This is a genomic window from Paenibacillus whitsoniae (assembly GCF_003955665.1).
Classification (GTDB): domain Bacteria; phylum Bacillota; class Bacilli; order Paenibacillales; family NBRC-103111; genus Paenibacillus_E; species Paenibacillus_E whitsoniae.
The window spans coordinates 115,343-173,013 of the sequence record NZ_RXHU01000054.1; the positions used below are offsets into that span (position 1 = coordinate 115,343).

Annotated in this window: 45 protein-coding genes, 2 pseudogenes and 1 riboswitch (2 of these 48 running past the window's edge); of the genes and pseudogenes, 38 read left to right on the top strand and 9 right to left on the bottom strand. The window is 51.1% G+C overall.

The window, feature by feature from the left end; all coding sequences use genetic code 11:
- The 6 genes from EJQ19_RS18025 to EJQ19_RS18050 form a co-directional block, all read left to right on the top strand.
- Positions 1 to 823: the 3' portion of a response regulator transcription factor gene (locus tag EJQ19_RS18025; protein WP_126142625.1), read on the top strand. It extends 773 nt beyond the left edge of the window; only the last 823 of its 1,596 coding nucleotides appear in the window; the start codon falls outside the window, past its left edge; it ends in the stop codon at positions 821 to 823.
- A gap of 260 nt (positions 824 to 1,083) precedes the next feature.
- Entirely contained in the window at positions 1,084 to 2,439 is a 1,356-nt protein-coding gene (locus EJQ19_RS18030; protein ID WP_126142626.1) for an extracellular solute-binding protein, read from the top strand.
- Between the two features lie 11 nt (positions 2,440 to 2,450).
- On the top strand, positions 2,451 to 3,335 hold the full coding sequence (locus EJQ19_RS18035; RefSeq protein WP_126142627.1) for a carbohydrate ABC transporter permease: 885 nt from the start codon (positions 2,451 to 2,453) through the stop codon (positions 3,333 to 3,335).
- On the top strand, positions 3,332 to 4,141 hold the full coding sequence (locus EJQ19_RS18040) for a carbohydrate ABC transporter permease (RefSeq protein ID WP_241242969.1): 810 nt from the start codon (positions 3,332 to 3,334) through the stop codon (positions 4,139 to 4,141). The genes EJQ19_RS18035 and EJQ19_RS18040 overlap by 4 nt, the downstream gene beginning before the upstream one ends.
- A 24-nt stretch (positions 4,142 to 4,165) precedes the next feature.
- A complete protein-coding gene (gene nagZ, locus EJQ19_RS18045) occupies positions 4,166 to 5,803 on the top strand; it encodes a beta-N-acetylhexosaminidase (RefSeq protein WP_126142629.1) in 1,638 nt (545 codons plus the stop codon).
- 500 nt (positions 5,804 to 6,303) lie between these two features.
- Positions 6,304 to 6,630 carry a hypothetical protein gene (locus EJQ19_RS18050; RefSeq protein WP_126142630.1) on the top strand — a complete coding sequence of 109 codons (327 nt, stop codon included), beginning with the start codon at positions 6,304 to 6,306 and terminating at the stop codon, positions 6,628 to 6,630.
- A 132-nt stretch (positions 6,631 to 6,762) separates the two neighbouring features.
- On the opposite strand, the gene EJQ19_RS18055 is transcribed toward EJQ19_RS18050, so the two are convergent.
- Positions 6,763 to 7,752 (bottom strand): GNAT family N-acetyltransferase, encoded by a 990-nt coding sequence (locus EJQ19_RS18055; protein ID WP_164716604.1) that lies wholly within the window; start codon positions 7,750 to 7,752, stop codon positions 6,763 to 6,765.
- 386 nt (positions 7,753 to 8,138) lie between these two features.
- On the opposite strand from EJQ19_RS18055, the gene EJQ19_RS18060 reads away from it, so the two are divergent.
- The 4 genes from EJQ19_RS18060 to lepB all read left to right on the top strand — a co-directional run bounded on the left by EJQ19_RS18060 (position 8,139) and on the right by lepB (position 10,686).
- Positions 8,139 to 8,591, top strand: coding sequence for a hypothetical protein (locus tag EJQ19_RS18060; RefSeq protein WP_126142632.1), 453 nt, complete (start codon positions 8,139 to 8,141; stop codon positions 8,589 to 8,591).
- Between the two features lie 22 nt (positions 8,592 to 8,613).
- Positions 8,614 to 9,387: a hypothetical protein gene (locus EJQ19_RS18065; protein ID WP_126142633.1), complete on the top strand. Its 774-nt coding sequence runs from the start codon at positions 8,614 to 8,616 to the stop codon at positions 9,385 to 9,387.
- A gap of 72 nt (positions 9,388 to 9,459) precedes the next feature.
- Positions 9,460 to 10,116, top strand: a complete 657-nt coding sequence (locus EJQ19_RS18070) for a hypothetical protein (protein WP_126142634.1) — start codon at positions 9,460 to 9,462, stop codon at positions 10,114 to 10,116.
- A gap of 12 nt (positions 10,117 to 10,128) precedes the next feature.
- A complete protein-coding gene (gene lepB, locus EJQ19_RS18075; protein WP_126142635.1) occupies positions 10,129 to 10,686 on the top strand; it encodes a signal peptidase I in 558 nt (185 codons plus the stop codon).
- Positions 10,687 to 10,726: 40 nt separating this feature from the next.
- Here lepB and EJQ19_RS18080 read toward each other — a convergent pair whose 3' ends face one another.
- Complete coding sequence (locus EJQ19_RS18080; protein WP_126142699.1) at positions 10,727 to 11,362, bottom strand: response regulator; 636 nt, start codon at positions 11,360 to 11,362, stop codon at positions 10,727 to 10,729.
- 161 nt (positions 11,363 to 11,523) lie between these two features.
- Here EJQ19_RS18080 and EJQ19_RS18085 point away from each other — a divergent pair, with 161 nt between their 5' ends.
- Genes EJQ19_RS18085 through EJQ19_RS18095 form a run of 3 tightly spaced genes read left to right on the top strand, consistent with a single transcriptional unit; the run spans position 11,524 to position 14,617 of the window.
- The gene (locus EJQ19_RS18085) at positions 11,524 to 13,080 is read left to right on the top strand and encodes a sensor histidine kinase (protein WP_126142636.1); all 1,557 of its coding nucleotides are present in this window, start codon (positions 11,524 to 11,526) and stop codon (positions 13,078 to 13,080) included.
- Positions 13,073 to 13,468 carry a response regulator gene (locus tag EJQ19_RS18090; protein WP_126142637.1) on the top strand — a complete coding sequence of 132 codons (396 nt, stop codon included), beginning with the start codon at positions 13,073 to 13,075 and terminating at the stop codon, positions 13,466 to 13,468. Before EJQ19_RS18085 ends, EJQ19_RS18090 begins: the two co-directional genes overlap by 8 nt.
- Before the next feature lie 27 nt (positions 13,469 to 13,495).
- Positions 13,496 to 14,617, top strand: coding sequence for an HD-GYP domain-containing protein (locus tag EJQ19_RS18095; RefSeq protein ID WP_126142638.1), 1,122 nt, complete (start codon positions 13,496 to 13,498; stop codon positions 14,615 to 14,617).
- Positions 14,618 to 14,676: 59 nt separating this feature from the next.
- Here the strand turns inward: EJQ19_RS18095 and EJQ19_RS18100 are convergent, their stop codons facing one another.
- The 3 genes from EJQ19_RS18100 to EJQ19_RS18110 form a co-directional block, all read right to left on the bottom strand.
- Positions 14,677 to 15,432, bottom strand: a complete 756-nt coding sequence (locus tag EJQ19_RS18100) for a DeoR/GlpR family DNA-binding transcription regulator (RefSeq protein WP_164716605.1) — start codon at positions 15,430 to 15,432, stop codon at positions 14,677 to 14,679.
- A gap of 124 nt (positions 15,433 to 15,556) precedes the next feature.
- Positions 15,557 to 16,495 carry an aldo/keto reductase gene (locus tag EJQ19_RS18105; RefSeq protein WP_126142640.1) on the bottom strand — a complete coding sequence of 313 codons (939 nt, stop codon included), beginning with the start codon at positions 16,493 to 16,495 and terminating at the stop codon, positions 15,557 to 15,559.
- 23 nt (positions 16,496 to 16,518) lie between these two features.
- Complete coding sequence (locus EJQ19_RS18110; RefSeq protein ID WP_126142641.1) at positions 16,519 to 17,520, bottom strand: Gfo/Idh/MocA family protein; 1,002 nt, start codon at positions 17,518 to 17,520, stop codon at positions 16,519 to 16,521.
- A gap of 148 nt (positions 17,521 to 17,668) precedes the next feature.
- Here EJQ19_RS18110 and EJQ19_RS18115 point away from each other — a divergent pair, with 148 nt between their 5' ends.
- Positions 17,669 to 18,499, top strand: a complete 831-nt coding sequence (locus EJQ19_RS18115) for a helix-turn-helix transcriptional regulator (RefSeq protein WP_338143338.1) — start codon at positions 17,669 to 17,671, stop codon at positions 18,497 to 18,499.
- Here EJQ19_RS18115 and EJQ19_RS18120 read toward each other — a convergent pair.
- Complete coding sequence (locus EJQ19_RS18120; RefSeq protein ID WP_420901689.1) at positions 18,488 to 19,303, bottom strand: glycosyltransferase family 2 protein; 816 nt, start codon at positions 19,301 to 19,303, stop codon at positions 18,488 to 18,490. The two genes, EJQ19_RS18115 and EJQ19_RS18120, sit on opposite strands and share 12 nt — an antisense overlap.
- Positions 19,304 to 19,398: 95 nt before the next feature.
- Between EJQ19_RS18120 and EJQ19_RS18125 the strand changes: the two genes are divergently transcribed.
- From EJQ19_RS18125 to EJQ19_RS18155, 6 genes and pseudogenes are all read left to right on the top strand, one after another.
- Positions 19,399 to 21,801: an HAD family hydrolase gene (locus EJQ19_RS18125; protein ID WP_126142644.1), complete on the top strand. Its 2,403-nt coding sequence runs from the start codon at positions 19,399 to 19,401 to the stop codon at positions 21,799 to 21,801.
- 93 nt (positions 21,802 to 21,894) lie between these two features.
- A complete protein-coding gene (locus EJQ19_RS18130; protein ID WP_126142645.1) occupies positions 21,895 to 22,536 on the top strand; it encodes a DUF2238 domain-containing protein in 642 nt (213 codons plus the stop codon).
- Between the two features lie 56 nt (positions 22,537 to 22,592).
- A pseudogene (locus tag EJQ19_RS32605) lies at positions 22,593 to 23,646 on the top strand (lactonase family protein).
- 833 nt (positions 23,647 to 24,479) lie between these two features.
- On the top strand, positions 24,480 to 24,932 hold the full coding sequence (locus tag EJQ19_RS18145) for a MarR family winged helix-turn-helix transcriptional regulator (protein ID WP_126142648.1): 453 nt from the start codon (positions 24,480 to 24,482) through the stop codon (positions 24,930 to 24,932).
- The gene (locus EJQ19_RS18150) at positions 24,929 to 26,194 is read left to right on the top strand and encodes an MFS transporter (protein ID WP_126142649.1); all 1,266 of its coding nucleotides are present in this window, start codon (positions 24,929 to 24,931) and stop codon (positions 26,192 to 26,194) included. Before EJQ19_RS18145 ends, EJQ19_RS18150 begins: the two co-directional genes overlap by 4 nt.
- Positions 26,195 to 26,299: 105 nt before the next feature.
- Positions 26,300 to 26,704, top strand: a complete 405-nt coding sequence (locus EJQ19_RS18155; RefSeq protein ID WP_126142650.1) for a hypothetical protein — start codon at positions 26,300 to 26,302, stop codon at positions 26,702 to 26,704.
- Positions 26,705 to 26,785: 81 nt separating this feature from the next.
- On the opposite strand, the gene EJQ19_RS18160 is transcribed toward EJQ19_RS18155, so the two are convergent.
- Together EJQ19_RS18160 and EJQ19_RS18165 are read right to left on the bottom strand one after the other, a co-directional pair.
- Complete coding sequence (locus tag EJQ19_RS18160) at positions 26,786 to 27,124, bottom strand: LytTR family transcriptional regulator DNA-binding domain-containing protein (protein ID WP_126142651.1); 339 nt, start codon at positions 27,122 to 27,124, stop codon at positions 26,786 to 26,788.
- A gap of 194 nt (positions 27,125 to 27,318) precedes the next feature.
- On the bottom strand, positions 27,319 to 28,743 hold the full coding sequence (locus EJQ19_RS18165) for an NAD(P)/FAD-dependent oxidoreductase (protein ID WP_126142652.1): 1,425 nt from the start codon (positions 28,741 to 28,743) through the stop codon (positions 27,319 to 27,321).
- A 60-nt stretch (positions 28,744 to 28,803) separates the two neighbouring features.
- Positions 28,804 to 28,903, bottom strand: a riboswitch (purine riboswitch).
- A gap of 181 nt (positions 28,904 to 29,084) precedes the next feature.
- Here EJQ19_RS18165 and EJQ19_RS18170 point away from each other — a divergent pair.
- The 16 genes from EJQ19_RS18170 to EJQ19_RS32880 all read left to right on the top strand — a co-directional run bounded on the left by EJQ19_RS18170 (position 29,085) and on the right by EJQ19_RS32880 (position 52,984).
- On the top strand, positions 29,085 to 30,083 hold the full coding sequence (locus EJQ19_RS18170; RefSeq protein ID WP_126142653.1) for a LacI family DNA-binding transcriptional regulator: 999 nt from the start codon (positions 29,085 to 29,087) through the stop codon (positions 30,081 to 30,083).
- Positions 30,084 to 30,158: 75 nt separating this feature from the next.
- Positions 30,159 to 30,773, top strand: coding sequence for a PH domain-containing protein (locus tag EJQ19_RS18175; protein WP_126142654.1), 615 nt, complete (start codon positions 30,159 to 30,161; stop codon positions 30,771 to 30,773).
- 254 nt (positions 30,774 to 31,027) lie between these two features.
- Positions 31,028 to 33,217, top strand: coding sequence for a discoidin domain-containing protein (locus EJQ19_RS18180; protein ID WP_126142655.1), 2,190 nt, complete (start codon positions 31,028 to 31,030; stop codon positions 33,215 to 33,217).
- 58 nt (positions 33,218 to 33,275) lie between these two features.
- The gene (locus tag EJQ19_RS18185) at positions 33,276 to 34,475 is read left to right on the top strand and encodes a family 16 glycosylhydrolase (protein WP_126142656.1); all 1,200 of its coding nucleotides are present in this window, start codon (positions 33,276 to 33,278) and stop codon (positions 34,473 to 34,475) included.
- A gap of 240 nt (positions 34,476 to 34,715) precedes the next feature.
- Entirely contained in the window at positions 34,716 to 35,597 is an 882-nt protein-coding gene (locus tag EJQ19_RS18190; protein ID WP_126142700.1) for a carbohydrate ABC transporter permease, read from the top strand.
- Between the two features lie 16 nt (positions 35,598 to 35,613).
- Positions 35,614 to 36,447, top strand: a complete 834-nt coding sequence (locus EJQ19_RS18195; RefSeq protein WP_126142657.1) for a carbohydrate ABC transporter permease — start codon at positions 35,614 to 35,616, stop codon at positions 36,445 to 36,447.
- Positions 36,448 to 36,554: 107 nt separating this feature from the next.
- Positions 36,555 to 37,916, top strand: coding sequence for an ABC transporter substrate-binding protein (locus EJQ19_RS18200; RefSeq protein ID WP_126142658.1), 1,362 nt, complete (start codon positions 36,555 to 36,557; stop codon positions 37,914 to 37,916).
- A 136-nt stretch (positions 37,917 to 38,052) separates the two neighbouring features.
- A complete protein-coding gene (locus EJQ19_RS18205; RefSeq protein WP_126142659.1) occupies positions 38,053 to 39,855 on the top strand; it encodes a cache domain-containing sensor histidine kinase in 1,803 nt (600 codons plus the stop codon).
- On the top strand, positions 39,848 to 41,437 hold the full coding sequence (locus EJQ19_RS18210) for a helix-turn-helix domain-containing protein (protein ID WP_164716607.1): 1,590 nt from the start codon (positions 39,848 to 39,850) through the stop codon (positions 41,435 to 41,437). Before EJQ19_RS18205 ends, EJQ19_RS18210 begins: the two co-directional genes overlap by 8 nt.
- Positions 41,438 to 41,619: 182 nt before the next feature.
- A complete protein-coding gene (locus tag EJQ19_RS18215) occupies positions 41,620 to 46,749 on the top strand; it encodes an S-layer homology domain-containing protein (RefSeq protein ID WP_126142661.1) in 5,130 nt (1,709 codons plus the stop codon).
- A 238-nt stretch (positions 46,750 to 46,987) separates the two neighbouring features.
- A complete protein-coding gene (locus tag EJQ19_RS18220; RefSeq protein WP_126142662.1) occupies positions 46,988 to 48,559 on the top strand; it encodes a spore germination protein in 1,572 nt (523 codons plus the stop codon).
- Positions 48,560 to 48,574: 15 nt separating this feature from the next.
- Positions 48,575 to 49,675, top strand: coding sequence for a GerAB/ArcD/ProY family transporter (locus tag EJQ19_RS18225; RefSeq protein WP_126142663.1), 1,101 nt, complete (start codon positions 48,575 to 48,577; stop codon positions 49,673 to 49,675).
- Between the two features lie 7 nt (positions 49,676 to 49,682).
- Positions 49,683 to 50,855, top strand: a complete 1,173-nt coding sequence (locus EJQ19_RS18230) for a Ger(x)C family spore germination protein (RefSeq protein ID WP_241242970.1) — start codon at positions 49,683 to 49,685, stop codon at positions 50,853 to 50,855.
- On the top strand, positions 50,852 to 51,070 hold the full coding sequence (locus EJQ19_RS18235; RefSeq protein WP_126142664.1) for a hypothetical protein: 219 nt from the start codon (positions 50,852 to 50,854) through the stop codon (positions 51,068 to 51,070). The genes EJQ19_RS18230 and EJQ19_RS18235 overlap by 4 nt, the downstream gene beginning before the upstream one ends.
- A gap of 160 nt (positions 51,071 to 51,230) precedes the next feature.
- Positions 51,231 to 51,932 carry an RNA polymerase sporulation sigma factor SigK gene (sigK, locus tag EJQ19_RS18240; RefSeq protein WP_126142665.1) on the top strand — a complete coding sequence of 234 codons (702 nt, stop codon included), beginning with the start codon at positions 51,231 to 51,233 and terminating at the stop codon, positions 51,930 to 51,932.
- Between the two features lie 827 nt (positions 51,933 to 52,759).
- On the top strand, positions 52,760 to 52,984 hold the full coding sequence (locus EJQ19_RS32880; RefSeq protein WP_164716608.1) for an IS66 family transposase: 225 nt from the start codon (positions 52,760 to 52,762) through the stop codon (positions 52,982 to 52,984).
- 490 nt (positions 52,985 to 53,474) lie between these two features.
- On the opposite strand, the pseudogene EJQ19_RS18250 reads toward EJQ19_RS32880, so the two are convergent.
- A pseudogene (locus EJQ19_RS18250) lies at positions 53,475 to 54,429 on the bottom strand (N-acetylglucosamine-6-phosphate deacetylase).
- Positions 54,430 to 55,075: 646 nt separating this feature from the next.
- Between EJQ19_RS18250 and EJQ19_RS18255 the strand changes: the two are divergent.
- On the top strand, positions 55,076 to 57,286 hold the full coding sequence (locus EJQ19_RS18255; protein WP_126142667.1) for a helix-turn-helix domain-containing protein: 2,211 nt from the start codon (positions 55,076 to 55,078) through the stop codon (positions 57,284 to 57,286).
- Positions 57,287 to 57,530: 244 nt separating this feature from the next.
- Positions 57,531 to 57,671 carry the 5' portion of an ABC transporter permease gene (locus EJQ19_RS18260; RefSeq protein ID WP_126142668.1) on the top strand. It continues 831 nt past the right edge of the window, so only the first 141 of its 972 coding nucleotides appear in the window; the start codon lies at positions 57,531 to 57,533; the stop codon falls past the right edge of the window.

Sequence of the window (57,671 nt, forward strand, 5' to 3'; positions counted from 1 at the left end):
AGCGGTGAACCGCGCCGTCGACGTCGGCATCCGCGTCGGCTATTATGTGTCGCCGGTGCCGCTCGGCGAGCTGTCGGCGACGTATAGCAAGCTGCAGCGCGATCTGCAGCTCACCCCGGCAGCGGTGGTGCCTTGCCGCGAAACGCGAGAGACGGCCGATGCCTCCGGCACGCTGTGGGATCTCGTCGCGGAGATCGTCACCGGGCTTAAGCAGGTGAGCCGACCTGCTACATTGGATGCGCTGCAGCGGCTGCAAGCGATGCTCGAGGGGCTGCCCGGCACCTCGATGACACGGGCGTATCAGATGCTGCACTACCTGATTTTGCATGTGCTCCGCGAATTGCGCGAGATGAACGCCATCACGCCCGCGGAGGAAGAGCAGATGTGGGGCCAGCTCGATAAGAGCGAAAGCATCCCGCTTCTGCTGCAGGTGATGACACAGCTTGTGGCGATCGGGCTGGAAGGAACGAACAAGAAGAAAAACAGCGAGCTCTTGATGGCTTCTGCGAAGGAATACATAAGGACACAGTATTCGAACGATTTTGGGATCGAGGATATTGCCGGCAGTCTGGGCATCTCCGCTTCGTATTTCAGCCTGCTGTTCAAGCAGCACTTCGGCGAAACTTTCGTGGAATACCTGACAAAGCATCGCATGGAGATTGCGAAGTCCTTGCTGCTGCACAGCGACAAGAGCATCACGGATATCGGGCGTGCCGTCGGTTATGCGGAGCGGCGCTATTTTACGAAAGTTTTTCAGAAATTTACGGGGCAAATCCCGTCGGAATACCGGGAAAAGCGCACGGATAACAGTTCGCGCGACTAGAGAATTTTGTCCCTCTATTAGGAATTTGTTGGTCTTTAGCACCCGGTGGGGTTCCCTTATACTAAATATATGAGCTAGGGCGTGTCTGAATGCTCCGAGGGCCGCAGATTTTGCCGAATTTTCGTTCCATGCAAGGAACTTTTGTGAAGGCGTACCGGGGGTACGTCAAGCGAAAGTGACGCAGTAGGGGGCGAAAAGGTGGTGAGAGATGCCCCTGAGCGGGTTTTCAGACACGCCCTAAAAGGAGAGTCAGGCGGAACATGAGGAAAAGGGCGTTCGTGTGGGGCGTGGTTGCCCTGAGCAGTACGCTGCTGCTGAGTTCCTGCAGCTTGTTCGGCGGTAATCGATCAAACGATGGAGGTCGCGGCGAAGCAGCAAGCGGGCAGGACGGCAAGCCTGCGCCAATTCAATTGACAATCCGGCATACGCAGGTCAAGGATACGCAGAAGAAACGGCTTGCGATGCTGCAGGATGTCGTGGCTGCGACGGAAGCGAAGGTGCCGGGACTGACCATCACGCTCGATGGGGTGGAGGATAAGGTCAACCGCTTCGAGAAGCTGCGGGCCGAGATGGCGGCGGGCAATCCGCCGGAAATTTTCGATCTGTTCGGCGGCACGGATACGCGGGATTACGTGAAAGCGAATCGCCTGCTCGATTTGACACCGATTCTCCATGAGCTTGGATTAACGGACAAGTTTTACAGCTTCGAGGAATTTACGGTAGGCGGCAAAATCTACGGGATTCCGATGGCTGGGTATGTGGAAGGTTTATATTACAACAAAAAGATGCTAGCCAATCACGGGATTCAACCGCCGCAGACGTGGGATGAGCTTATGGCGGCCGCCGCGAAGCTGAAGTCGCTCAAAATTACGCCGTTTGCGCTCGCTGCCAAGGATTCATGGGTGATCAACATGATGATTAACACGATGTGGGTGCGCACGGCGGGGCCGGGAGCGATCGGCGGGCTGCTCGACGGCAGTCGCAAATGGACGGATCCCGACATGCTGCAGGCGTTCGAGCAGTATCAAACGTTGATTCAAAAAGGCTATTTTCAGGACGGCAGCCTGGCGCTAGCGTACGCCGAGCAGCAGAACACGTTTATCTCGGGCGGCGCCGCCTTTATGTTTGACGGCAGTTGGGCGAATACGCCTCTGCTTGATCCGGAGAAATCGTCCATCGTGAACGATGTCGGTTTCATGAGCCTGCCGGCCATGGGCGGGCCGGGAGACGGCTACATCAATGGCGGCTGGTCCAACGCCTACGGTTTCAGCAAAAAGGTGACGCCGGATCAGCTCATGGCGATTAAAGAATTTATCAGGCAAATGTACAACGAACCGATGCAGCGAAGGCAACTGCTTGAAGAAGGCATGCCGCCGGCGATGAAGCTGTCGGATACGGGGAAGGTGAATCCGCTCATTTCCCAGATCTTGCAGGTGTTTGAAACGAGCAAAGGGACGTTCCCTGCGTTCGATTCCGTCATTCAGACGAAGGTGCGCGAGAGTCTGGAGCGCAGCATGCAGGAGCTGATCGGCGGCAGGACGAATCCGGCGGCCTTGACGGCCGACCTTCAGAAGAAGCAGGAGGCCGCGAATGCGGAGGAATCCCATACCAAATAGCAGGATGATCTATGAATCAATTGGGCAAAAATGCATGGGCTTACGCCTGGTTCACAGCACCGGCCTTGCTGGTGTTCGCGCTGTTTTTTCTAACGCCGATGGGGATGGCACTGCGCTATGGCTTCACGTCATGGAACGGCGTGTCGGCGCCGGTCTATAACGGTCTGGCCAATTTCCGCACGGCGTTTGGGGATCCTTATTTTTGGATCGCCGTGAGAAATAATCTTCTCTTTATTCTGTTTGCCGTAGGGCTCCAAATTCCGCTGATCCTGATCCTTGCCCTGTTAGTCAGCCGGGTGAGACGGTGGATGAGTCTGTACCAGACACTCATCTTTACGCCGACCATCCTGTCCACAGCGGTGATCGGCGTCCTGTGGGGGTTCATCTATCATCCACAGGCGGGCATGTTGAATCATGTATGGGAGGCCGTCGGTCTGCCCAGTTGGAAGCGAGTGTGGCTGGGGAATGAAGCGACGGCGATGCCAGCGGTTCTGATTGCCAACGCTTGGCAGTGGCTCGGCTTCTATGTCATCCTTGTCACCGCTTCGATCCGGGCGATCCCTCGCCCTGTCCTGGAAGCGGCGGAGCTGGACGGTGCCGGCAATTGGCGGCAGGCATGGCATATGATTGTGCCCCTGTTGCGGCCTGTGCTTGTCGTCATGGTGCTGCTCTCGGTGACGGGCGGCATGAAGGCGCTGGACATTGTCGTTGTGATGACTGGAGGAAATCCGTATGGCATTACCGAAGTGATGGGCTCCTATATGCTCAAAAAAGCGTATCGCCTCGGCGAGTACGGGTACGCAAGTTCCATTGCGATCCTGATTCTGCTGTTTACCGGGGTGTTGACCGCCGCGTTAGGGCAGCTCGTGAGGAGGCGGGAGGAGGTGGATTGGTGAGGCGATTTCGGGGTTTTCTGCCACACCTTGTCCTGCTCGTCTACATCGCGGTGATCCTATGCCCACTGGGCTGGGTACTGCTCTCCTCTTTCAAAACGAATAAGGAAATTATTGCCGCCCCATGGGCATTTCCAGCAAATCTTTCCTTGGCCAACTACTGGAACGCCTGGAGTGGTGCGCATGTGGGGCGGTATTTCCTGAATAGTGTGGTCAATTCGGCGGTCTCCGCGCTGGCGGCGCTGGGGCTTGGGACGACTACGGCTTTTGCCCTGACACGCATGAAGTTCCCTCGCATCAGCAGGCTGTTGCGACGCGTTTTTCTTCTTGCCTTGCTGGTGCCGTCGGGCGCCTTGATCGTGCCGCTATACCTGCTGCTTCGAGATTTGCACTTGGTGAATTCGCCGCTGGCGCTCATTCTGCCCTATCTGGTGCTGGAGCTGCCGTGGACGATCTATATGGTAAGCGCATTCATGTCGTCGATTTCCAGCGAGCTGGAGGAGGCCGGCATTATGGACGGATTGTCCATGCACGGACTGCTGTGGCGCATTCTCGTACCGATTGCGATCCCTTCGCTGTTTACGGTTTTTATGCTGAATTTCTTAACGGGCTGGAATGAGTTCATGATGGCGAACGTGTTTCTGACGAAGGAGACGCTGCGCACGTTGCCGGTCAGCATGGTTGCGTTCTACGACCAGCTCAACATGAATTACGGCTCGCTAAGCGCAGCCATTGTGCTTAGCATGCTGCCCGTCATCGCGATGTATTTTTTGATGCACAGACGCATCATGGTTCATATTAAAGCTTAACATTCACTCAAGGAGCGTGTATTCATGGCATCCCCAGCAAACCCTCATTCCCCCCTTTCGTTGCGTCAAAAAGTCGGTCAGCTCTTCATCTGCGGCTTTGATGGAACAACGCCGAACGAAGGAATTACCCGTCTTATTGAAGGGTACGGGCTTGGCGGCGTCATTTATTTTCGGCGCAATGTGCAGGATGCGATCCAGCTTGCGCAGCTGTCGGCCGAGCTTCAGGCCATCTCGCAAAATAGCGGCAATCAGCCGCTCTTCATAGCGGTCGATCAGGAAGGCGGGATGGTCTCCCGGATCGAAAAAGGGGCCACCCTGCTGCCGGGCAATATGGCGCTGGGGGCTGCGTTTTCTCCGGCCGGCGTGTATGCCTGCTCGAAGGTAATGGGGAAAGAGCTGCGGCAGATGGGCGTGAATATGAATTTTGCCCCTTGCCTGGACATCAACAATAACCGGCTGAATCCGGTCATTGGCGTGCGCTCCTACGGCGAAACGGCTGCACTGGTCAGCGATATGGGGACTCACGCGGTCAAAGGCTTGCAGGACATGGGGGTCATTGCGACCGTCAAACATTTCCCCGGGCACGGGGATACGGCGGCGGATTCGCACCATGACTTGCCGGTCGTGCCGCACAGCATGGAGCGGCTGCGCGAGCTGGAGTTGGCGCCGTTCGTCCGGGCCATCGAAGACGGCGTGGATGCGATTATGACGGCGCATGTCGTTTTCGATGCGCTGGCGGACTGCGCGACTGCGACGCCATCGACGCTGTCGTACAAGATTTTGACCGAGCTGCTTCGCCAGGAGCTGCGATTCAGGGGGCTTGTCGTGACCGACTGCCTGGAAATGAAGGCGATCTCCGAGGGGATCGGCGTGGCGGAAGGCGCGGTCCGCGCCATTGAAGCAGGGGCTGACCTGCTGCTGGTCAGCCATCGGCTCGATCGCCAGCTTGCGGCGATCGAGGCAGTGGTTGCGGCCGTCGAGAGCGGCCGCATTCCGGAGTCGCGCATCGACGAGTCCGTGCTGCGGGTGATGACGCACAAGTATAAGCGCGGCATCTTGTTCGAGGCGATGGCCCCGCTGCCGGAGGGGCCGATCTCGACGCCGGAGCATCAGGCGCTGGCGCGGGAGCTGAGTCGTAAGAGCGTTACGAAGGTGAAGGACACGGTCCGGGAAGAACTGCGAGTGGACGACAAGCTGCTCGTGATCTGGACGGAAGTGCAGACCGGCACGGAGATCGACGAGGTCGTCGAGCGGACGGGGACGCTCGGTTGCGCCCTGGCTGAGCTTTCCGGCCAGGAGGTTCGGGAAGTATACGTCGGCTTGCATCCGAGCGACGAGGAAGTTGCACAGTTGGTGGGGCTGTGCGATGGGGTGGAGCAAGCAATCGTCGTCACGTACAACGCGACGTTCTCGTCAGGTCAGACAAAGCTGGTGAAGGCGTTGGCGGCGAAGGAAGGGCTGCGCTTGATCGTAGCGGCCGGACGGAACCCGTACGATCTGCTCGAGTTCCCGGAGGTGCAGACGTACTACGCTTGCTACGAGAATCGCCCGTTGGCGATGCACTCGCTCGCGCACGTGCTGCTCGGCAACGAGAAAGCGGCCGGCCGGCTGCCCGTCACGCTGTCGGAAGCGTATCCGATCGGTTGGCGGCAGGAAGAGTAGGCAGGACGGACGATACGTGTGTATGGGCTGTACGACACGTGAAGCACGTATGCATGACCACATGATTGGTAACCACAAGATCGTCTGAGATGAGGCAGGCTTGTGGTTATTTTGGTCAGAATGTAGTTCTCTTCGGGGGACGAAACGTCGTCGGACGCGTGGCTGCCGCTAACGGGCGCCACAGCGCCTATCTGCCCCAAAATCCGCCATTTCAAGCTGTAGCGGATGTGACAGCGCCTATTACCATGAAATCGGCCCGATTTCACCAAATTTCATCGAAATAAGCGCAATGGCATCCGTTAAGTTTCAAAATGCCCGGTTTTCAGGACAATAAGCGCGCTGACATCCGTTACAGCTTTTTCCCCACAGATTTGCCGTGTGCAGGAAAGGGGAATTTGCGTAAAACGATTGTGCTAGAATAGATGTACTAGACCCGTTACGGAGTGGAGGCGTATGGATGTCGCAGCGAAACAGCTTGATTCTGGATGTTGCCGGGTGTATTGGCTACCAATTTTTCACCGCGCTTTTGGAAGAGGTTGGAGGAGGAAACGGGGACGCCCTACGAAGGGCTGATGTTGTTTAAAAAAGAGATCCGCAGCGAACTATGGAAGGGCGCGATCACAGAAGAAGCGTTTTGGACGCGGCTCTGTACAAGGTTTCCTGTCATTCAAAAAGAGCAGGCCAAGCGCCTGCTCTTGTCGAACATTCAGCCTTTGCCTGCGCTCGAGGATATTTCGGTATGGCATGAGTATGCGGACATTCACCTGCTAAGCAATCATCGCGCAGAATGGATTGAGCCTATTTTAGCGGATGGCAGACGTTTCTAGCGGGTGATGATGGAGCTTGGAGAAGCCGCATTCTGCCGCTAATCTCCGGCCAACGTAGATAAGTAGCCGCGAGCGCAAGGCATCCATTCGGGTTGATTGCACACTTACTGCGCTGAATCTTGGGAAGGCTGCTTATTTGGGCAGCTCGAGCACCATCTTGTATTGACCAGGCTCCGCACGGAAACCAAGCAGTTGGCGATTAATGTGCAGCATCGGCCCATTCAAGGAGTCGTTATGCGTTCTTAAATAAGGAACGCCGTGCCGTCTAGCTGTTTGGATGCCGAGCAGTTTCAAAGCTAGAGCAATGCGGCGGCCGCGATATTCGGGCAGCACGCCTGTGTAGTCGTGATACATCGCTTGGGTTTGTTCATTTTGCTGTAAAGTAACTACGCCCACGTAGCGGTCGCCGTCCTTGGCAATGTGAATCCATGCCGGGCGTGCGCCGGGACGGTCGATATTCCATTTCTTCCATTCTTCGAACCAGGGAAAGCCCTCCGAAAAGCCTGGAATATCTTGATGCGTAACACGATACAGTTCATGCAATTGGCGTTCGCTTTCTTCGCCAGGTTCATCGGCTAATGTTACAAAATGGATCCCGTTGCGTTCCACTTGTGCAATCGTGTCCAAGAGCTGGCCGCCGTCAAACGCATCCAGTTCCAATACAGATTCGAACGTATGTCGTTCTTGCATACAGCCGCGACGTGCGGCAAAAGCTAATGACGTCTCATCCGTCTCCCGCATGAAGCTGATTAGCCGCGATGCCTTCACCTCGGTGGCCCAGGCAAGAAGAGCAGCGAAAATGGCATTGCCGACTCCTTTGCCGCGATGTTTCGGATCGACAATCAGGCTGCAAATTAGCGCTCCAGGATCTGTCCACGGCGCCCGCCAAGCAATGGCATACGCAAGGACATGTCCATCCGCGTCCTCTGCAACCCATTTGGGACGATCCCAGCCTTCAAGCTGGCCGTTTGCATTGTAGTGCAGCTTGCCGGGTGGTATGCTCTCTTCGTCAGTCTTTAATTGTTCGGCGGTTGTCGGTTCCGACCAAATCATATTCAGCAGCGGGGCAATTTCAGTAAAATCGTAAGGCGGCTCCATTCTTCGAATAACAAAGTTTGTCACGGTTTTTAGGCCTCCGTATTTGAAATGCGTTCTTATGGACATTATTGCATGGTGGACGGCTTCGCTTCTTGGTAAAGTCTGGGTATAAAAAGATTCTACCTTAGCAGTATCGGGCATGATCGAGCAGGTGAAGATGAGTGGGATTCTGGAGCGTGATGTATAAAAGTAGCGTTGCGGCAGGCTAGGACTTTTTGGAGTCCGGGTCCGCCGCTTTTTTTGTCGTTGTCGCGCCGAAGATGCTCGCATCTGGTACGAAAGTATACTATCCGCTACCCCTAAAGTAGCACTTGAAAACTACTCCAAAGGGTGAAGGCACAAAATGGATATGAGACTACAATGAGAATGTAAGCAATTGCAGCAAGGCCAAAAGGAGGTCGGCAAGCACAATGATGCGGTTGAAGCGTAAATCGATACTCGTTTCATTAAGCTTATCGACTCTTGTGGCTTCGGGTACGGCTTATGCGTATACCGGGGCAGGCGAAACGCTGCAGCAATGGATGAAATTGCAAGTGCAGCTCCAGCAGCAGGCGATTGAGGGCCAACTGCGGGAAGAGATGAATACAGCAAGAAGTGCGTTAAGCGATACGGAAATGGCGTCACTCGCAAGCGTAGGTGAGCAGCTCGACAAGGAGTCGGCCGCTGCCGCCGAACAGGCTGCTCGACAAATCAATCAAGCGCGCAGCCATTACACGGATGAGTTTGATCGCGCTGCGGCAGAACTCAGCAAGTCAAGTCAGGAGGCGTTTGATGCGTATGTTGCCTCGGCAACCGGCCGTATGCAAACGGAGCTTGAACGCACGGTAACTCAAACGATTCAAGGCTTTGAACCAATAAACTAATTCCAAGGGAGATTGATGAACGATGAAAGCATTGAAAAGCAAATTGGCAGTAGGCGTAATTGCAACCGGATTGGTAGCGGGTATGGGGACAGCTTTTGCGGCGACGGACGCGGGTGTACAACTGCAAAGCTGGTATAACACAGCGACTTCTGCAGCTAAAGCAGCGATTTCAGGGGATTTCGGAAGCTATTACACATCGAAAACAACGGATTTGAACACTACGGTTCAATCCGGCATTGATGCAGCACGGGTGAACATTGCAACGACGGGCAGAGCAGAATTGGCTGATGCGAACGCTGCTATTAAAAGTCAAAAAGATACTTACGCATCGCAAATTACTTCGACTGGCAACGACATTACAAACAGTATCGCTGGTGAATACGATTCGTTCGTAAGCGGTGTGAATATTTCTACGAATGCTAACGTAGCAGCAATCGGCGTACAAGATACGAAAAACATCCAAAATGCAGTTAAAAACCACGAAGGCGTGTACATGAATCGTTTGAATGATGGTGTCGCGAGTACAACAACTACGGCAACTAACGAACTGTCCGCGCAAATTCTGGCGACGAAATCTACGCTGGAAGGTTTAATTGCTACTGAAAAATCAACAGCAACAGCAGAAGTGAAAGCGAATTTGGATTCCCAAATCAGCACTCTGCAAGCTCAGCTTCAACAACTGACGACAGAGCTTCAGCAAGCTGCGCAAGGAAGAATTGCGGATAAAGCAGATCAGTTGACAACGGCTTCCTTGGCTCAGCTCGACAGCATCGTTGGCGCAATCACGACCCCATAAGGCAAATTCCAAAGCCGGAGCCCCGTCTTCGCGGGCTTCGGCTCTTTCTAATCACTCTGAGGAGGTGGCAGCATGAAAAGCAGACAGAAGAACAGTCCATTCACCAAGAAGCGGAAAATCGCAGCTGGAATTGTTTCTTTAACAGCGATCCTTACGGCCTCGGCCGGGATTTCCTATGCAGATCTGGACATTGCAGGTTCGATGGCTTCCTGGTTTTCCAAAAAATCGGAACAAGCGATGCAAAGCCTGGATCAATCGATGAAGTCAGAGACGGAAGCGCAGAAAGAAGCGTTGAAGAAAGAATTGCAGCTTCGACTGGAAGCAGCATCCCACAGTTTGGATGCTTATACCGAAGAGCAGAAGCGGGCACAGCTGGACATTCTCGATCAGTATGCCCAGCGTTTGCTGGATAAAATGGATCTTCGCACGGCACAGGATCGGGAGCAAATTCTGAATAAGCTGCAAGCGATTGTGGCGAGTGCAGAGGCAGGGATGAATGCGCTCGCCGATAGCTACACACCGCCGGCGTTGGTGTATGTTCCTTCTCCAGGGGCAGGTGCACCCGGAGGGGGGCAGCCGCAGCCGCAACCGCAACCGGCGCAACCGCAGCCTGCGCAACCACAGCCGGCTGAGCCGCAGCCAGCTCAGCCGCCGACCGTGACAACGGATGTCTACGGACCGCAAGAAACGCCGGCCACCGTCGTGACGGCAACCTACAATGAATCGTAAGGGGAATCACGCATGGATGAATTGACGCCGGACGTCCCGGCACCAGGAAAAAGTAAGAGCGAAGTATGGGGATGGATTCGATTTCTTTTATTGTTGGCGTTGGTCTTTATTCTGATTAATAACATGATCGGCCTGACTAGGGTGTCCGGCAATTCCATGAATCCATCGCTGCATAACGGAAACGTGCTGCTCATGAATAAGCTTTCGCTTTTCTTCTCCTCGCCGAAATACGGGGATGTGGTTGTACTAAAGGATGAACGTTTGGGTTACAGCATCATTAAACGGGTTATCGGCGTACCGGGCGACCACGTTCTGATTACGGGCGGCGTCATTTATGTAAACGGCAGTCCGCTGGCCGAGCTGTATACCGTTGGAAAATCTGAGGACATGGCTGAACAGATTGTAGCAAACGGTCATTTGTTTGTAGTTGGAGACAATCGGACGCTGGGCGAAAGCAAGGACAGCCGGGACCCCTCCTTGGGGCAGGTGTCCATTCAGGCGCTTAAGGGGTACGCTGCCTTTTCCTTGTTCCCTTTTCACGCTATCCCCAAGCCGCTTGAGCTGAAATAAAAGAAGATCCGCAGGTCGCTACCGGCGGATCTTTGGCATATTAGCGCTGCAGCTCGAATTCGACTAGCCCTTTGGAGAGCGCGTAAAGCGCTGCTTGCGTTCGATCTGTGAGCTCCAGCTTGGCCAGGATTTGGCTGACGTGCTTTTTGACCGTGAACTCCGTAATATACAGATCCCCGGCAATCTCTTTGTTGGAACACCCTTTGCCAAGAGCGCAGAGCACTTCAAGTTCTTTCGGCGTGAGATCGTCAAGGGGGGCTTTAGCCGAGTTTGCCGGTTCTTCCATGAAGGCGTTCATAAGGCTGGCATCGTAATATTTGCGGCCTCGCCCCACGACTTCGACCGCGTAGATCAAATCCTCGGGGAAAGCTTCCTTCAAGCAGATGCCTTCGACCTGCAGCGCCTTGGCTTCTTGCAACTCGCTGCGTGTAATCGAAGAGGTCAGCAGCATGAATTTGCACGCAGACCCGGTTTGACGAGCTTTACGAATCAACTGTAAACCGTTCTCGTTGCCGAGATTGATATCGACGAGAGCCAGATCGGGTTCCAATTGCTGATGAAGCGCCAGCGCCTCAAGGGTCGAGCCAGCTTCTCCGACGACTTGAACGAGCGGGCTGGCGGATACAATCATGCGAATACCTTGCCGGACAAGGGGATGGTCATCAAGAATGATCATGCGAAGCAACGGGATAACCTCCAATAATTAACCATGATATGATATAGTAAATATAGTTCCTAATACCTATGACTTTGAGACTACAACTTCTCTTTTCATTGTAGCTTACTGAAATTGAAATAACCATCAAGATTACATTAAGTTTTCGGGAGTAATTCGACATGATTCTACAGGGACAGAGCCAAGCAAATCTCAATGTATTCGTTGGCTGCAAATGGGTGCTGCTGCTTGCCGGTTTATGGTTGTATGTTGAAAATTACAGCCTGCAGCCCGAACTGCTGCTGTTGGTAATTTTGGCGCAAACGGTATTTACCTTGGCTTACCTTCAGGTTCAAAACAAATGGGGTTGGTTGGCGACAGCGGCCTTGGATTTGACGTGCACGCTTTACCTCCTGAGCCGTACAGGCGGTCTTTCCAGCACACTGTTGGTCTATAGCTTTGCAGGCATCCTGCCTTGGAAAAGGCTGATGGGCTGGAAACAGTACTATGCGATTGTTCTTGTTTACGCAGCGCTGCTGCCGCTGCTCCTGCGTTGGCTGCCCGGCCCGACGGGGGAACTTGAAGCTAGTCGGTATTGGGGGTACGGGTTTCTTGTTTTCATCTTTTGTGTTTTGATCGGCTTATATCAACATAGCAGACTAGCGGTCTATCATACGTACAGGCAGCTTGCGATGATTTACAGGGCGCGTACTTATGCCGCGTCATCGTCTTCCATTGAAAGGATTCCTTATACGGAGGAGCTGCTCAGAAAAGCATTGGATGGCCGCGATGTGCTGCTGATTTTGCCCGTATGGCTGGAGTCGGGGAAAGTTCAGAGCTGGAAGCATACCTATTATGCGAACTATTTGCAGCAAAATCCGCCATCTTTCCCTAAACAATATGCGAATCTCCCCTCCCCAACGGGGGAAAGGGTGCCGTATTATATAAAAACGTTGACGGATCGTCGGGGAAGCCATTACGGTTGGCTGTTGGTGAGGGCAAATAAGCATGAATTAACGACGATACATAAAATGTATATTCAGCTTATGCTGATTCGCCTGGAAGCCGACCATTTCGTGCAAGAAGAGCTGGCTCACTCAGCGGAGGCTGCGGTCTCTCTGGAGCGGGAGACGATTGCTCAGAACATCCATGACGGCATTGCCCAGGAATTGTTTTTCATTTCGATTCAACTTTTTCAACTTAAGCAAGCGCTTCCGCAAGACGCTCGCGAGCAGATGCTTCCGCACGTCTTGGAAGTGGAGAGGAAGGTGAAAGAAAGCCACCGGGATATTCGGCAGTTCATTACCGAGCTCAAAGATGAGAAAAGAAAGATCAATCTCCATCATGCGATTGAAAAGCTGCTGCATCGGGTAACGGAGCATACGAAGGTAAGGCCGGTTTTTGTGAAAAATGGTTGGACGCCGCACGAACAATTGGAGGTGGAAGAAGCCATTTACCACCTTGTTGAGGAAGCGGCCAATAATGTCGTCAAGCACGCGCAGGCCAGTCATTTGTACGTCAATATTGAGGTGACCAGTGTGCAGTGGGAAGTAACCGTCAAGGACGATGGCAGAGGGATGGCAATCCGGGAGGAACTTACGCAGCGGCATTTTGGTCTCGAAGGCATGGAGAACCGGATCAAAGCCTTGAACGGAACGCTTGTTGTTCAATCTGAACCTGGTGCAGGTACGACGGTTACGGCTTGTATTCCGCGAGAAAGGGGTGTCGGATTTGTATAGGGTAGTTGTTGCGGATGATCGAGAAATCGTAAGGGCCGGCTTGCGTATGCTGCTGGAAGGCTGCGGGTCCTACGAGGTGGCGGGGGAAGCGGCGAATGGCGAAGAAGCCCTTTCGCAGGTTATCAAGCTTGCGCCTGACCTGCTGCTGACCGATCTGAAAATGCCGGGCATCCCGATTATTGAAGGGGCGCGCGTTTTGAAAGCGCTCTTTCCGCAATTGAAGATTATGATCGTAACAGCATTCGATGAAAGTGAAGATATATACCGTGCCTTCAACGCGGGTGTGGACGGATATTTGATGAAAGATACGAGCCCGGAGACGATTCTTTCCGCAATGCATGCCGTCATGAACGGAGCTTCCATGTTTCTTGCGAGGGAACGGACTTGAGTTCGCAGACCTAAGGGAGATTGAACAATGAAGTTTTTACAGCGATTAGGGAGTTATCCGATTCATTTGCTTATTATGATCATCATCGGGGGATTGTCGACCCTGTGCGCGGCATGCGGAGCCGTTTACTGGCTAATCACCCGGAATGTCGAATCCCAGCTGTACATGGTGGCCTCTGCGACCGTTGCGCTTTTTGGCTGGGGAATGTATGGCCTCCAATGGAAGCTGCCTACGCACCGCCTCTATGCGCAAAGGCTGGCGCCGACTGTCATTTTTGCGGTGATGGCGCTCATTTCTCTTTACGACCCAATTGGCTTAAAGCTGCTGTGGGTGGCGATCGTTTTCTTTCCGATCATGTTGAGTCTGATGGTGGAACGCAGGGCCTATGCTTATGGCTCCTTGCTGTTTCTGCTGTATTTCATCGCTTTTCACTGGCTAAGCATGGGCTTTAAGGGGAGCGGCAACGCGTTTCCTATCCTCGACATCATTGCGAAAAACGCATATGCGATCGGAAGCGTACTGCTTGGAGCACTCATTCAATTGACGGTTCGCAAAAGCAAACGCGATGCAGAGATCGCCTCTCTTCACAAACAAAAGCAGCAGGTCATCAACATGCTGCAGTCGTTCATTCCGGTCGGCGAGCGCAAAACGCAAACATCACGCAAGGAAATCGGCGAAATGAGCGCGTTGCTCAAGAAGCTGGTTCATGTCTGCGGCGGTGTCTCTGTACAGGAGTGGGAGATTGATTTGCTGTCGCTCATGCATTTTGTGAGCCGGGTGAAGCTGCCGGACTATCTGTTTGAGAAAGAAGGCAAATTGTCCGAGTTCGAATATGAGGTCGTGCACGAGCACTGTTATATGGCACGGGAATTGTGCGAGGGCATCCCGGACTTTCAAGAAGTGGAGCGGACGTTTCTATATCATCATGAGAAAATAGATGGGACCGGCTACCCGTACCGGCTGGTGGGGGCGCAAGTGCCGGCTTTATCTCAAATGCTGGGCATTGTGGAGATGTACTTGGCGATGACGACGCCGCGTTCGTATCGCGAGGAGAACTCCAAGCAGGAAGCGTTCCTGGAGATTCAAAAGCATAGCGGCACATCGTTTCGCGCCGACATCGTCGAGGCATTCGGGAAAGTGATTCGCTAAAATGATAACCGCCACTTGGCACGCGATATCTTCGCTGCCGAGTGGCGGTTTTGTGCTTTTTACAAGAACGGTGTCCCCGCTTCTTTGAATGCATGCTTCATCTCCGGCGTAATGGCCGAGTCGCTGATGATGCCGACGGCTTCCTGGACTTCGCCGATGACGAAGAGGGAGCTGCGCGTGAATTTGGAATGATCCGCTACGAGATACGTCTCCATGGACTGCCTCATCATGCGGCGGTTCGTCTCCGCCTCCAGCTCGTTGTAAATCATCATGCCTCGCGAAAGCGAGACGCCGTCGCAGCCCATGAACGTCTTGCGGATGCTGAGATTGTCAAGCGTCGCGTTCGCCAGAGGGCCTGACAGCTCGAATGTCTGGGTGCGGATCACACCACCGGTGAGTATAAGCTGGAGACCGGGCGTTCCGATCAATTCATAAGCGATGTTGACGGCATTGGTGATGACCGTCAGGTTTTTGAACTGATTGAGCTTCTTGGCAATGAACGTCGTCGTCGTGCCGCCCGTCAGTCCGATAATATCGCCGTCTTCAATAAAGCGCAGCGCTTTGTCGGCGATTTCTTTTTTCTCTTCGGTTAAAAGATCCATTTTGTTGAAGAAAGGAACCTCGACCTTCAAGCTTTCGAGGACGGCACCGCCGAAAGTGCGGATGCACCGTTTTTCACTTTCCAAAATTTCGAGATCCCGCCGTGCCGTCGCTTCGGATACGCCAAATTGCTTCACAATGTCTATGAGGGCAATCGAACCTTTGTCTTTCAGCGCCTGCATAATGGCGTCTCGGCGAATGTCAGTCTTTCCCATAGGACCTCCTAAAGTATTCATTCCGCCTAACATGCTTTTCATTATCTTAACATGGCACGGATGCGGAGTCTACGGGACGGGCAGGCGGGTGTCTCAAAAATGACCTTAAAGCTTGGGCTGTCGGTTAGACCGCAGCACCGGTCAAGTCAAGCCACGCCAACTCTTCGCGCGTAAGCTTGATTTGTGCGCCATCGCGGCAGGAGATCATCTCCGCCTCGCTGCGCGGACCGATCAGCGCGCAGGCCGGGAGCGGCTGGCTGATCACGTAAGCAAGTGCGATCTGAATCATGCTCACGCCTTTCTCGGCTGCGAGCTGCTTCGCACGCTCAAGGCGAAGCCAGTTCTCATCGTTGTAGAACACGCGAACCATATCGGCATTGTCGCGCACATCAGGCGAGAACTTGCCGGTAAAGAAGCCACGCGCTTGCGAAGACCAGGAAAGCAGCGGGAACTGGTTGGCTTCATACCAACGCAGCGCTTCACTGTCCACCGATACGCAGCCCGCCCAGAACGGCTCATTCGGTTTGGCGAGGCTCAGGTTCGGGGAACTGAAGCTGAACCCGATCAGACCGTGCTTCGCCGCATAGTCCGCCGCTTCCTGCAGGCGCTCGTGCGTCCAGTTCGAGCCGCCGAAAGCACGGATGCGGCCGGCTTCGACGTGCTCGTTCAGCGCTTCCAGAATGTGACCGACCGGTACGTTCGGATCGTCGCGGTGCAAGCCGTACAGATCGATGTAGTCGGTGCGCATGCGCTCCAGACTCGTAAACAGGTCGCTGCGAATCGCTTCGCTGTTCACGCGCGGGCCGTCGCCTTTCGGGTGAGCGCCTTTCGTGAAGAGCACCATCGACTCGCGTTTGCCCGTCTCATCGAGCCAGCGGCCGATCGCTTGCTCGCTTTCGCCGCCGCAATAGTTATGGGCGGAATCGATGCAATTGCCCCCGATCGCAAGGTAATGCCCTAGAATTTCGCTGACAACCGGACCGTTCGACAAGTTGAAAAAGTCGGAACCCATGATCAGTTTGGAAACCGGTTTGTTCAGACCTTTAATTTGAATATGCTCCACGTGAGAAGCCTCCTTCATCTATATTAGTGAGATAACACGATGCGAGCGCGCTCTTCCGCCGACTTGAGGCAGGCGTCCAGCACTTTCATGTTGGCAATGGCATCCTGCGGGGCAAAACGCAGCGATTTGCGGCCCCACGCGGCATAAGCCAGATCATCGGCCTGCAGCGCATATTGGTTGAGCAGCGTAACGGACTCTGTGCGCTCGTCGGCGCCGACGATTACTTGGAAATCCGTCGTTTCTTGCGTAGGCGTGACAAACGCGGACGGCAGCACGATGCGGCCCTTCGAGCCGAGAATTTCCAGGCGGTTGCGGAACGCCGCCCACATGCCGCAGTCGAATGTCAGGGCGACATTGCCGCTGAATTCTACAAGGCCGGACATCATCATGTCGACATTGTCATGCTCCGGCGAGAAGAAGGCGTGCGTTGTCACCGCTTCCGGCTCGCGGCCGAGCAGGAGGCGCGCAGCGCTGATCGGGTAGCAGCCGACGTCGTACAGCGAACCGCCGCCCCACTCGCGCTTGTAGCGAACATTGGCGTGATCGTCCGGGTTGCTGAACGTGAAAGTGCCGTGGATACCGCGAATGTCGCCGATTTCGCCGGAGGCGATAATTTCCTGTACGCGCGCATAACGCGGGTGATGACGGTACATGAACGCTTCGGCAAACAGGACGCCGTTCTCCTCGCAAGCGCTTACCATTTCCTCAGTTTCCGCTGCGGTTAAAGCGGCCGGCTTCTCGCAAAGTACATGCTTACCGGCTTGAGCGGCGCGGATCGTCCATGGCTTATGGAGGTGATTCGGGAGCGGAATGTAGACCGCATCGATGTCCGGATCGGCCAGCAATTCCTCGTACGAGCCGTAGGCTTTCGGAATGTTCAGGCTGGCGGCAGCCTCTTGAGATTTCTGAAGGTCGCGGGAAGCGATCGCGGTGACGACTCCCGTTTCCGATTGGGCAATACCTGGAATGCAAGCGCGCATAGCGATTTTGGCACAGCCGAGAATGCCCCAGCGAAGTTTGGTCATGGCGTGTATATCTCCTTTTTGGATGAAAAGTAGTGAAGTTATATTGTTATTATAGATTGTGTTATTTAAAATGAATATAATAATATATTGAATAGACTATCGGGATATTGTCATTAGAGCGAGGGCGAATGCGATGAGGAGACATGTGATGTTGCCGAAGCTGCAGCAGTCGGATTTTTTTATTTTTCCCGAGTCCGTAGGCTGGTATAAGGATTCGCCGAACCATGAAGTCGACCGCCCCGAGGGACTGTGGACGACCTACAGCTTGCACGTCATCATGGCCGGCAAAGGGTATGTGGAGCTGGAAGGCGAGGTACATACACTGCAAAAGGGCGATGCCTTTCTCTTTTTCCCGTATCAAAAACAGTTCTATTACAGCTCGAAGGATGAGCCATGGGATGTGAGATGGGTGCATTTCTATGGGGATCACTTGCGGGAATTCCTTGTAGCCAAAGGATTTCTGCGCAATTTGTGGACGCTTAAGCGGAGCGCCGAGCTAGAGCAATCGCTGCTCGAGCTGTTGGAGGAGGCGGAGCTTCATCAAATTTTGCGGCCGACGCAGCTCAGCACGTTGAATTACCGCATTTTGAGCGAATTTATGAGCTATGCGGCGCCGCTGGCCGTGAACCGGGGCATGGAATCGGTGGAGCGCATTGTGACGCTTCTGCCGGCGATGCAGCAAAAAGCCTGCGAGCCCTTTGTTCTCGAGGAATGGGCGGAGCTCGCAGGCGTGAGCACGTATTATTTTTGCAAATTGTTTCGGAAAGCGACGTCGATGACGCCGCTGTCGTTCATAACGCTGTGCCGCATGCAGTATGCGAAACAGCGACTGATCGAGAAAGAGAATTGGCCGATCAAAGACATCGCCCAGGAAGCGGGCTATACGAGCCCGAGCTATTTTAACCAGCGTTTTCACGAGCATGAAGGGATGACGCCGAGCGAATTTCGGACTTTATACGCGAAAGGGCTATACAGTTAGACGTGAGCGGATCGGCTGGCGATCCCAGACGATTTCGGTCTGTGCTTGCCGAGCTTTGACTTCGGGTTCTTCGAGCAGCAGGAAAAAGTTTTTGGTCGGCAGCTCGCCGAGACCGTGCTTGGCGGAGAGCAGGTCCAGAAAGGGTCGCATGCTGTCATGCTGACCGGACATGTTGCTCTGCCCATCCTGCGCGAAGGCGTAGAGGACGCTGGCGATGGGGGCTCTTTTCACCCTGAAATCCTGAACGGCCCGGAGGAAGAAATCCCAGTCCCAATAGTGGAACATTTCCTCATCAAAGCCGCCGAGCGCTTTAATCAAGGCCGGGCGGAAAAGGCAGCCGGAGGAAAAGAAGGTCGAGAACCGGCGCATCGCCGGAATGTCGAATTCGTAGGCGAATAGGAAGCGGTTCGTGATGATGCGGGCATTATTTTCAAAAGCGTAATTGAAAATTTCCACATCGGGGTAGACGAGGTCGCAGTCCTGAATTTCCGCGAGCATCCGCTCGGTGTGCATCGGCAGCAGCAAATCATCGTCATCGCAAAGCATGATGTAATCGCCTCGCACTTCTTGCAGGCCGCGGTTGCGCGCTGCAACGTGCTTTTGATTGGTCGGCATGTTAACGATTTCGATGTGCAGCTCAGGGTAAAGATCGCAGATAAAGTCGACGGAAGGTCCGCAATCGTTGACGATAATGATTTGCAAATGTTTGTACGTTTGGCGGTATAATGATTCTGCAAGCTCGGCGAGCTCAATTCGGCGGTTGTAGGTAGGGATAATGACGGAAACCAACGGTTGTTCGGACATCATGGCGCACCTCGTTTATCTAATAGAATATGTCTTCTAGCTTACCGCAATTTGCTGAAACGCTCAAATCGGTTGAATAAGAGAGGGGCATACCTGTGCAGGGCGATACGGAACTATGGAAAACGGATATGTATTTGACGGCCATCCAATTAAAAGACATCGATCTGCTTTGCCTGGATATTTTCGATACGCTGTATTTTCGGATGTGCAGTCAACCGGCTGATCTATTTGGCATAGCTGCCGGAAAGGCTCACGCCCGTGGGACGTTAGCTGCGTCGATTGCTCCGGAGGCCTTTCAGGCGATGCGGATGGAGGCGGAGCGGCGGGCAAGGGAGCGCGAGCGGGCTCGTACCGGTTTTGGCGAAGTGACGCTCCCGCTGATTTATGCGGAAATGCCGGAAACCGTCTGCGATCGAGAGGCGCTGATCGACATGGAGCTTGAAACAGAAGCGGAATACGGGTATTTGAACCCGCATATTGTCTCACTGATGAAAGCGTGCAGGGAGCGGGACATCCCGGTTGCGCTTGTATCCGATATGTACTTGCTCGGAGATCAGCTGCGCTATTTACTTGCGTCGAACGGCCTCGATCTGACGTTAATTCATTCGCTTTGGGTCTCTTCGGAGGAGGGGGACGGCAAGTCGTCCGGCTATTTATTTGAAAAAGTAAAAGCGCACTATGCACAGATCGCTTCCGGCCGTATGCTGCATATCGGCGACAACAGGGCCGCCGACGTCGACGGGGCGGCTAAAGCGGGGATTCGCTCTGTATACTACGGCGTCATCCCCGAGTCGTTTGCGAATTTGCACCACTGGGAGCAGGTGCGCCACGGTCAGGTGCTGCCTGCCTGGAAATCTTTGCGCAAGCTGGCAGGGGCCGCTTCCGGAAGAATAGCTGTTCAGCCGGGCAGCGCAGGGCAGTTCTTTTATTCGTTCGGGGCGCAGGTGCTTGGCCCGTTCTTGCAGGCTTTGTGCGAATGGGTGCTGGATCTGTGCGAAGCCGAGGGGATCGGGACGGTGCATCCGCTGATGCGCGAAGCCTATTTGCTGGGGCCGATGCTGGAGCGGGCGGCATCGCTGCGGGGGATGACGCTTGAGGTAAAGCCGGTGTACGTGTCGCGGCAAGCGGTTCTGCTGGCAGGCATGTCGAGCTTTGGAGAACGGGAACGCGATCAGCTGCTCGGCATACACGGTGTAAAAGTACACGAGCTGTGGGAGGTGCTGGAGCTGCCGGAGGAAGCGGCGGTTTTTGCGCCATGGCAGGAGCTGGAGGTTGCGGAGTGCCGCACGGTTCGCCTGGAGAACGGAGAGACGGTCTACGACCGTATTGTGAAAAGACTGAGCAGCGAAAGCGTCGAGCGCCGCATGGCGCAGACGATCGAGGTGCATCGCAGCAGGTTCATAACGTATGTGGAACAGCAATTCGGCGATCCCGCATCGCTTGTGACGCTGGACATCGGCTTTAACGGTACGATGCAGCAGGCGCTTGAACGAATCGTTGCGCTTGCCGGCGGTCAGCCTCGCATGCGCCATTTGCTCGCTGTCGGCGCAGATCGGCTCGATGCACTGCGCATGTCCGGAATGGATGTACGCAGTATGCTCCGTGCCGGAAGCGGAGGCTGCGAGGAGGGAGATCGCATTGCTCGGACGCCGGCTTTCCTGGAGGAGCTGCTGATGGGGAACTTCGGTTCGACACTTCGGTATCGGGAGGAAGAAAACGGTCTTGTAACACCGGTCACGGCGGCTTTGAAAAGATCGGAGGATGAGCTGGCTTTGAAAGCGATTTGCCAGGAGGGCGCATTCGCTTTTCAGAGGTACTATGCCTATTTGTTGGCGCATAAGGGGGCGTGGTTGCCTCGCGCCTCTCGGGAGGCTATCAGTTGGAGCAAGCCGCTCCACCGCGTGCTGGACATGCCGATGCTGCGGGAAGCCCAGGAGCTCGGCGACCTGATTCATCAGGACAATTTTGTCACCGAACACGCGGTGCCGATTTGCGAAGAGCTGGATGAGCGATGGTATGCGGATGGGGCGGAAGCCTTTTTGCTTAGCTGCAATTACGGTCAATCCGTTCTGAATGCCTACTGGCCGCAAGGTTTGGCGACGCGAAGGTTTCCTTCTTACTTATACGGTTTCTATTTGCGGAACGCGGAGCGATTCGGCCGGAAAGTCATGTTGTTCGATGTCATCGAGCGCGTCAAAGCGGCTGGATGTGTGGCTGTCGCACTCTATGGTACAGGCGGATTTGCTGAGGAGGCGATAAAGATGCTGTGGTTTCATGGGTTTTCCACACCGATGTGGATCGATCCGCAGAGGGAGGAAGCGGCCGAGCCGTGGGGAGACTTCAAGTATGCGACGCTGGCGCAGCTCGCTGAGCGGGCGGATCAGGATGGGCGCATCGCCATTGTGATCGCGGAGTTGTCGGAAATGGGGGCGCATCGCAGGCGCGTTGAGCAGGCGCTCCAAGGGCAGGAGGCGACAATTTCCATTTTCGCCGTATAACCGGCCACGGGGTCAAGGTACTACAAAAAGTTAGCACTATGGAGGCCGCTGAAAGTACAGTACGCTTTGGTTAAAAACAAAGGGGCTGTTGCTATGCGAAATCGGATAGGGCGAATGGAGGGACGTGCGGCTGCTGGTGCGGCGATATGGGCGGCGGCGTGGGGACTCTTGGCAGTCAAACCTGCGGACCGAGGAGACTGGGTGCTGGAAAATTTGCTGATTTGGCTCACGGTCGCCGGGCTTATCTTCACCTATTGGCGCTGCAGACTGTCGCTTGGCGCTTACGGGCTGCTCGGCTTGTTTCTCCTGCTGCATGCCGTCGGCGCGCATTATTCCTATGATGTGCCCCTGGTGACGGACTGGTTGAAGCAGGCGGGATTCACGGATCTATCGCGAAGTTCCTACGATCGGGTCGTGCATGCCAGCTTTGGGCTGCTTTGTGTGCTGCCGATCCGGGAAGCGTTGGGTCGCTGGACGGGAATGAAGGCGGGCGTGCAGTCTGCGGCAGCTTGCGTGACGATACTGGCGCTAGGCGCCTTTTACGAGCTGATTGAGATGTGGGTGGCTTTTCTCGTTGCGCCGGAGCTTGGCACGACTTTCGTGGGTGCGCAAGGCGATGCGTGGGATGCGCAGCATGATATGGAGTTGGCGCTGTATGGCGCTTTGTTGGCGGTCGTCCTAAGGGCTTGCTTCTCCCGCATGACGGCAAAGAAGCGTAGACAAGAGGCGGGCTGAAGGCTCATAATGGATAAAAATGAAAAAGGATTTCTCATGATGCGGAGGTTAGGAGCATGGGGTTGTTGAATGAGGCTTATTTTTATGTTGGCGCCTATACGAGTGACTCGGAGCCAACTGGCATTTCGTATTGCCGGCTGAATACGGAAACGGGTGAAATCACGATTGTGGACACGTACCGGGATTTGCCCAATGCCTCGTTCCTGGCGCTGAATGAAGCGCGGACGGTGTTGTATGCCGTCAGTGAAACGGATACCTATGAAGGACGCAAAGGCGGCTCCGTCGCGGCGTATGCCATTGCGCCTGAAACGGGCAAGCTGACGAAGCTGAACCAGCAGCCGACGGACGGCTCGGCGCCTTGTTACGTCAGCTTGGACGGTGAAGGCCGCCGCCTGTATGTCGCGAACTACATGGGCGGCAATGTCACGGTGCTTCCGATCCAAGCGGACGGAAGCTTAGGGGCGCCGGTCCAGCTGCTGCAGCATGCTGGAGCGGTCGGCCCGCGTGCGGACCGGCAGGAAGCGCCGCACGCGCATTCGATTGTCCCGACGCCGGACAATCGGTTTGCGGTTGCAGCCGATCTTGGCCTGGATCGGCTGCTGGTGTATGCGATTGCCGCGGAGAGCGGCGCTCGCGGCGGGCGCTGGCCCGCGGCATTTGGTGTTCAGCGCGGACCTGCGGTACGTGTACGCGGTGAATGAGCTGGACAGCACGGTGACGGTGCTGTCATATGACGCCGCCGCGGGCCGCATGACCGCGGTGCAGAGCTTGTCGACGCTGCCGGCAGGCTTCAGCGGCGAGAGCACTTGCGCGGACATCCATCTGTCGGGGGATGGCCGCTTCTTGTACGCGTCCAACCGCGGCGATGACAGCATCGCGGTTTACGCGGTGGACCGTCAGCGCGGGACGCTGACGGTGGCGGGTTGGGCGTCCACGCAGGGGCGGACGCCGCGGAACTTCGCCCTGTCGCCGGACGGCGGCTTCCTGCTGGCGGCGAACCAGGACGCCTCCACCCTCGTCGTCCTGCGCCGCAGCGCAGAGACAGGGCTCCTGGAGGAGACGGGCATCGCGGCGGCGATCTCGCGGCCGGTGTGCGTGAAGTTCGTGTAGGCACGCGATGCTAGCGTGCTTTGCGGGCCGCCGCACGCCGGAGCGCTCGGCGGCCCGGAACGATTGGGCGGCGTGAATACAATAAGAGCGGTGAACCGCTCTTATTTCGGTGATTCTTCCAGTAGATCTCCCAATAAGCGTGGTAAACCGCTGTTATCAAGCTGCAAACCTCCTTTTGACGGGGCATGAGGGGTAAATAAGAGCGGTTTGCCGCTTCTATTTGCAGACGATAGTGGAAAAGAGAACAAATAAGCGCGGTTTACCGCGCTTATTTGTGTTTGGCGTGTTGGAGGGAGGCAGAAGTTAGCTAGTTGTGCGAAGGGGCGGCGGAATGGGATAGAGTTGAAGGGAGAGTAAGTAGCTGGATAACTAGCTTGCTGCCTTAGGTAACGGCCAGGCTTTTGATTTCGATTTGAGGCAGGGGGAGGGTTTGGCGCAGACTCGGCGGCCCGGAAGGAGGCCAACCGACAAGGAGATTAGCCATTGGAACCACTGGCTAATTCTAGCTTGGCAGCGGATTCACTCAGAATAGCCAATAAATCGATTGGCTATTTCAGTAGATTTCCGCTTTCATTGCAATATTTTCCCAAGTTAAGCAGTGGTAACATGGCCTATTTAAGAGAATGGTTGCGGTGGAGTCCAATTAAGCCATGAAATCATTGGCTATTTACCCCAGCAGGCAGAGAACCGCTCCCCGCTGCGAATACTCAAGAAAATCGTTGCAAACGCAACGATTTTTTCATACACTAAATTAGTGGCAATTGCAACGAATCGGCAGGAAGATGATCTTTTAAGCAGGACGGTCTTATTTTAAGAGGAGGGAGGAAACGGTAATGATGGAAACGAGGAATTCTATTCCGCGGTGGATGTCACTGATTTATCGGATTGGGCAGTCGTACATAGGGGATCGGCTCAAGGTATATGGCATCGGTAAAGGGCAGCATATTTTCCTGAATGCGCTCTATCGGGAAGACGGGCTGACGCAGGAGGAGATCGCGGACTATTTGAAGATTGATAAAGGGACAACGGCGAAAGCGCTCAAGAAACTTGAGGAGCAAGGCTACGTCACCCGCCGGGTGAGCGAGAAGGATAAGCGGTGCAACGAGGTGTTTTTGACGGAGAAGGCGCTTGCGATCAAGGAGGATGTTCGGGGCGTGCTTGCCAGTTGGCGAGTGCTTCTGACGAAGGGACTGACGGACGAGGAGCGCGAAATGGCACTGAACATTTTGGAGAAAATGGGACACAATGCTGCTGAACATTACACAGGGGAGCGACTAGATGTATGAATATGAAGCTTGCAGGCTCGGTTTTTATCGATCGGCATTTTCACGCGCTTACGCATAAAAATTACCGCTACATGTGGTTTGGTCAATGCGTATCGCTCATCGGCACCTGGATGCAAAATATCGGGCAATCCTGGCTGGTGCTGACGCTCACAGGCTCGCCGCTGAAGCTCGGGTTGGTTGCCGCATGCCAGTTTCTGCCGATTTTGCTGTTTTCGTTATTTGCCGGCATTATAGTCGATAAATTTCCGAAGAAGAACATTCTGATCATCACCCAATCGGTCTCGATGATGCTTGCATTCACGCTGGCTGCGCTGGTGCTGACGGACACGGTAAGATATGAATATATTCTGGTGCTCGCTCTGCTGCTCGGGCTGAACAACACGCTGGATATGCCGACAAGGCAATCGTTTAATATTGAAATCGTCGGCAAAGAGGACTTGATGAACGCAATCGCCTTGAATTCGATGACGTTTAATCTGGCGCGTATTGTCGGACCTTCCATCGGCGCGGTGATGATGGCCTGGCTTGGCGCCGGTTGGTGCTTTTTGCTGAACGGGGTCAGCTTTATCGCGGTCTTGTACGGCATTATTCATATTGAAGCGGCTCCGTATGTGCGCAAAACGAGAGCGAAGGAAGGCGTATTGAAAGAAATCAAGGACGGCATCGTCTACATTGCCAAAGATCCGATACTTGCGCCGACCGTGCTGCTGGTTTCGGTGATCGGAACGCTGGCGTTTAATTTTAACATCCTCATTCCGGTATTTACGAAAAATGTGCTGCATATGAGTGAGACGACGTACGGTACCCTCATGTCGTGCCTGGGTGTCGGCTCGTTGACCGGGGCGCTGATGATGTCGTTTCGGAGCAAAATGGGCCCGCGCATAAAAGTCAGCATGGCGGCGAGCATTCTCGTGGCGCTCTGCTTGATCGGCAACGGCTTGTCGGGCTCGGTGTGGACGTGCGGCCTGCTGCTGGCGATGACCGGATTTTTCAACATCATGTTCTCGACGAACAGCAACTCGCTGCTGCAAATGAGCGCCAAAGAGGAATACCGCGCGCGGGTGATGAGTGTGTATTCGCTTGTTTTTGCGGGCTCGACGCCGATCGGCAGTCTGCTTTCAGGCTGGATTGCCGACCGATTCGGGGCGAACGGGGCGTTTATCGTATGCGGTGGGCTAACAGGACTGCTGTGCCTGATCATCATTTTAAAATATCGCGGAACCAAAGGAGCGTCTTCTTCGCCCATGCAGAATGCTGAATAACGGAACATATTCTTAAATTTTCACAAAGAATTTACATGTGGGTTGTCAATCCAGAACGAATCTATTAAAATATGGATAAGTTCACGTGATGGGGAGGAAGCTTTGTTGTTGCTGAAGAAGTTGAAACAGTGGATGCATAAGAAGCCGAAGCAGGAACCTGCTAACACGTTGGATTACAAAACGATGGAAATTGACGTTGTCATTAAATGCTTTGTCTCCGATAAGGATCGGCCGTTCCGGGTCATTTTTAAAGTAGAGAAGCAGGGCTCGTTTTTCACCAAAGACATATTCGTCAAACAAGTGGATGCGAAAACCCCGTATGAGCTTGTGTACAACTATTCCGCACTTGGGATGAACTATGAAGAACTGAAGAAGTATGGAAGCACCGATCATGCTGAATACGCCTTCGCGACTTTGGAAGAAGCGAGAAAGGTCAAAGAAACGACGGTCGAGTACATCCGGTTTTTAATCCGTGAGCATCAGAATGAATCGCTTTCTAAAATCTCATAAAACAGCAAAAGGAGCCTCGAATCTGTGATTCGTCGCTCCTTTGTTTTTGTGCCCGAAGGTTCGGCATCTTGCTCTCAAGGGTTACACTGATCTCTGCAGTTGGACGATTTCTTTCAACCTATGCTGGCGAAGTTTGGTGATCGGCGTATATTTGGCTTCGCTGCCTTTCGTGTCAAAAAATACTTTGCCGTCCTGAATATGTTGAATTTTGCGTGTGTTGACATAACAGTCCGTGTTCACTTTAAAGAAGGACGCATCGCTTGTCATCGCTTGAATCTGATCGGAGCTGAGGCGTTTCTTCACATGATAGTTTTTGCCATGGAACGAGACCAGCCCCTGTTCGCCAACCCGGAAATACATAATATCTTTCTCCAAATTGAAATCCTCATACGTGTTCATAACATCGAGCGCTACATTCATTGTAAAATCCCCCTTCTCAAAATGATAACGCTTTCATTTGTTGTGACGGTTTTATGTTATCACATTTAAAAGCGATTGAAAAGCCTTTTTGGACGCAAAAAAGCCAATGTTCAGCTCGATTTGAATTGAACATTGGTCTATTGAGAGAAACGTGGAAACGGATGACGAAACGTGTCCGATTTCCTCGGAAATCGTTACAACTGCACGTTGCGCGCAACCCAGACACCTGCGGCGCCGGCTTGGGCCAGACCGCGTGTGATGCCTGCGCCGTCGCCGCCGCAGTAGAGACCTTTGATCTCGGTTTCAAAGGTTTCGCTAAGCTTGGGGCGAGCGGAATAGAACTTCGCTTCGACGCCATAGAAGAGTGTATGTTCGGAAGCGATCCCCGGCGTCACTTTTTCAAGGGCGTGGATCATTTCGATCAGGCTCTTCATCGTGTTGTAAGGAAGCACGAGTCCCAGATCTCCAGGCACGGCTTCGGCCAGCGTCGGCTCAAGAAAGCCTTCGCGAATCCGGTCGGCCGTTGAGCGGCGGCCGCGCATGATGTCGCCGAATTTTTGCACGATGACGCCGCCGCTTGACAGATCGTTGGCGCGTTTGCAGATTTCCCGCGCATACTCGTTCGGCTTATCGAACGGCTCGGTGAACTTGTGCGAGACGAGCAGGGCAAAGTTCGTATTGGCGGAGCCGAGCACCGGATCTTTATAGGAATGGCCGTTCGCCGCCATGATGCCGCTGTGATTTTCCACAACAACGTGGCCGGATGGATTGCTGCAAAACGTACGTACGCGCGTCCCGACGGATGTATTGTAAACGAATTTGCCCTCGTAGAGATGCTCGTTGATTTCGCGCATGACAACGTCGGATGTTTCAACGCGTACCCCTACGTCAACTTGGTTGTTGGACATACGAAGGCGACGCTTCTTGAGCACCTGCGTCAGCCAAGCCGAGCCATCGCGGCCTGGGGCGAGCATGACGTTAGCGCTTCGAAGCTCGGTGCCGTCTTTCAGAAGGATGCCTTGGATGACGTGTTTATCGTTATCTTTGACCGTCAGGATGTCCTCGACTTCCGTTTTGAACATCATATCGATACGGGGCGTCAAGTACTCGTAGATCGATTTTAAAATCATCAAGTTTTGCTCGGTGCCGAGATGGCGAACCTGGGCGCGAAGCAATTTCAAGCCCGCTGCATAAGAGCGCTGTTCGATTTGCTTGACGGCTTCGGTCGTCGGATCCGTAATGGATTCGGTCGCTCCGTGCTGCAGGTTGATGCTGTCTACGTATCGAATCAGCTCCATGACCTTGCTTGGCGCAAGATAATCCGTCATCCAGCCGCCGAACTCCGTCGTGATGTTGAATTTGCCATCGCTGTATGCACCGGCACCGCCAAAACCGGACGTAATGGAGCAAGCGGGCAAGCAACCGGCGTAATCTTTTTTCCCGGCAGGCGGCGGACAGAGCTTGATTTTGTTTTCCAAGATGGGACAACTGCGTCTGTAGATGTCGTGACCTTTATCGACAAGCGCAATACGAGCGTTCGGATGCAGCAGCGTCATCTCATAGCAGGCGAAAATACCGGCAGGTCCTGCACCGACAACGATAAAATCATAGGCCTTCATAGCAGCAATCTCCTTCAGTACCTCAAATTTGGACGCAAAAAAACCTAGCCAACCGGGTATGCGAAAGCAAGCACCCGTCGTAGCTAGGAAGTTATGGCTTCCTCTAGAGACCCCCAAGCCAAATTCTCGGGGATATACGAACGATTCTAACGTATGTGGCTGGATCATTCTGCCTTGATTATCATAATACGAACGATAAGTTGTGTCAATCGGAGAATGTTCGTGAAATTTCGGTGACCATTTTGTTTCTTATCAATCTATGGTACGGTTAAGGAAGTTAGAGGGCTGCAGTGTCGTCAAACGCTTTGTCCCCTTAGATTAGTTGGGAATGGGTGAATGAGATGGTAAGCAGAAAAGAGGTCGCAGACCGGGCTGGCGTATCTTCAGCCGTGGTCTCGTATGTTTTGAATGACCGGAAAATTGTTAAGGAAGAAACGCGAAGAAAGGTGCTGCAAGCGATTGAGGAATTGGGCTATCAGCCGAATCTGCTCGCGCGCAGCTTGAAAACGAAAAAAACGAAGCAAATCGCTGTGCTTGTCAATTATCTCGGCAATCCGTTTGAGGCAGGTATCTTGCTGCATCTGGAGCATGAATTGAGAGAGCATGGGTACTTTGTTTTTTTCCATACGTATCGGAAGGAAGAGGAAGATCAACTCAAGAGCGTTTTCATGGGCAGGGTCGATGGCATCCTGCTGCTGGGACAATCCTTGCAAGCATCGACGGTGGCCGATTTTGAATCACGCGAGGTGCCGGTGGTGTCTGTGATGCAGCCCGGCCAGGCGGGGAGCCGCATCGCTTACCGGGATCTGGACTGGGAGGCGGAGCTGCTCAAGCTCATCCGGCATTTGCAGGAGCAGGGGCACACGCGCATCGGTTTTATGAGCGGAGAAATCGCGAGCGCGAGCCATTACGAGGTGCGGTTCGAGGGGTTCCTGCGAGCCTTGGCTGCGGCGGGATTAACGTGGCATCCGGAGGACCAATTGGATGGTGGCGGGCGCTTTGAGGATGCGGAAAGGGCACTGGGCGTGAGGCTCGCGGCAGGGAAGGCGCCCTTTACGGCGCTCGTTGGCGCGAACGATCTGATGGCGGCCGGCTGCCTGTCCGCTTGCCGCGGAGCCGGAGTGCGCGTTCCCGAGGAACTGGCTGTAGCAGGGTGCGAAAATATTTTGATGTCGGCGCAAACGGATCCTCCGCTCACGACGCTACATTATCCTCGTCAGCCGATGGCGACTGAGGCCGTAGGACTTCTTTTGGCGATGATTGATGGCGTGCAGGCGGACATGAAGGCGCTGGATGGCGAGTTGATCGTTCGGGGATCCACGGTTCGGATTCATGGCTAGAGCTTCGGCTTTTGTCGGCAGTGGAAATCAGTTATACTGAAATGGTGAAATCTATCAGAAAAGAGGATGATTGCCATGTTCAAAAAGCTCGCGGCAGATGCGCTCGGACTCAGCGATATTGGAAAAGTCATTAGTCCGGCCGATTTCGATAAGGTCGATTCTGACGATTACGTCATGCATGAGGACGGCGAGAAAGTATTCTTCATTATTAAGTCGAAGAAAGACGAGTACTGCTTTACGAATCTTGCGCTCATTCATCTGGACGGTGATAGTGCGATCAGCAGCAAACGGATGCTGAAACGGTACACGTATCATTCTCACGCCATTTCGGATGTGTATCTGGAGACGGCGGGGACCATTGATTTGGATGTTGAAATCAAATTTACGATCGGTTCCGTCGCTTTTTCGATTGATGTGGACAAAAAACAGATTGAACAGATCAAAGACCTGTACAAAGCGCTTAACAAAATTGCCGAGACGGTCGAGCACAACGACCATTTATACGACTATGCCAAGCAAAGCGTGATGATCGCTAAAGAAGCGACAGGCCGTATTTCGACGGAAGCGACTGCGGTCAGCAGCGAGTTCGACGCGATTAACGCGTCCGTGTACAATTGGCTCAAGACGAAGCATACGGAGCTGAAAATTAAGGATTTTGGATTTATATTTGAGCGTTATATCAATAATTAGTTGAAATGCACGTGGGAAGAATAGCAGTAAAATCGGGGGGCCCTATATAGGGGCCTCTTTGTGCATGGTTAGGCACCTATTGGTGTGGTGGTAGTAAATAAATGGTAAAAGATTTTTAAAAACAGTCATTTTAGTTGCTTAGAAGATCGCCTATTTTTGATTACAATACCCAATATAGGGAGGTGAAAGCGCTTTACGAGGGATTGGAACTCCAACTTGTTTTGCCAATTTCATTTGAGGAGGAATTAGGAGTCATGATCAAAAAAGTGCTTGCGGCTGTTTCCGTTGTAAGTTTGGCAATCAGTTTATTGCCTGTGTTCTCCGGCATTTCCAAAGCTGCCTCGATCAGCGACGCAAACACCACGATGTTCGGGCCGAATGTGTATGTATTCGACCCGACGATGCCGGCTGCCGATATCGAGAGTCTGGCGGGCACCATTTTCACCACACAGGAGAAGAATCAGTTTGGCTCTCAGCGGTACGCGCTGCTCTTCAAGCCCGGCACATACAATGTCAATATTCGGGAAGGCTTCTATACGCATATTGCCGGATTAGGGCAAAATCCCGGGGATGTGAGTATTACCGGAGGACTGAATGTCGACGCCAAATGGGCGAATGGCAACGCGACGCAGAACTTTTGGCGTTCCATTGAGAATCTGACGATAGCGCCGTCGAGCGGCAAAATGAGATGGGCTGTCTCGCAGGCTGCGCCGATGCGTCGCGTTCACGTCAAAGGCAATTTGGAATTGTTCGACTTCGATGCCAACTTCAATGCCGGCTGGGCCAGCGGCGGTTATTTGGCGGATTCCGTTGTAGACAATAAAGTCACACCAGCCTCGCAGCAGCAGTGGTTCAATCGTAACAACCAATATGCGTCTTGGGGAGGCTCTGTCTGGAACACAGTGATGGTTGGAGATGCTTTACCGCCTGCGGCGACGTTCCCGGATCCGCCCTACACGATTGTCGCCAATACCCCTGTCGTGCGTGAAAAGCCGTATCTGTACGTCAACAGCAACGGGCAATATAACGTCTTCGTTCCTGCGCTGCAAACGAATACCAAAGGCGTCAGCTGGGCCAACGGCCCAACGCCGGGTTCCTCGCTCTCCATCGATCAGTTCTATATTGCCCGCCCGGAAACGGCGACAGCCGCGAGCATTAATGCTGCGCTGAATCAAGGGAAGCATCTGCTGTTTACACCGGGCATCTTCCATCTAAATGATACGATTCGTATCAACAATGCGAATACGGTTATCTTGGGTATCGGCTTGCCGACTCTCATTCCGGATAACGGGAAAATTGCGATGTCGGTGGCCGATGTCGACGGTGTGAAAATTTCGGGCCTTCTCTTCGATGCCGGCCCGTCCATGTCACCGTCGCTGCTGGAAGTCGGACCGACGGGCAGCTCGCTTAGCCATAGCTCAAATCCGACGATTCTACAGGATCTGTACTTCCGGGTTGGCGGCGCAGGTCCAGGCCTCGCCGACATCGACTTGAAGATCAACAGTAGCAATGTGGTTGGGGATCACTTCTGGATCTGGCGAGCCGATCACGGCACCGGCAGCGGTTGGGGCGTGAACGACTCCAATTACGGGCTGATTGTGAATGGCAATGACGTGACCATCTACGGCTTGTTCAATGAGCATCACAACAAGTACCAGACGCTGTGGAACGGCAATGGCGGACGCACCTATTTCTACCAATCGGAAATTCCGTACGATGTCCCGAACCAGTCGTCCTGGATGAGCAAGAATGGTATGGAGAACGGTTATCCCTCCTATAAAGTCGCGGATGGCGTCACCACGCATGAAGCCTGGGGGCTTGGCGTGTATTCGTTCTTCCGAGATGCGGCAGTCAAGCTCGACAGCGCCATTGAGGTACCGGATGTCACCGGCGTCAAGGTGCACCACATGACGACGATTTGGCTCTCGGGAACAGCGGGCAGCGAGATTACGCATGTGATCAATAACAATGGTGGCCGCGTCTATGCGAATTCGCCAAGCACTGCGATGAGGCAGACCGTTGCTGAATTCCAGGGCGTCGGCACAGGCACCCCCACGGCGTTGGACCGCACAGGCTGGACGGCGACGACCTCGCCGGTGAACAGCACGCCAAGCAATATGCTGGACGGCAATATGTCCACCCGCTGGACGACGGGGACGGATATGGTGCCTGGCCAATATTTCATTGTCGATATGAAAGCGGCCAAAACTTTCAATCAATTGACCATGGACTGCACCGGCAACAGCAAGGACTATGCTCGCGGATACCAGGTATTTGTGTCCAACGACGGCACCAATTGGGGCAGCGAGGTCGCCAGCGGAACCGGTACGGCCCCGCTCATTAGGATTAATTTTGCCTCGAAAACAGCACGTTACATTAAGGTGGTCCAGACCGCTACGGCAACCAACTGGTGGTCTGTTAGAGAGTTTAACGTCTACAACTGACGATTCATGAAAGCGAGGTAGATACCATTTGAACAAACGAAGGTGGTTCATCATCTTATTGTTATTAACAGTTGGCCTGATGCCGGTACATTCCGCGTACTCGGCACCGAGCGACAACTGGCAGCTGGTGTGGTCGGATGAGTTTAACGGAACGAATGGCTCGGCCCCGGATTCCACCAAATGGAGTCTTATCGATCAAGGGGGCGGGTTCGGCAACAGCGAGCTCCAGTACTATACTAGCCGTAGAGACAATTCGTATCAGGAAAACGGCTCGCTGGTCATTAATGCCAAGAAAGAGAGCTATAGCGGGCAGTCTTATACGTCGGCCAAACTTATTTCCAAAAATAAAGGCGATTGGAAGTACGGTCGTTTCGAGATACGCGCCAAGCTCCCGCAGGGGAGAGGCATGTGGCCGGCCATTTGGATGCTGTCCACAGATGGTGTGTACGGCGGCTGGCCGAAGAGCGGCGAGATCGATATTATGGAAAATCGCGGGGATGTCACCGATAAAGTTTCCGGTACGATTCACTACGGCAACGATTGGCCGAACAACTCCTCGTCGGGAGGCAGCTACTTCTTGCCAAGCGGACAAACATTTGCGGATGCGTATCATACGTTTGCTGTTGAATGGGAAGAAAATGCCATCCGCTGGTATGTGGACGATGTGCTCTATTCCACGAAAACGGGATGGTTTACACCTTCCGCTGCTTATCCGGCACCGTTTGACCAGAAGTTCTATCTCATCCTGAACTTGGCGATTGGCGGGCCAAACACACCGTTTACCGGGAAAACGAGTCCTGATGATTCAGCATTGCCGCAGAAAATGTATGTGGACTATGTGCGCGCGTATACGAAAGCGGCCAGCGGCTCAGCACTCGACCGCACAGGCTGGACGGCGACGACCTCACCGGTGAACAGCACACCAAGCAATATGCTGGACGGCAATATGTCCACCCGCTGGACGACGGGGACGGATATGGTGCCTGGCCAATATTTCATTGTCGACATGAAAGCGGCCAAAACTTTCAATCAATTGACCATCGACTGCACCGGCAACAGCAAGGACTATGCGCGCGGATACCAGGTATTTGTGTCCAGCGACGGCACGAATTGGGGCAGCGAGGTCGCCAGTGGAACCGGTACGGATCCATTGATTACAATTAATTTTGCACCGAAAACCGCGCGTTATCTGAAGGTCGTGCAGACAGGTACGGGAACGAACTGGTGGTCCGTTAGAGAGTTTAACGTCTACAATTAGTCAAGTATGCGGCGCAGCTTTTGGAAGATTCGAAGCTGCGCTTTTTCCGCTGCGGGTTCCGAGCGGGATAGTAGTCAAATATTTTGAAGAATAGTCAAATCTGTAACTTTTTTTTTGCCTCGTAAAACAGTTTAATAAGACTATCGTTAGCGCAGAAGCGAGACAGCTATTTTAACAAGAACACAGAGGTGAGACATCGTGCTGAAAACTGAAACAAAACCGGCCTTCTCTCTTCGTAAGATGAAAGGCGAAAAAAAGGAGAATCTGGCGGGCTACATCCTTGTGGGGCCGATGCTGATTGGTTTGATTATTTTTACCATTATTCCTACGTTGCTCTCGCTGATTCTCAGTTTTACCGACTGGAGCTTCATTGCAGGATTGGACAAAATGAAATTTACCGGATTTAAAAATTACTCTTTGCTGATGGATGATCAAGTGTTTCTGAAATCGTTCCGCAACAATCTGGTGCTGCTGCTTGTCGTGCCGATACAGCTTATTCTCGCGTTAATTCTAGCGGTGCTCATAGATAAGTATGTGTACATGAAAAGTTTGTTTAAAGTGATTTTCTTCATGCCCTACATCTCCAGCATTGTGGCGGTGGCGATTGTTTTCCAATTGCTGTTCCATCCTTCCTATGGACCGATCAATCAAGCGCTTAAGGCACTTGGAGTTGCCGATCCGCCCAAATGGCTGGCTGACATGCACTACGCGCTCCCCTCCGTGATGTTCATTCTGGTTTGGATCGGCATCGGCTTCTGCATGATTGTGTATATGGCGGCGCTGCAGGCGATTCCGAAGGATCTGTATGAATCGGCGGATATGGATGGGGCAGGGCTTTGGACCCGATTTCTGCGAATCACGATGCCGCTGGTATCGCCGACGACCTTCTTTCTGCTCGTTACGGGATTAATCAGCTCGTTCAAATCCTTCGATATTATTAAAGTGCTGACGAATGGTGGCCCCTCTTACTCCACATCGGTGATTACGTACTATTTATATACGACGGCCTTCGAAAATTTGAAGACGGGCTATGCCTCATCCATGGCATGGATTTTGTTCGGCTGCGTGCTGCTCATTACCGTTATTCAGCTTTACGGACAGAAAAAATGGGTCAATTACTAGGTGTGGAGGCAGGTTTATGGAAACAACAGGGAAACTTGGGAGGATCATCGTCACGATTCTTCTGCTGATCGTGGGAGTAGCGTTCCTGCTTCCTTTCGTATGGATGGTGTCGGCTTCGATGAAACCGGAAATCGATGTGTTCAAATATCCGATCGAATGGATTCCGAAGCATTGGCAAGCCTATCAAAATTATCATGAGGTCTGGTCCGGCGAGCATCCATTTATGCGGTATTACTGGAATTCGATTAAAGTTAGCGTATTGACGACGCTGATTTCCATGGTCGTATCCAGCATGGCCGCTTACGCCTTCTCCCACGTTGATTTTAAGGGGAAGCAAATCTGGTTCGCGGTCGTTCTGATGACGTTTATGATTCCGAGCTCATCCATTATCATTCCGCAGTTTATGATCTTTAAATGGCTTCACTTGTTCGACACGCATCTTGGACTTATTCTGATCGGTTCCTTCAGTGCGCTGGGGACGTTTATGCTTCGGCAGTTTTTCCTCGGCATTCACAGAGAATACTTGGATGCCGGGCGCATCGACGGGGCAGGTCAGTTTGTCATTTTCACTCGAATTGCCCTGCCGCTTGTGCAGCCTGCCATCGCCACTTACGGCATTCTGCGCTTTATTTGGACCTGGAACGACTATCAGAATCCATTGATTTTCCTGCGAAGCGATGTTCTCGCGACCGTTCAAATCGGCATCCAAAAGTTCTCTTCCGAAAGCGGGGCGTATTATTCGCTCATCATGGCCGGTACGGTTTCGGCGATCATTCCGCTGCTCGTCATTTTCGTTATCGGGCAAAAACAGGTGATTGCAGGCATTGCCCTCGGAGGCGTCAAAGGGTAAAAAAAATAGCGAAGAAGTAAAGATACAAACTTTGAAAACGAAATGGCAACTGCTAAGGTTATGTGGTAGAGAACACAAGCTTGTCTATCTAAGGGAGGTATATAATCATGAAAAGAAAATGGTTGTCTGTTTCTGCGTCTTCCATCGTTATCGCAAGCCTGCTCGCAGGCTGCGGCGGCGAAACCGGTTCCAAGGCTGAACCCACCAAAGGGGCTGATCCCGTCGCCTCCACTTCGGCCAGTCCGGCCAAGCCGGTTACGATAAAATTTTTAAACTGGGAGAAAGCCTCGGTGTACCAGCCTGCGATTGACGCTTTTGAGAAGAAGTACCCGAACATTAAAGTTCAATACATGCCGCTTGTGGAGAATGATTCCAATGAAACGCAGAAAAAGATCGATATTATGTATGCATCCGGTGAAGACTTTGACGTATTCTCGCTGAATTCCACTCCGGATTTCAGTAAACGAGCAACCAGTGGTATGCTTGAACCGCTTGACGATTATTTGAACAAAGAAAACGTGAAATATAGCGACGAATATAAAGCCGAGCAAATGAAAGTTGATGGGAAACGGTACTCACTGCCGGGCAAATTTGGGCCATGGTTTATCTTGCTGAACAAGGCGCAGCTCGATGCAGCGGGACTTGCCGTTCCGAAGAGCTGGACGTGGGATGACTTCCGCGATTATGCCAAGAAACTTACGAAGGGCGACGGTCCGACGAAGCAGTATGGTGCGTTCATGCACACCTGGAAAGATTATTTCTTGCTTAAAAAATACAGCTTGCCGAAAAATCAAGGCATTATGACAGACGATGGCACGGCGCTTGATGCGGATAATCCCATGATGAAAGCTTCGCTTGAGCTGCGTTACAATATGGAGCGGACGGACGGCAGTGTCCGACCTTACCAAGACGTCGTCACACAAAAAATTCCTTATCGCGACGAATATTTCCAAGGCAAAGCAAGCATGCTGCCGACAGGCCCATGGATGATTGCCGAAGCGGGAGGCACCGATAAAATCCCGGCTACGTTCGTATCCGCCTTTGCTCCTTGGCCGACTAACAACAAAGGAGATGAGAATTATTCGTTCGGCGGAGCGGACTCGCTGGTGATCTCCTCGAAGTCGAAGCATAAGCAGGAGGCGTATCAATTCATCCGTTTCCTGTCTACGGAAGGAATGGGGCTCACGAAGCAGCTGTCGGCCTGGAAAAAGGCGGATGTTAACAAAGAGCTGGATCAAATTATTTCCGCAACGAAGACCCCGGATAAGATTGATAAAGCTTCGCTGATTAATACGTTGACCGTATCGAAGCTTCCCGATCCTCCGATTGCCGTCTCCTATTTTGCTGATATTGAGAAAGCGTACATCGCCGAGGCTGAGAAATATTTGCTCGGTACGACCGACATTGATACGACCATGAAAAATATTAAAACCAATTTGCAAAAAATTATTGACGCCAACAAGAAATAACATGAGGTGGAAGAAAGAGGGTGCCCATACGGCATCCCTTTTTTCGTGAAGTATATCTGAATCGGTACGGATGTGATACACTCCAGATAGACAAGCCTCTGTTTAACTATGTTACAGAAGGAAGGGGGAGCACCGGATGAACAGGCCTTCCTTTAGTTGGCGTCAGAAGCTGATCACCATCTCGTTGTTGTGTTTGGTGATCCCGTCCATTATGACGCTTGCGCTCACGGGGCTGTATACCAAAAACGAACTGACGACCAAAGCGTCCGTTAAAGCCGAGCAATCGCTGGAAGTGGCCGACTTGTACATTTCCAATATTGTCAGGGATATGCTGAATGCCTTTAACATGCTCCAATATGACAGCGAATTCATTACCAATCTGAGGCTCGCGTCGAACAGCTACGACAACAGTAAAGGCAGTCAAGTTGACTTCTTTGCCTACAAGCCCGTGGCGGAGAAGCTGGAACAGCTCACTTTTTTTGGTGGGAAAACGTATGTCACCATTGTGCTGCCGAACGGCTTGTACTTTTCCAACTATTCTACCTACCAGAACGATTTGTCGTCGTTATACAAAGAAGCGTGGCTGCAGCAGATGGCGGGCGACCCGGTCAACACGACCAATTGGATCGGCGTTCAAAACAATTATGTGCGTTCCGATAGCGAGCGGTTTCCGCAGCTGATTACCGTTGTTCGGACCATTCGGCTGTATGCCAATGCATCCAATGCCTATATCATTATCAGCAAGCCGGAGCAGCAAATTCATGAGATCTTTAGCAAGTATGCGGAAGATCAGACCATGATGCTGCTGGATGGGTCGGGGACGATTGTTTCCCATGCCAATGTTCATATGATCGGCACCAAGGTTCCTTCAGCAATGCTTACTACCGGCTTGACGGAGAAAATGGCATGGAACGGCGGGGAGTATATTGCCTATAATCATCCGCTTTCTTTTGCCGAGTGGAGCTTGCAAAGCTTGACGCCGTACTGGGTTGTAACCGGCAACATCGGCAATTTTCTAAACGATATTTTTGTATTTCAAGCGTTGTTTTTCGTCTTGTTTTCTTTCGTCCTGCTCTACCTGCTGCGTCAGCTGACCAAACCGATCGTGCAGTTGGTCAAGACGGCTGTGCGCGTTGAACTCGGGAATCTGGATCAGCGTTCGTTGGTTACCGGACAGGATGAAATCGGACGTCTGGGCTCGTCATTCGATCGTATGCTGGACAAGATTGAGGACATGATCCGTCAAATTGAATGGGAGCAGGGGCGGAAGCGAATGGCGGAATTGGAGGCGCTTCAAGCACAAATTAATCCCCATTTTTTATTCAATACGCTCAACTCCATTCGGCTTCAAGTCAGGATGAAGGGCGAGGTGGAAATCGCAGAAATTATCAGCTCTTTGTCCACGGTTCTTCGGATGACGATTAATCGAAATAATGAATACATTACGCTGCACGAGGAATCGAATACCATTCAGCAGTATATGAAGCTCATGAATTTCCGGCATTTGGAGAATGTTGAGCTGTCCATTTCCCTGGCTTCGGATACGCTGCTTGCGATGATTCCCCGATTTACGCTGCAGCCGTTGATTGAAAACGCCTATCTGCACGGCTTAAAGCAGAAGCACGGGCATATTTACTTAAGCTCTTGGAAGCAAGGACATATCTTGTATATTCGCGTAGAAGATAACGGCATCGGAATGACAGGGGAGCAGTTGGCCGATGTTACTTCGATGCTCACAGAAACCGGACAGCCGGGAGACGATAAGAGAGAGCGATCATCTCGCATTAATGGCATCGGATTAAGAAATGTGCATGAGCGTTTACGCATTATTTATGGGGACGTCTATCATATGGAAATAGAAAGCTCACCGGGTCAAGGAGTCAGGCTGACGCTCCGGCTGCCGATCACATTCCACAAGGAGGCAAATGAACATGCATAGCGTCTTGTTGGTTGATGACGATGTAGCGGTTTTGCAGTTTTTACGAATGATGATTGTTTGGGAAGATCATCAACTGCAGCTCGCAGGCACCTGTACAAACGCACAGGACGCGCTGCAAATTTGCCGGACGTCCATGCCGGATTTGATCGTAACCGATATTGGCATGCCGGGCATGGATGGCATCGAATTTATTAAAGCTGTTAAAGCCATAAGTGCAAGGCCACGGTTTGTTATTTTATCCTGTCATGATGATTTTCGGTATGCGCAGCAGGCAGTTCAAATCGGTGTTGAGGATTATGTTCTGAAGGAGACGCTGGAGCCTCAGCATTTGATTGAACTACTTGCCAAAGCGAAGTCCAAAATGGAGAAAGAAGATGAGCGACAATTCGAAGTGCGCAATCTTCATCTGCAAGTGAACCGGAACAAGTCTGCGGCCAAGGAGAAATGGCTGCGCGATCTTCTCTCCACGCCGGTATTAGAGGATCCCACCTGGATCGAGCGTTTGGAGGATTTTGGCTTGCATCCGGTTCTGCCTTATTTCATTCCGGTTGTCTGTCGGCTGCATCGGTTCCGCCATGCGCTCCAACGCTATGAAAGCGAAGACACGGTCAAGTTTATCGTCGAGAATGCGGTCGAAGAGCTGATGGCCGCCGATAAGGATAAGGTTGTTTTCAGCTATTCTGCCAAAGAGTTCTGTCTCTTGTTCAACATTCGGAAAGATTTGCGAATCAATCCTTACGACCGCATCGCAGCGCTGTGCAAAGATGTTCAGCACAAGCTGACGCAAGTTCTCAAGCTTCCTGTCTCCATGGTACTGGGGGAAATGGTGGGCGATCCATCGAGCATCAAGAGGCAGTATGTTCACTTATTGCAAGAATCAGAGGGGTTGTTCTATGCTCGGGAGCCGGAGTTTGTGAAAAGCAGCGAGAACAGCTATTCGTTAGCGCTCGAGGAAGATCCGCTTGCGTATTATTATGTGTACGCCGATCAGTTAAACCGCTTTGTGCTTGACGGGAATGCTGATCCTTCCACGGTTGTAGCGCCGTTTATCCTATTCGTGACCCAGCATCGTTATCCGCCCAAATCCGTTAAGCAATTCGTATTCAAGCTGGTACTCGATATGATGTTGAAGCTTCGGTTCAATCAGCAATATACGAATGAGAAGCTGCAGAGAGATTTGGATCAATTGGCGAGCATCGGCGAGCTTGAGGAATGGTTGACGCGGTTTGTCCAAGATGCAGCTGGGCTGATGGAGCAGATCGCTCAGCAAAGCAAAAAGGTGGAAATCATTGACGCCCAAAAATATATTCAGCGCCATCTGGGGCGGAAGATTACACTGGAGGAAGTGGCAGACCATCTGCACTTGAATCCTAGTTATTTTAGCCGCTTATTTAAGAAGGAAACCGGGGAAACGTTCATCGAATATGTAACGCGCATCAAGATGGAGCGGGCCAAGGAGCTACTGAACGGGTCGGATAAAACATTGGAAACGATCGCTCATATGTTGGGATACGAGAGCAAAGGGTATTTTGTCAAAGTGTTCAAGCAGCATTACGGCGTTGTGCCGAGCCGATTTGTGTAAAACGTGTGGAAAAGAAGTCAGTCGCTTTGTTGGGGCTGGCTTTTTTCTGTCGTGAGAGAAAAGAAGTCAAATTATTGCGCAAAGTAGTCAAACTAGCGACTTCGCGCTCCTATTATCGAATGGTAGTATAGTGTGAAAGCGCTATATTCAACTGTAGACAACAAGATATTGGAGGGAAAAGCATGTTTAAAAGGAAACTGTCAGCCATGCTCGCGAGTGCGCAGTTGCTGAGCCTGCTCATGGGTTCGACCGGAGCTTTGGCATCCGCGCCAGACGACCCATCAAACGGAGGCGCAGGAGCGTCGGTCACATCCGCGGTATATGCCGCAAACTCGACATCAAGCTCCATTACATTGGCGTGGCCGGCTGTTCCTGGGGCGGCGGGATATAACCTATACCGTTCGCTTACCAGCAGTGGGACTTTTACCAAAGTGAACGGTGCCCCAGTTGCTGCTACGACTTATTTGGACTCGGGCTTAACAGCCAATGTCCGATACTTCTATAAGGTTACATCGATCAGCGGAGGCTTGGAATCGGATGTGGACCAGGCTTCGATTTTGACACAGCCTGATTTTGGCCCGAATGTGTACATTTTTGATTCGCTGACGCCTCCTGCAGATATTCAAAGGACGAGCGATAATCTGTTTGCAATTCAGGAGCAAAATCAATTCGGTCAAGAGCGCTATGCGATGCTTTTCAAACAGGGCTCGTACACGACCAATATTCGATTGGGCTTTTACACCCAAGTCGCCGGCTTAGGGATGCTGCCCGACGATGTTAACTTTACTGGCGGCGTTTCAGTCGACGCCAACTGGCTGCCGCCGCACAACGCGACCCAGAACTTCTGGCGCTCGGTTGAGAACTTTGCCGAGACGCCGTCCGGGGGCAACATGCTGTGGGCCGTTTCGCAAGCGGCATCCATGCGGCGTGTGCATGTAAAGGGCGGTCTGACCCTCCACGATCAGGGAGGCTGGGCGAGCGGAGGCTATTTGGCCGATTCCGTGGTCGACGGCAACGTCGTCCCTGGCTCGCAGCAGCAGTGGTTCTCCAGAAACAGCCAATGGGCCAGCTGGAACGGTTCCGTGTGGAATACAACACTGCTTGGCAATGTCAATCCGCCAGTGGAGAATTGGCCGACCAACGCGTATACCGTCATCAACCAGACGCCGGTTGTTCGGGAGAAGCCTTTCCTGACCTGGGATCAAGCGGCCATGCAATATAACGTGTTTGTCCCTGATGTGAGGATGAATGCCAACGGGACAAGCTGGGGGAGCGGGACTCCGGCGGGGACGGCGATCTCCATCGAGAATTTCTTTATTGCGAATCCGGCCATGTCCGTCGACTCCATCAACGCCGCCCTTGCGCAAGGCAAGCATCTGCTGCTGACGCCAGGGGTCTATCATACGAGCAAGCCGATTGAAGTGACGAATCCGAATACCGTTGTGCTCGGTCTGGGACTTGCCACGCTGCATGCTGACAGCGGCAATGTTGCTCTGAAGGTAGCGGATGTGGACGGCGTAAAGATCGCCGGTCTTCTCTTTGAAGCCGGGGCGACAAATTCACCCGTTCTCTTGCAAGTCGGAGCGAAAGGCAGCACAGCCAATCACGCCGCCAATCCGACCTCTCTGCAGGACTTGTATTTCCGCGTTGGCGGAGATGCGCTAGCTTTAGCCGATGTTTGTGTCGAGATCAACAGCAATAACGTGATCGGCGATCATTTCTGGGTATGGAGGGCGGATCATGGAACGGGGGCCGGCTGGGACTCGAACTTAACGACCAACGGCATGATTGTAAACGGCAATGATGTCGTGTTTTACGGGTTGTTCGTCGAACATTTCCATCAGTATCAGACGGTATGGAACGGCGAGCGCGGAAAAATGTACTTCTACCAGACTGAAATCCCGTATGATGTCCCAAATCAGGAGCGATGGATGAGCAGTGGTGGCACAGTCAACGGATATGCTTCCTATAAAGTGGCCGATACGGTGACTTCCCATGAGGCTTACGGCCTCGGATTGTACTCGTTTTTCCGAGATGCTGAGGTTAAACTGGATCGCGCTATCGAGATTCCAGATGTACCAGGTGTAAAAATTCATCATGCTACAACTGTCTTTTTGGGCGGTATGGGCGAGATTACGCATGTAGCCAATGCTGCGGGCACGCCTGTTAAAAAAGGCACAATGCGGACGACATTAAACGACTATGTCCCGAGAACTACAAGCGGCATTCAACCTGTTGTGGCCGATACGTATGCAGGCAAGGCGCCGTTCTTGCCGGAAACGGTAACGCAGCAGTTCTCGGACGCATCTTCCAAGCTTGCGCGTGTGACCTGGCATTCAATCACGCCGATGCAATTTGCAGCTCCGGGAACGTTCACGGTTCAAGGCGTTGTGGAGGGAACTACGGTGCCGGCGCAAGCCACCGTTACGGTGTATCCTGCGCCGAATGCTCCCGTTACCGGGATTATGGTTGGAGGAGCCGGAAATGCGACAACGATAACCGCCAAGCACGGCACGCTGCAAATGCTCGCAGCAGTATCTCCGGCGGGTGCCGACAATTCGTCGGTGACTTGGAGAGTATTCGACACCTATGGCCAACCGACGAGCAAAGCTTCCATCGATGCGAATGGATTGTTAACCGCCGCCGATAACGGTACGGTGAAGGTCGTCGCATCGGCGAACGATCACAGCGGCGTCAAAGGCGAGGCATGGATTACCATCACAGGGCAGGTTATCAAGGCTTCGGGCATTACCGTCACAGGGGCGGGCAACACTTCGCTTGTGGCGCTCAAAGGCGGCACTCTGCAAATGAGTGCGGCAGTCGCGCCGGATAACGCAGATGATCCGTCTGTGACCTGGTCGGTCGTCAATCCGGACGATTCGGCCACGACGAATGCGAGCATCAGTACGACCGGGCTGCTTACCGCCAAAGGCAACGGCGCAGTCAAAGTGGTTGCTAAGGCGAACGATGGCTCGAATGTTACCGGAAGCATGCTCGTTACCCTGATTGGCCAATCGGTCAATCTCGACAGCAGATGGAGTTGGGTCAGGGAGAGCGCAGGCTCTTGGGCGCTTGATCCAAAGAATGGAAATGTGATGAAGCTGTCGACCCAGGAAGGAACCTGGGGCTCTTCGAGCAATTATCCGAAGGGCGTTCTCTTGACGGACCCTGGCACAGCAGGGGATTTCACGATCACCACGAAGCTTAAATTTGATGCCAGCAAAAGTTTTGAGTGGGCAGGGCTTATTGTCTACAAGGACGACAAAAATTTAATTTCGTTTGGACGCTCCGCTGTGAATCAGCTGCGTTTCTCGCAGGTGAGCAACGGCGCGCAAACGGAACCTAATATAGCCGATCCGCTGATCGGCAGCGACATCTATTTGAAAATCCAGAAAGTTGGCACGACGTATACGGCTTATTACAGCGCCGATGGCCAGACTTGGACCCAGCATGCAAATACGTTTACGATAAATCTGAGCAACGCGAAGGTCGGTATTTTTACAAGAAAACTGAATACCGCCATCGCTTCTAAAACGGCAGAATTTACGGACTTCAGAATTAACGGAGTGACCGTTCCTTATTGGAATCCCGTCTCTTCCGTTAGCGTGGCATCGGCAGGGGGATTGACCGAGATTACGGCAAAAGGCGGTACGCTCCAGATGGCGGCTGATGTACAGCCTTCGACTGCAGCGAATAAGACGGTTTTCTGGTCGGTGTATAACCCGGACGGCGCGGTGCTGACAAGAGCGACCATCAATGCGAGCGGCTTGCTTGTCGCGCAAGGGAACGGCTCGATTCAAGTCGTCGCTACGGCTGCGGACGGTTCGGCGGCTCAAGGCAGCATGGCCCTCCAAATCTCCGGGCAAACATCGGTTTCGGCCATTGCCGTAGCGGGAACTGGTGGACGAGATGCGATTCAGACCAAGAGCGGAACGCTTCAAATGGTAGCGGACGTTGCTCCATCCGATGCTGCGATCCGGACGGTTACGTGGTCGGTTTATAATCCGGACGGGACCGAGACGGATCGGGCGTCTATCGATGTGAACGGTGTATTGACCGCGTTGAAGAACGGTCAAGTGAAGGTCGTTGCGACTGCAGACGACGGTTCGGGCGTGAAAGGTGAGGCCGTAATTGCGATTAGCGGTCAGGAGCTTGTTTCGCCGCCAGATCCAATAACGCCGAGTTCTCCGGCGGACACTTCGCCAGTCGGTTCGGTTCCTTCCGTGACATCAAGTCCGATGGAGATGCATGACGGCAAAGCGGTGGTTACGTTAACGAATGGAAGCAAGGAAGCGATATTAACGGCGCCATCTCTGCAACTAGCAGGCGATCGTCCGGTAGAAGTTAGAAATGGCGGAATTGCCGTATCCATTCCATCAGCGGTTATGCAGCAGTTGGTAGGCCAGGTTAACGGAGACGCCAATCTGTCGGTGAAAGTGCGGATCGACGCCGTACCGGCGGCGGATTCCAAGTCAGAAAATGCGACTCTCAAATTTGGCGGACACGTCTATGATTTATCTTTGACTGTCACCGATGGCAGCGGCAAGGAAACGAAGCTCGCTTCGTTTAAAGAGCCGGTTCAAGTAGTGATTCCTTATGGCAACAGCCAGTTCGATGAAGAGTTGATTGCCGCGTATCTCTATGATGAACAGTCAAACAAATGGCAATACATCGGTGGTCACAAGGATACGATCGGCAAAACCATTACGTTTGATACACCTCATTTCAGCAAATATGCCGTGATGGAATACAACAAATCGTTCAACGATGTTCCAAAAAATCATTGGGCGTATCGCACGCTGCAAGTACTCTCCGCTCAGCAGATCGTAACGGGCATAACCGACACCGAGTTTAGACCTGAGGGTACTACAACCCGTGCGGAGTTTGTGACCTTGCTGGTGAAGGCGCTTGGCCTCAAGGGAAGCAGCGCAGGGGTACAGTTCGAGGATGTTTCTGCGAATGAATGGTATGCTTCGGATATTCAGACAGCTTATCGTGCCGGACTGATTTCGGGTATCTCTGCTCATGAGTTTGCTCCGAATGCACCGATAACCCGGGAACAAATGGCATCACTGATTGTGCGAGCTTATGAGCATATCCATGGGGTTCAGGATGTTTCCTCGGACCATGTGACAGCTCTGACGGATAGCGGCCAAGTATCGTCATGGGCGACGGTGGATGTCAACAAAGCGATCGGGATCGGTTTGATGCAAGGTCAGGGTCAAGACATTTTCGCAGCTCAATCCCATGCGGTTCGTGCGGAAACGGCTCAAGCCATTCTCAATATGCTGAAAAAGCTGAAAACATGGTGATTGCTCCTGCACAAGGCAAAGCCCCATCATCCTCGGATGATGGGGTTTTCTCGTTAGTTGGCTGCCCATTGGCGGCAACGCTAATTTTTCAAGGGGTTAATGGAAAAAAATGGATGTACATTCGTCGCCGTCGGTCTTAGCTTTTTAGGTTCCATTTTTTTGCATAAAAACGCATTAAATTAAGAAACCTAGAGGAGAGACAGCATTGGGAAGGATTTCCTCGGAAGGAAAGTAGTTCATGATTAGAAAACTCAAAAGACTTGTGCAGAAAAAGGTTGAAAAGGAACATCAGGGATCCTCACTCCCTAGTGAGCAGCACCCGTTGTTTCCAGATCTGAGCGACAACCTGCAAGTATTTCAGTCGATTTATTCGAAATGTGCCGACGTTATATTCCGAACTTTTGTCATGAGTGATGACTCCCAAATGGCACTTATTTACATCGCCGGCTTGGTGAATTCAAGCGGTATCGAAGAAATGGTAATAGCCCCCCTTATGCGGCTTGGCGAATCTGAAAGGGTTACGATCAAGCAGATCGAGGAGAATAAAATTTTTGTAGCCCAGACCAGCCCTGTCGTGACGTTCGAGCAGTGTTTGGATGCCATATCGACCGGGCTTCCAATTTTGCTTTGCCATAACGAAGCAGCCGGACTATCCCTAGGGTTAAATAAATGGGAGCAACGGGCCATTGAGGATCCGATTACTGAGGTCACAATCCGTGGTTCGCGAGAAAGCTTTACCGAAACGCTGGTAACGAATCTATCGCAAATCCGGCGTATCATTAAAAGTCCACGGCTCAAGATTGAAATGCTACAAATTGGAGAGTATACCAAGACAAAGGTGGCGATCTCCTATATTGAAGACCTCACTGACGAAGCTCTTATTCAGGAGGTTAACGATCGACTGTCTCGCATTCAGATCGACGGAATCTTGGAGAGCGGGTATATTGAGGAATTGATTGAGGACAATCCGTATTCCCCTTTTCCGCAGCTGCTTTCAACAGAACGCCCGGACGTTACCTGTGCAGCCTTGCTCGAAGGGCGTGTTGCGATTTTTACGGAGGGATCCCCATTTGTATTGATCGCACCTACAACGTTTCCTGCCTTACTGCAATCGGCGGAGGATTACTATCAACGGTTTTGGAGCGGGACTGCAATTCGCTGGCTCCGTTATACCTTTTTTTTGATTTCGCTATTTCTTCCGTCCTTGTATGTCGCTGTGCTTACCTATCATCAGGAGATGATCCCCGGCAATTTGATCTACAGTATGTCGAGCTCCCGGGAATCGGTTCCTTTCCCTGCATTCGTTGAGGCGCTGATCATGGAAGTCACGTTCGAAGCGCTGCGTGAGGCTGGGATACGGCTTCCCAAACAAGTGGGCGCAGCAGTCAGCATCGTCGGAGCGCTCGTCATCGGTCAAGCTGCAGTTCAGGCCGGGCTTGTCTCTGCACCCATGGTCATCGTCGTAGCGATAACCGGTATTGCATCTTTTATTATCCCAAGGTACGCCTTGGGCATTTCCATTCGGCTATTGCGATTCCCAATGATCTTTCTGGGAGGGACTTTAGGCTTGCTTGGTGTTATGCTCGGATGTATTGCCATGTTGATCCATTTGAGCAGCCTTCGTTCCTTCGGAGCCTCGTATCTATCTGCCATTTCGGCGGCCAATTCCGATGAGCTTAAGGATGTTTTAATTCGCGCACCGTGGTGGAAAATGGATATCCGGCCTCACTTTACAGGTGAGTATAATAAGTTTCGCAGTGCAAGTGATCTAAAACCGGGTCCCGAGCAGGATGACAGTCGCAATCCATAGATGAGGAGGCCATTCATGTTAAAGGCTGAGAAAATTTCCCCTTTCCAAATAGCGCTAATCATGCACCCGGTTATTCTGGCTACAGGCTTTCTGGCCTTACCGACGATAACGGCACAGTATGCCAAGAATGACTTGTGGATGACTAGCATTATCGCCTTTATTCCTGGAATGGTTGCGATTTTATTGGCATTAGCGCTTCATAAGCTTTATCCAAAGATGACGATTTCTCAATATAGCGAACAGATTGTTGGTATTTGGCCCGCTAAATTGATCAGCTTCATCTATTTTCTATATTTCATGTCTAGTACAGGCATGATTCTGCGACAATATGCTGAGTTTGTATCCGGCAACTTTCTGTTTAACACACCATTAGCTGTCATTATAGGGACGATCTTGCTGCTTTCTGCTTTTGCGATAAGGGGTGGAGTGGAAGTGATCGCTAGATGCGCCGTTATTTGCACGTATCTTTTTATTTTGCCTTTGTTCTTTTTAGTTTTCCTTGCGCCCGACCTGGATTTCAGAAACATATACCCCATTCTCAGTCACGGGGCAGTTCCCATATTAAAAGGTTCATTAACGCCTCAAGGTTGGCTTTCTGAATTTTTTATCATTTCTTATTTTCTGCCTAGTGCAAGCCAGCCGGATAAAGTAAAGAAATGGAGTATCATCTCACTTATTGTGGTGGTGATCAGTATGACTTACGTCAATCTGATAACCTTATTTTTGCTTGGACCTGATCTTCCCAAAAAAGTTTACCCCATATTAATTGCAATGCGGTATATTAGCCTCGCCGATTTTTTCGAAAATTTAGAGTCTGTGTTACTTGCAATGTGGGTATTAGGCAACTTTGTGAAAATTTCAGTCTTTTTTTATGCAGGAGTGATCTCCTACACGCAGATGTGTAAGTCGTCGGATTTTCGACCTACCGTTTTTCCATTAGCTATTTTGGTTTTTTTGTTCTGCTACTGGGATATCCCCAATTTTCCTACATTAGCGAATCATAATAAACTTGTGGCTCCTTTTGAGCTTTTCGTCGTATTTTTGGCGATACCGTTTGTCCTGATGAGCATTGCCTTCCTTCGTAAAGGCAGGAGGAGGGGCTTGCCAAATGAGTAAGCGACTGGTGAACGGCCTGCTCCTCTTCATTCTTACCCTCTCGCTTACCGGATGCTGGGACCGAACTGAACTTAACGATTTAGCCATTATCACGGCGATGGCCATCGATTCAGAAGAGGACAAGCAAGTTAAAATAACGATTCAGTTCATTATTCCGCAAAATCAAGTAGGAAGTATGTCAATAAGCGGTGGTAGTGGAGGAGGCAAACGTACAACTGTGCGTATGGCGAAAGGCGTCGACATCGCGAACACACTAGCAAATCTTCAACAGATTCTTCCGCGTAGGCTGTTTTGGGGGCAATGCAAAACCATTATTTTCAGCGATTCACTAGCAAAAGCGGGTCTTAAGGAACACGCCGATTATCTGGTGCGACAGCCGCAGATCAGAGAGCGCGCTTATGTATTTGTTGCGAAAGGGAAAGCTTCCGAAGCGCTGCGTTTGATTCCGCCGTTGGAAAGAAATTCGTCAGAGGTTGTTCGTGAGCTGGCGAAAATGCCAATCAGCTATGCCGTTACCGTCGAGCAGTTTAGCATCATGCTAAACTCAAGGACCAAGGCACTAGCGCTTCCGCTTATCTATATTTTACCTCCAGTCGATCCTAAGGAGCCGACTCAAACGATTCCCTACATCAAGGGAACCGCTATCTTCAAGAACAATAAAATGATCGGTGAAATATCGGAAATAGAAACCCGCGGTCTCTTGTGGATAAAAAATCTAATTGAAAAATATACGATTACGTTCAAACTTCAAAATACCGACACACTGATCTCTCTTACGCCTGTAAAAGCCCATGTGAATCTTCTCCCCTCCTTACATAACGGTCAATGGAAAATGACAGTGAAAGTAAAAACAAGCGGGGATATCGTTCAAAACGGGTCCATGCTGAATCCGACGGATCTGGCTTTTTTGACAGAGTTAAACCACCAGTTCGAGGAGGAAGTCAAAGGCCGGATCGAATTCTCGGTACAGGAGGTTCAGAAGAAATTCAAAACGGACATCTTCGATTTCGCCACTGTTTTTTATCGAAAATACCCGAAACAATGGGAAGAAGTAAAGGAAGAATGGAATGAGATTTTTGCTCATATCGAAGTGAATGCTGAGGTCGACGCACATATTAACAGACCGGGTCTCGTCAATTGGCCTAGCGGAGTTTCAAATGAGGAGGTTCAAAAACAATGAAATGGTCCGTTTTCATACCTGTTGCCGCGGCTTCGCTCTGCATCATCTTGTTGGAATGGCCGAAGTTGAAGCAAAAACCGATGAAGGATAAAATCGCTTTTACCGCAATCCTGTTAGCGGTCTTGCTGCTGTCCATGTTCGACTTGCCTAAGACACCTGGTCCTATAAGTTTCTTGAATGCGGTTTTTGCGCCATTTAAGCCGCTCGTTGAATAATAGCTTGGACGCGTAGTCAAATCATTTTTGCACTAGCTTATTAAAGGTAAGTTCATCCGTACAGGCACTTCTAGGCACCTACCCACATACACTAATAGTAATCTCAAAGCGGAGGCTTCCGAATCAGCTAAGATCCGCAAACACTCAAGGGGGTGCTGGAATGCCTGGATTTTTTAGTGCTATCGCTGTATTGATCAAGCAACTCACATTGCTTGTGTCTTATGTGAAAAATAATGCGTTTCCACAACCTTTAACGGAACAAGAAGAGGAAACACATCTTAGACTGATGGCTGAAGGGAATGAGAATTCTAGAAATAAGCTGATTGAACATAATTTAAGACTTGTTGCCCATATCGTCAAAAAATTCGACAATACGGGGGAAGATCTTGAGGATTTGATCTCGATCGGGACCATCGGATTAATCAAAGCGATCGAGTCGTTTTCGCCGAACAAAGGGACCAAGCTCGCCACATTCGCGGCGCGCTGTATCGAGAACGAGATCTTGATGCATTTGCGTTCGCTGAAAAAGACACGGAAAGACGTGTCTCTGCATGACCCGATCGGAACGGATAAAGAGGGGAACGAAATAACACTTATCGACATTCTCGGCAGCGAAGCGGATGATGTGGTGGATGCGGTGCAGTTGAAGATCGAGAAGAGCAAGATCTATAAGAATTTGGATATTCTGGACGACCGGGAGAAAGAAGTCGTGGTTGGCCGGTTCGGGCTCGAGCTCGGCGGAGAGGAGCGAACGCAGCGGGAGATTGCGAAGGAGTTGGGGATCTCGCGGAGCTATGTGTCGCGGATTGAGAAGCGAGCGCTCATGAAGTTGTATCATGAGTTTTATAAGGCGAAGCGATAGTGTGAATTTTCAATGAAAAATGTGTTTCTCAATTTAAACTATGAAGATCGCCCTTTCCGGTAGCAAAGTAGGATGGTTGGCTATCTTCTTAACTTCTCTCCTGATTGTTCGGGGGGCTTTCTTAGAATAGGTAGTACAACACAAACGATACAGTTGGTAAAAAAGGGGTTTGTATTTTTCTGACGTTTCTTTACTGCTAAGATGTACGTACACTTATGTAACAATATTGTTACCACTTAGGTCCCCTCGCCCAGGGGATCTTTTTGTTTTTCCTGACCATAGAAGGGATTCAAGCATACCCATCGGTAAATAGTAGATAAACCCAATTGGGGATGTGAAGAGATGGAATTCAGCAAGGAATAAGTAGACCAAATTTGTAAAGGCGATTCGAGAGCTCTAGCTACTTCCATACACTCCTCGAGTACAGCCGAACTCTAGGGAACAGAACCGTGTTCTTACCGAACAAATCCAACAACTCCAAGCCGTCTTTGCCTCTCAAGCTGAACACATCGTTAAGCTCGAAAAACGTGTGCATGAGCTGGAAAGACAATTAGGAAAAAATAGTAATAATAGCAGCAGTTCGTGGTTTATTCCCCTCATGCTTGTCAGTCTTATCACGCAATTTCAAGGCTTTTCTGAGCATGATAAGAGCCAGTGGGCGAAGGAGATGAAAGAACTGTTGCAAGAGGGGGGATGTGACTTTCACTGCCTGGAAAGAGGCAAGGCTACAGCTCGAATTCATGATCGCAGAATTCGAGCAACGATGACATTCTGCTACGCGACGAAGCCAAATGGAAGCAAGGGTTTATTCCCAAGGAAAAAGGCACGTGTGGCAGATATGCAAAGGGAAGTCAGAGAATTTAGCGGGTCAGCAGTACAAAACCGCCATTCATGCCATTCTTCGAGATGTCCAAATTCCGTTTTACAATAATCAGGCAGAACGCGATATTCGGATGGTCAAGGTGAAAATAAAAGTTTTCGTCGCCTTCCGTACAACGTTAGGTGCAGATCAGTATGCACGCATTCGCTCCATCGTCTCCACGCTCCTCTAACAACTTTTCCGTCCTCAAATCCCTCACTCTCGCCATTCAGGGGCATCTCTAGTTCTAACCTCACCTATGTAGCCAGCCATGTCGCTGCGCGGCACCCCAAAGGATGAAAGTTCATGGCTGGTGACCGAACGACAGTGAGCTATTTCCAGGGTAGTAACAAAACAAGATATTGTGATTTTCATAAATCATTGACTTTTATATTATGTGGAATTATTTTTGTTTTGGAATTAATTTATGAGTCATGGTAACCATGTTCATTACATTGGCATTGACTAGATTTAAAGTGAATATACAATTCAGTTAAAGGAAAACTATAGCAACACCAGTGAAGGCAGTCGGTCATTTTTGGCTCGATTGCCTTTCCTTATGTTAATTGCAGGGGAATCTTACCACGGATAATCAATGTATGGAAAATTGTATTAAGGTGAAGTATGCGTATTGGTAATCGAGGATTTCGATGATTCCTGCTTAGAGAGAATTTTCCCAAACATTAGATGATATGACCCTTAATCATTGTCCATTGCACTTGGAATTGTTCATTTAACAAGACAAGATCAGCGTCAAAGCCCGTGGAGATTCTGCCTCGGGTATCAAGGCGTAATATTCGTGCAGGTGTGGTTGAAGCCATTTGAACCGCGTCTTTTAAAGAAATGCCGGTTTCTACGGTTAGACGAAGTGCATCATTCATCGTAACCGTACTGGAGGCTAAAGTCCCATCCTCTAGTCGAGCTACACCGTCGGAAACCGTAACATGATGTCCACTGAATCGGACGCATGCCATTGAAACAATGCGTAACGTGACTCGCTCCGGCTTCAAAGGCTTGCTTTGCTTCCTCGTATGTGGCATCCGAATGCGCCACCGCGATTATGATGCCATTTTCTTTCAGAAAAGAGATGAGCTCCATCCCGCCAGGTAATTCTGGGGCTATTGTAACCATCTTAATCAGTCCATCTGCTTCGTTAAAAATTTCTTTCATTTCAGTAAGATTCGGATGTCGTAAAAATCGTTCATTTTGCATACCTTTACGCTTCGGATTCAGGTAAGGACCCTCTAGATGAAGCCCGGCAATTTTGGCCCCAACTTCACGCCCAATTATACGTTTCACACTACGAATCATGGCTAGTAATTCTTCAATTGTAGAGCTAACGGAGGTAACCAAAAACGAGGTGCAGCCTGTTTCAGCACAAGCCCGCGAAACCTCCTGAATACTCTCCTCACTGCCATCCATCATATCGAACCCGTTAGCACCATGGATATGCACATCGATCATACCAGGTATCAGTAAATGTCCATGTCCATCCAAAAGTTCATACTCGCCCTCCGGAAGAGAAGAAAGACCACTTTCTATCTTTTCAATAATTCCGTTTCTTATCCAAAGTGTGGCAGGTAGAACAAGGTCGTCTGGTTGGATCACGTTTACGTTGTGCAAAATTTTAAGACTCATCTTTGTTATCCTCCTCGTATTTGTCTTTCTCTTCACATTGAATAATCGCTATATTTTTATTATGGAGTACTTCTATTATTTCGTTAGGCACTTCATGATCGGTAATAGTAATTTCCCTATTTCATTTGGCCAATTGATAGGCTTAATTTGTAAATGCCGTAGATTAAAAGCTCTTCGAACAAAGCATTCAATTCTATGGCTGTTGTGACACTTACCATGATCCAGTTGTAGCCTTCTTCGCTTACGCGGTGCGCTTCAATGACATTATTGTTTTGTTGAACAAACGATTGAAAAGATTGTGTTACTGTATTTGTGAGTTGGATAAACTCGCAGTATTTTGACCTTATGAAAATATTACGTTTAAACGCCATTACCTAAATTTCTAGATAACAAATAAAATGGAAAGAGCAGTTTGTAGGTTGTCTTTTACAACTGCTTTTTTATTCGTCACTGGTAGTATGAAGTCCATAATTCTATCTATCATTATCTCTTTTATTGTCCGTTATTCAAAAATTGTAATCCTTTTCTTAAAGTGTTAATTGAGAAAAGAGGCTGTATTTAATATAATGTCAACGACTATATTCTATAATTGGTATGTGCTGTATAATGCTTTAACTGATAATGTACAGGTCATAGGGGGGATTAGATGAAGAAGAAATACTGGCTGCAGCGTTTGCTTTTATCCTATCTGCCTTTATTCAGTACTTTTATGATCACATTGATTATCATATTCTTTCTTGCGTCGGCTGAAGCTTCAAAGAAACAGACGATCCGTGCCAATCAATTGTTCACGGAGCAGGCATCACAGACGGTTGATTACACTCTTCGTGCTATCGATCAATTTGTAACTGGCGATCTAAGTACGAAGGAAATATGGGAGCCTTTTTTTAAAAAAAATGGTTCCAATAAATACTTGGAGGAATTTGAGGTTTCACAAAAGCTGACTCAGATGAAGACTTCGTATCCGTGGATTGACTCGTTATATTTGGTTCGTCTGGGGGATCAAACTGTTCTGGGAAATCAGGCGATGTCTCCGCTAAGTGATTATATGGACAGAGAGTTTGTTCAACAGGTTCAAAATAATCCAAGCAAGATGAGCTATTGGACCGATCCAAGGCTGTGGAACAGCTTCAATCAAGAACCGCGAAGGGTTCTCTCGCTTGTTCGGCAGTATCCGCTTCTCTCCGGAGAGCTTGGCATGATGGTGGTGAATGTTAGAGTCGATTCGATTCGTGAAGATTTGACGCGTATGGCAGGCTCTGGAGTGAGCTTTCTCGGCCTCTATGGCCGTAATGGACAGGCCATTATGGGAACAGATAATAACAAGAATGATTCAATTGATAACCAAGGTACGAGCAAGCTGTTATCCACAGTCAAATCCAACTATACAGGCTGGGAAATGCGAAGTGGACTTTACGGCAATGGCTTTGGAGAATATCTAGCTTCCCTCTCTTATAATTGGATAGCGTTAATCTTAGTGGCATTTATGGCTGGGATTGCAATGATTGTATATGTTTCCCGTAGAATGTATAAACCGATTGAGACGATTATTAAGAGAATTCATGATTCATCACCCGAAAAAAGCCAAATATGGGCGTTACCCTTGAAAGCTAATGAATTTATTTTCATTGAAACGGCCTTTGAAGATCTAATCAAGCAGTCCAACGAGGATTCCTTTTATCGAAAACGGCACTTCTTCTATGAGATAACCGAGGGTAACCGTTCCATCGGTATCGAAGAGTGGGAACACGAAACGCTTAAATTTGGGTTAAATCATAAGTTTGAAATCATGTGCACCGGAATCGCTGAAATTGACCGGTATACGGATTTTTGCAAAGAATACAACATAAGGGATCAAGGCCTATTTCGATTTGCGGTTGCCAACGTAATCGGGGAGCTGGCTCAAAACTTGAACTTGACAATTTGGACGGAATGGATCTCGAATCAGCGAATAGGGTTCATTATTTATGGTCTGGAGAAGGAATTCGAAACTCACCTTCAAGCCATGGGAAACAAGTTCATAGAGTGGATACGGGGCAACCTGCGCTTTACGCTAACGGTAAGCTTTGGTATTGCAGTAGATCAATTGGAGGATATCTACCACTCCTATCAAGAAGCTTTAGAGGGGATGCAGTATAAATCAATACTTGGTAATAATCGCGTCATTACACGCTTCGATATTTCTACGCAGCCTAAAGGCGAAGTCTATGATCAGCTGCCTTCTATTCGTTCCATCGTCAAAGCCTATCGATTGGGTGAAGAAGACTGGAAGTCACAATTGGAAAACTTGTTTGACGAATTGGGTTTCGGTTATTTTTCTCGGGACGACATTATTGGCTTGGCAAATTATATTTATTACCATTTATATCGTGAAATGGTCGAATTGCCCATTGAGATTCGGAAGCTGTGGGAGGATGAGGCGATGCCCGAGCTGAAGGAAGCCATCGAACGTTTCGAAACGCTCGTAGAGTTCCGGGTAGAATTTGTACAGATACTTTCCGATTATTATGAACGAATAAGTCGAATACGGTTGAGCCGCAGCAAGCATCCCATTATTCAGGAGGTGCGTAAATATATAGAAGAGCAATTCGCAGACCCTGACCTCTCTCTTTCTTATATTGGCGATCAGTTTCATATCACAACAAGCTATTTAAGCCGACAGTTTAAACAAGAGATCGGTGAAAATTTTATTGACTATTTAGCAAGAGTTCGGATAGAAAAGGCGATGCATCTGTTGAAGGAGACGACTATGCCCATTCAGGATATAGCTGCCGCGGTAGGTTATACGTATTATATTTCCTTTAATCGAGTATTTAAAAAACTAACGGGCATTACACCAGGGGACTATCGAAAATAAGATGCCGGCTTATCGAAAGAGCTGCAATCTTCATCGTCAATAATAGCTGCTGTCAATGGGACAACGGCTATTTTTTTTTGTACATCCTGTTCATTTCTTACCGGGTAAGTGCTGCTACTGCTGCTTTTTCCCTATATCAAAATCTGTTATAGCGGTTTTAAAGTGTTAGTTGTCGGTACCCGGCATGAAGAAGTAGTATACAGAGGCCGAGCAAATCAATTTTAAAAATAAGGAGGATGCACCCATGACTGCAAGAAGTCAAGCAATAGAGAAGCCTGGGTGGAGTGATATACCTACGGACAAGAAAGCACTATGGCTTCAGAGAAAAAAGAGATTCAATCAAAATAAACCGCTATTACTAATGTTTATACCGATTGCGGTGTAT

Bases quoted from the DNA above. Each gene is read 5' to 3' on its own strand.
- sigK (WP_126142665.1), top strand. From the start codon at position 51,231: ATGCCTGGATTTTTTAGTGCTATCGCTGTATTGATCAAGCAACTCACA.
- EJQ19_RS18030 (WP_126142626.1), top strand. From the start codon at position 1,084: ATGAGGAAAAGGGCGTTCGTGTGGGGCGTGGTTGCCCTGAGCAGTACG.
- EJQ19_RS18115 (WP_338143338.1), top strand. From the start codon at position 17,669: ATGTTGCCGAAGCTGCAGCAGTCGGATTTTTTTATTTTTCCCGAGTCC.
- EJQ19_RS18145 (WP_126142648.1), top strand. From the start codon at position 24,480: ATGATGGAAACGAGGAATTCTATTCCGCGGTGGATGTCACTGATTTAT.
- lepB (WP_126142635.1), top strand. From the start codon at position 10,129: ATGGATGAATTGACGCCGGACGTCCCGGCACCAGGAAAAAGTAAGAGC.
- EJQ19_RS18255 (WP_126142667.1), top strand. From the start codon at position 55,076: ATGAAGAAGAAATACTGGCTGCAGCGTTTGCTTTTATCCTATCTGCCT.
- EJQ19_RS18110 (WP_126142641.1), bottom strand. From the start codon at position 17,520: ATGACCAAACTTCGCTGGGGCATTCTCGGCTGTGCCAAAATCGCTATG.
- EJQ19_RS18065 (WP_126142633.1), top strand. From the start codon at position 8,614: ATGAAAGCATTGAAAAGCAAATTGGCAGTAGGCGTAATTGCAACCGGA.
- EJQ19_RS18100 (WP_164716605.1), bottom strand. From the start codon at position 15,432: ATGGGAAAGACTGACATTCGCCGAGACGCCATTATGCAGGCGCTGAAA.
- EJQ19_RS18160 (WP_126142651.1), bottom strand. From the start codon at position 27,124: ATGAATGTAGCGCTCGATGTTATGAACACGTATGAGGATTTCAATTTG.
- EJQ19_RS18080 (WP_126142699.1), bottom strand. From the start codon at position 11,362: ATGATCATTCTTGATGACCATCCCCTTGTCCGGCAAGGTATTCGCATG.
- EJQ19_RS18085 (WP_126142636.1), top strand. From the start codon at position 11,524: ATGATTCTACAGGGACAGAGCCAAGCAAATCTCAATGTATTCGTTGGC.
- EJQ19_RS18175 (WP_126142654.1), top strand. From the start codon at position 30,159: ATGTTCAAAAAGCTCGCGGCAGATGCGCTCGGACTCAGCGATATTGGA.
- EJQ19_RS18165 (WP_126142652.1), bottom strand. From the start codon at position 28,743: ATGAAGGCCTATGATTTTATCGTTGTCGGTGCAGGACCTGCCGGTATT.
- EJQ19_RS18120 (WP_420901689.1), bottom strand. From the start codon at position 19,303: ATGTCCGAACAACCGTTGGTTTCCGTCATTATCCCTACCTACAACCGC.
- nagZ (WP_126142629.1), top strand. From the start codon at position 4,166: ATGGCATCCCCAGCAAACCCTCATTCCCCCCTTTCGTTGCGTCAAAAA.
- EJQ19_RS18210 (WP_164716607.1), top strand. From the start codon at position 39,848: ATGCATAGCGTCTTGTTGGTTGATGACGATGTAGCGGTTTTGCAGTTT.
- EJQ19_RS18180 (WP_126142655.1), top strand. From the start codon at position 31,028: ATGATCAAAAAAGTGCTTGCGGCTGTTTCCGTTGTAAGTTTGGCAATC.
- EJQ19_RS18150 (WP_126142649.1), top strand. From the start codon at position 24,929: ATGAATATGAAGCTTGCAGGCTCGGTTTTTATCGATCGGCATTTTCAC.
- EJQ19_RS18220 (WP_126142662.1), top strand. From the start codon at position 46,988: ATGATTAGAAAACTCAAAAGACTTGTGCAGAAAAAGGTTGAAAAGGAA.
- EJQ19_RS18095 (WP_126142638.1), top strand. From the start codon at position 13,496: ATGAAGTTTTTACAGCGATTAGGGAGTTATCCGATTCATTTGCTTATT.
- EJQ19_RS18205 (WP_126142659.1), top strand. From the start codon at position 38,053: ATGAACAGGCCTTCCTTTAGTTGGCGTCAGAAGCTGATCACCATCTCG.
- EJQ19_RS18035 (WP_126142627.1), top strand. From the start codon at position 2,451: ATGAATCAATTGGGCAAAAATGCATGGGCTTACGCCTGGTTCACAGCA.
- EJQ19_RS18200 (WP_126142658.1), top strand. From the start codon at position 36,555: ATGAAAAGAAAATGGTTGTCTGTTTCTGCGTCTTCCATCGTTATCGCA.
- EJQ19_RS18195 (WP_126142657.1), top strand. From the start codon at position 35,614: ATGGAAACAACAGGGAAACTTGGGAGGATCATCGTCACGATTCTTCTG.
- EJQ19_RS18170 (WP_126142653.1), top strand. From the start codon at position 29,085: ATGGTAAGCAGAAAAGAGGTCGCAGACCGGGCTGGCGTATCTTCAGCC.
- EJQ19_RS18130 (WP_126142645.1), top strand. From the start codon at position 21,895: ATGCGAAATCGGATAGGGCGAATGGAGGGACGTGCGGCTGCTGGTGCG.
- EJQ19_RS18225 (WP_126142663.1), top strand. From the start codon at position 48,575: ATGTTAAAGGCTGAGAAAATTTCCCCTTTCCAAATAGCGCTAATCATG.
- EJQ19_RS18070 (WP_126142634.1), top strand. From the start codon at position 9,460: ATGAAAAGCAGACAGAAGAACAGTCCATTCACCAAGAAGCGGAAAATC.
- EJQ19_RS18060 (WP_126142632.1), top strand. From the start codon at position 8,139: ATGATGCGGTTGAAGCGTAAATCGATACTCGTTTCATTAAGCTTATCG.
- EJQ19_RS18235 (WP_126142664.1), top strand. From the start codon at position 50,852: ATGAAATGGTCCGTTTTCATACCTGTTGCCGCGGCTTCGCTCTGCATC.
- EJQ19_RS18190 (WP_126142700.1), top strand. From the start codon at position 34,716: ATGAAAGGCGAAAAAAAGGAGAATCTGGCGGGCTACATCCTTGTGGGG.
- EJQ19_RS18215 (WP_126142661.1), top strand. From the start codon at position 41,620: ATGTTTAAAAGGAAACTGTCAGCCATGCTCGCGAGTGCGCAGTTGCTG.